At 67.6% G+C, this 57671-nt stretch carries 52 protein-coding genes and 1 pseudogene (2 of these 53 only partly in view); 17 read left to right on the top strand and 36 right to left on the bottom strand.

Annotated elements, in window-relative coordinates; translation table 11 throughout:
* From H7K45_RS14855 to H7K45_RS14840, 4 genes are all read right to left on the bottom strand, one after another.
* Positions 1-442, bottom strand: partial view of a GTP-binding protein gene (locus H7K45_RS14855; protein WP_372512564.1) — the 5' portion only. Its footprint begins 95 nt before the window's first position; only the first 442 of its 537 coding nucleotides appear in the window; it begins with the start codon at positions 440-442; the stop codon falls past the left edge of the window.
* 121 nt (positions 443-563) lie between these two features.
* On the bottom strand, positions 564-953 hold the full coding sequence (locus tag H7K45_RS14850; RefSeq protein ID WP_263996555.1) for a DUF742 domain-containing protein: 390 nt from the start codon (positions 951-953) through the stop codon (positions 564-566).
* A 6-nt stretch (positions 954-959) separates the two neighbouring features.
* Positions 960-1367, bottom strand: a complete 408-nt coding sequence (locus tag H7K45_RS14845) for a roadblock/LC7 domain-containing protein (RefSeq protein ID WP_263996554.1) — start codon at positions 1365-1367, stop codon at positions 960-962.
* Positions 1368-1374: 7 nt separating this feature from the next.
* Positions 1375-4161, bottom strand: a complete 2787-nt coding sequence (locus H7K45_RS14840) for an ATP-binding protein (RefSeq protein ID WP_263996553.1) — start codon at positions 4159-4161, stop codon at positions 1375-1377.
* Positions 4162-4474: 313 nt separating this feature from the next.
* Here H7K45_RS14840 and H7K45_RS14835 point away from each other — a divergent pair, with 313 nt between their 5' ends.
* Positions 4475-4606: a hypothetical protein gene (locus H7K45_RS14835; protein ID WP_263996552.1), complete on the top strand. Its 132-nt coding sequence runs from the start codon at positions 4475-4477 to the stop codon at positions 4604-4606.
* A gap of 67 nt (positions 4607-4673) precedes the next feature.
* Entirely contained in the window at positions 4674-5126 is a 453-nt protein-coding gene (locus tag H7K45_RS14830; protein WP_372512547.1) for a tRNA (cytidine(34)-2'-O)-methyltransferase, read from the top strand.
* A gap of 107 nt (positions 5127-5233) precedes the next feature.
* Here the strand turns inward: H7K45_RS14830 and H7K45_RS14825 are convergent, their stop codons facing one another.
* Positions 5234-5884: a nitroreductase family protein gene (locus H7K45_RS14825; protein ID WP_263996550.1), complete on the bottom strand. Its 651-nt coding sequence runs from the start codon at positions 5882-5884 to the stop codon at positions 5234-5236.
* Positions 5885-5907: 23 nt separating this feature from the next.
* Between H7K45_RS14825 and H7K45_RS14820 the strand changes: the two genes are divergently transcribed.
* The gene (locus H7K45_RS14820) at positions 5908-6318 is read left to right on the top strand and encodes a TIGR03667 family PPOX class F420-dependent oxidoreductase (protein WP_263996549.1); all 411 of its coding nucleotides are present in this window, start codon (positions 5908-5910) and stop codon (positions 6316-6318) included.
* Between the two features lie 84 nt (positions 6319-6402).
* Here H7K45_RS14820 and H7K45_RS14815 read toward each other — a convergent pair whose 3' ends face one another.
* From H7K45_RS14815 to H7K45_RS14805, 3 genes are all read right to left on the bottom strand, one after another.
* Entirely contained in the window at positions 6403-6621 is a 219-nt protein-coding gene (locus tag H7K45_RS14815) for a hypothetical protein (protein WP_263996548.1), read from the bottom strand.
* 137 nt (positions 6622-6758) lie between these two features.
* A complete protein-coding gene (locus tag H7K45_RS14810) occupies positions 6759-10055 on the bottom strand; it encodes an error-prone DNA polymerase (protein ID WP_263996547.1) in 3297 nt (1098 codons plus the stop codon).
* Between the two features lie 32 nt (positions 10056-10087).
* Positions 10088-10657: a dihydrofolate reductase family protein gene (locus tag H7K45_RS14805; protein ID WP_263996546.1), complete on the bottom strand. Its 570-nt coding sequence runs from the start codon at positions 10655-10657 to the stop codon at positions 10088-10090.
* 101 nt (positions 10658-10758) lie between these two features.
* On the opposite strand from H7K45_RS14805, the gene H7K45_RS14800 reads away from it, so the two are divergent.
* Positions 10759-11445, top strand: a complete 687-nt coding sequence (locus H7K45_RS14800) for a DUF899 domain-containing protein (RefSeq protein ID WP_263996545.1) — start codon at positions 10759-10761, stop codon at positions 11443-11445.
* Between the two features lie 39 nt (positions 11446-11484).
* Positions 11485-12249, top strand: coding sequence for an SDR family NAD(P)-dependent oxidoreductase (locus tag H7K45_RS14795; protein ID WP_263996544.1), 765 nt, complete (start codon positions 11485-11487; stop codon positions 12247-12249).
* A 9-nt stretch (positions 12250-12258) separates the two neighbouring features.
* Here H7K45_RS14795 and H7K45_RS14790 read toward each other — a convergent pair whose 3' ends face one another.
* The 5 genes from H7K45_RS14790 to H7K45_RS14770 all read right to left on the bottom strand — a co-directional run bounded on the left by H7K45_RS14790 (position 12259) and on the right by H7K45_RS14770 (position 16910).
* Positions 12259-13128, bottom strand: a complete 870-nt coding sequence (locus H7K45_RS14790; protein WP_263996543.1) for a MaoC/PaaZ C-terminal domain-containing protein — start codon at positions 13126-13128, stop codon at positions 12259-12261.
* A 248-nt stretch (positions 13129-13376) separates the two neighbouring features.
* Positions 13377-14435 carry a 2,3-butanediol dehydrogenase gene (locus H7K45_RS14785; protein ID WP_263996542.1) on the bottom strand — a complete coding sequence of 353 codons (1059 nt, stop codon included), beginning with the start codon at positions 14433-14435 and terminating at the stop codon, positions 13377-13379.
* 65 nt (positions 14436-14500) lie between these two features.
* Entirely contained in the window at positions 14501-15274 is a 774-nt protein-coding gene (locus H7K45_RS14780; protein WP_263996541.1) for an SDR family NAD(P)-dependent oxidoreductase, read from the bottom strand.
* Between the two features lie 301 nt (positions 15275-15575).
* Positions 15576-16607: a ketopantoate reductase family protein gene (locus H7K45_RS14775; RefSeq protein ID WP_263996540.1), complete on the bottom strand. Its 1032-nt coding sequence runs from the start codon at positions 16605-16607 to the stop codon at positions 15576-15578.
* Between the two features lie 6 nt (positions 16608-16613).
* Complete coding sequence (locus H7K45_RS14770; RefSeq protein ID WP_263996539.1) at positions 16614-16910, bottom strand: Dabb family protein; 297 nt, start codon at positions 16908-16910, stop codon at positions 16614-16616.
* Positions 16911-17174: 264 nt separating this feature from the next.
* On the opposite strand from H7K45_RS14770, the gene H7K45_RS14765 reads away from it, so the two are divergent.
* Positions 17175-18221 carry a ketopantoate reductase family protein gene (locus H7K45_RS14765; RefSeq protein ID WP_263996538.1) on the top strand — a complete coding sequence of 349 codons (1047 nt, stop codon included), beginning with the start codon at positions 17175-17177 and terminating at the stop codon, positions 18219-18221.
* Positions 18222-18255: 34 nt separating this feature from the next.
* Here the strand turns inward: H7K45_RS14765 and H7K45_RS14760 are convergent, their stop codons facing one another.
* Positions 18256-19599 (bottom strand): dihydrolipoamide acetyltransferase family protein, encoded by a 1344-nt coding sequence (locus tag H7K45_RS14760; RefSeq protein WP_263996537.1) that lies wholly within the window; start codon positions 19597-19599, stop codon positions 18256-18258.
* Positions 19599-21815, bottom strand: coding sequence for an alpha-ketoacid dehydrogenase subunit alpha/beta (locus H7K45_RS14755; RefSeq protein ID WP_263996536.1), 2217 nt, complete (start codon positions 21813-21815; stop codon positions 19599-19601). The genes H7K45_RS14760 and H7K45_RS14755 overlap by 1 nt, the downstream gene beginning before the upstream one ends.
* Before the next feature lie 155 nt (positions 21816-21970).
* Here H7K45_RS14755 and H7K45_RS14750 point away from each other — a divergent pair, with 155 nt between their 5' ends.
* Together H7K45_RS14750 and H7K45_RS31515 are read left to right on the top strand one after the other, a co-directional pair.
* Complete coding sequence (locus H7K45_RS14750) at positions 21971-22495, top strand: VOC family protein (RefSeq protein WP_263996535.1); 525 nt, start codon at positions 21971-21973, stop codon at positions 22493-22495.
* Positions 22468-23160 (top strand): GntR family transcriptional regulator, encoded by a 693-nt coding sequence (locus tag H7K45_RS31515; RefSeq protein WP_263996534.1) that lies wholly within the window; start codon positions 22468-22470, stop codon positions 23158-23160. The genes H7K45_RS14750 and H7K45_RS31515 overlap by 28 nt, the downstream gene beginning before the upstream one ends.
* Here the strand turns inward: H7K45_RS31515 and H7K45_RS14740 are convergent.
* Positions 23154-23807, bottom strand: a complete 654-nt coding sequence (locus H7K45_RS14740) for a helix-turn-helix domain-containing protein (protein ID WP_263996533.1) — start codon at positions 23805-23807, stop codon at positions 23154-23156. The genes H7K45_RS31515 and H7K45_RS14740 overlap by 7 nt on opposite strands.
* 203 nt (positions 23808-24010) lie before the next feature.
* On the opposite strand from H7K45_RS14740, the gene H7K45_RS14735 reads away from it, so the two are divergent.
* Positions 24011-25087, top strand: a complete 1077-nt coding sequence (locus tag H7K45_RS14735; protein WP_263996532.1) for an SDR family oxidoreductase — start codon at positions 24011-24013, stop codon at positions 25085-25087.
* Here the strand turns inward: H7K45_RS14735 and H7K45_RS14730 are convergent.
* The 17 genes from H7K45_RS14730 to H7K45_RS14650 all read right to left on the bottom strand — a co-directional run bounded on the left by H7K45_RS14730 (position 25077) and on the right by H7K45_RS14650 (position 45543).
* Positions 25077-26057, bottom strand: a complete 981-nt coding sequence (locus H7K45_RS14730) for a zinc-dependent alcohol dehydrogenase (protein WP_263996531.1) — start codon at positions 26055-26057, stop codon at positions 25077-25079. The genes H7K45_RS14735 and H7K45_RS14730 overlap by 11 nt on opposite strands.
* Positions 26054-27106: a zinc-dependent alcohol dehydrogenase gene (locus tag H7K45_RS14725; protein ID WP_263996530.1), complete on the bottom strand. Its 1053-nt coding sequence runs from the start codon at positions 27104-27106 to the stop codon at positions 26054-26056. Before H7K45_RS14725 ends, H7K45_RS14730 begins: the two co-directional genes overlap by 4 nt.
* Positions 27106-28494 carry a M24 family metallopeptidase gene (locus H7K45_RS14720; RefSeq protein WP_263996529.1) on the bottom strand — a complete coding sequence of 463 codons (1389 nt, stop codon included), beginning with the start codon at positions 28492-28494 and terminating at the stop codon, positions 27106-27108. Before H7K45_RS14720 ends, H7K45_RS14725 begins: the two co-directional genes overlap by 1 nt.
* A gap of 26 nt (positions 28495-28520) precedes the next feature.
* Positions 28521-31034: an ATP-binding cassette domain-containing protein gene (locus tag H7K45_RS14715; RefSeq protein ID WP_263996528.1), complete on the bottom strand. Its 2514-nt coding sequence runs from the start codon at positions 31032-31034 to the stop codon at positions 28521-28523.
* Between the two features lie 31 nt (positions 31035-31065).
* Positions 31066-32160 carry a substrate-binding domain-containing protein gene (locus H7K45_RS14710; RefSeq protein WP_263996527.1) on the bottom strand — a complete coding sequence of 365 codons (1095 nt, stop codon included), beginning with the start codon at positions 32158-32160 and terminating at the stop codon, positions 31066-31068.
* A gap of 38 nt (positions 32161-32198) precedes the next feature.
* Positions 32199-33236 carry an ABC transporter permease gene (locus H7K45_RS14705; RefSeq protein WP_263996526.1) on the bottom strand — a complete coding sequence of 346 codons (1038 nt, stop codon included), beginning with the start codon at positions 33234-33236 and terminating at the stop codon, positions 32199-32201.
* 209 nt (positions 33237-33445) lie between these two features.
* Complete coding sequence (locus H7K45_RS14700; protein ID WP_263996525.1) at positions 33446-33865, bottom strand: CDGP domain-containing protein; 420 nt, start codon at positions 33863-33865, stop codon at positions 33446-33448.
* A gap of 220 nt (positions 33866-34085) precedes the next feature.
* Positions 34086-35057 carry a zinc-binding dehydrogenase gene (locus H7K45_RS14695; protein WP_263996524.1) on the bottom strand — a complete coding sequence of 324 codons (972 nt, stop codon included), beginning with the start codon at positions 35055-35057 and terminating at the stop codon, positions 34086-34088.
* Positions 35054-35803: an SDR family NAD(P)-dependent oxidoreductase gene (locus H7K45_RS14690; protein ID WP_263996523.1), complete on the bottom strand. Its 750-nt coding sequence runs from the start codon at positions 35801-35803 to the stop codon at positions 35054-35056. The genes H7K45_RS14695 and H7K45_RS14690 overlap by 4 nt, the downstream gene beginning before the upstream one ends.
* A 171-nt stretch (positions 35804-35974) precedes the next feature.
* Positions 35975-36532, bottom strand: a complete 558-nt coding sequence (locus tag H7K45_RS14685; protein WP_263996522.1) for a TetR/AcrR family transcriptional regulator — start codon at positions 36530-36532, stop codon at positions 35975-35977.
* 122 nt (positions 36533-36654) lie between these two features.
* Positions 36655-38049 (bottom strand): PLP-dependent cysteine synthase family protein, encoded by a 1395-nt coding sequence (locus H7K45_RS14680; protein WP_263996521.1) that lies wholly within the window; start codon positions 38047-38049, stop codon positions 36655-36657.
* Between the two features lie 92 nt (positions 38050-38141).
* A complete protein-coding gene (locus H7K45_RS14675; RefSeq protein ID WP_263996520.1) occupies positions 38142-39803 on the bottom strand; it encodes a dipeptide ABC transporter ATP-binding protein in 1662 nt (553 codons plus the stop codon).
* Positions 39800-40648, bottom strand: coding sequence for an ABC transporter permease (locus H7K45_RS14670; protein ID WP_263996519.1), 849 nt, complete (start codon positions 40646-40648; stop codon positions 39800-39802). Before H7K45_RS14670 ends, H7K45_RS14675 begins: the two co-directional genes overlap by 4 nt.
* Positions 40642-41652, bottom strand: coding sequence for an ABC transporter permease (locus H7K45_RS14665; RefSeq protein ID WP_263996518.1), 1011 nt, complete (start codon positions 41650-41652; stop codon positions 40642-40644). The genes H7K45_RS14670 and H7K45_RS14665 overlap by 7 nt, the downstream gene beginning before the upstream one ends.
* Positions 41649-43292 carry an ABC transporter substrate-binding protein gene (locus tag H7K45_RS14660; protein ID WP_263996517.1) on the bottom strand — a complete coding sequence of 548 codons (1644 nt, stop codon included), beginning with the start codon at positions 43290-43292 and terminating at the stop codon, positions 41649-41651. The genes H7K45_RS14665 and H7K45_RS14660 overlap by 4 nt, the downstream gene beginning before the upstream one ends.
* Positions 43289-44584 (bottom strand): NtaA/DmoA family FMN-dependent monooxygenase, encoded by a 1296-nt coding sequence (locus H7K45_RS14655; RefSeq protein ID WP_263996516.1) that lies wholly within the window; start codon positions 44582-44584, stop codon positions 43289-43291. The genes H7K45_RS14660 and H7K45_RS14655 overlap by 4 nt, the downstream gene beginning before the upstream one ends.
* Complete coding sequence (locus H7K45_RS14650) at positions 44581-45543, bottom strand: LLM class oxidoreductase (RefSeq protein ID WP_263996515.1); 963 nt, start codon at positions 45541-45543, stop codon at positions 44581-44583. Before H7K45_RS14650 ends, H7K45_RS14655 begins: the two co-directional genes overlap by 4 nt.
* A gap of 166 nt (positions 45544-45709) precedes the next feature.
* On the opposite strand from H7K45_RS14650, the gene H7K45_RS14645 reads away from it, so the two are divergent.
* Genes H7K45_RS14645 through H7K45_RS14625 form a run of 5 tightly spaced genes read left to right on the top strand, consistent with a single transcriptional unit; the run spans position 45710 to position 51995 of the window.
* The gene (locus tag H7K45_RS14645; protein WP_263996514.1) at positions 45710-46666 is read left to right on the top strand and encodes an ABC transporter permease; all 957 of its coding nucleotides are present in this window, start codon (positions 45710-45712) and stop codon (positions 46664-46666) included.
* On the top strand, positions 46663-47514 hold the full coding sequence (locus H7K45_RS14640; protein ID WP_263996513.1) for an ABC transporter permease: 852 nt from the start codon (positions 46663-46665) through the stop codon (positions 47512-47514). The genes H7K45_RS14645 and H7K45_RS14640 overlap by 4 nt, the downstream gene beginning before the upstream one ends.
* 1 nt (position 47515) lies before the next feature.
* Positions 47516-49135, top strand: a complete 1620-nt coding sequence (locus tag H7K45_RS14635; RefSeq protein WP_263996512.1) for a dipeptide ABC transporter ATP-binding protein — start codon at positions 47516-47518, stop codon at positions 49133-49135.
* Positions 49136-49161: 26 nt separating this feature from the next.
* Positions 49162-50778, top strand: a complete 1617-nt coding sequence (locus H7K45_RS14630; RefSeq protein ID WP_263996511.1) for an ABC transporter substrate-binding protein — start codon at positions 49162-49164, stop codon at positions 50776-50778.
* A gap of 5 nt (positions 50779-50783) precedes the next feature.
* Positions 50784-51995, top strand: coding sequence for an acyl-CoA dehydrogenase family protein (locus H7K45_RS14625; RefSeq protein ID WP_263996510.1), 1212 nt, complete (start codon positions 50784-50786; stop codon positions 51993-51995).
* Between the two features lie 6 nt (positions 51996-52001).
* Here the strand turns inward: H7K45_RS14625 and H7K45_RS14620 are convergent, their stop codons facing one another.
* From H7K45_RS14620 to H7K45_RS14610, 3 genes are read right to left on the bottom strand one after another with little or no spacing between them, the layout of a single operon-like run.
* Positions 52002-52799: an NADPH-dependent oxidoreductase gene (locus H7K45_RS14620; RefSeq protein WP_263996509.1), complete on the bottom strand. Its 798-nt coding sequence runs from the start codon at positions 52797-52799 to the stop codon at positions 52002-52004.
* Entirely contained in the window at positions 52796-53800 is a 1005-nt protein-coding gene (locus H7K45_RS14615; RefSeq protein ID WP_263996508.1) for an aldo/keto reductase, read from the bottom strand. Before H7K45_RS14615 ends, H7K45_RS14620 begins: the two co-directional genes overlap by 4 nt.
* A 31-nt stretch (positions 53801-53831) precedes the next feature.
* On the bottom strand, positions 53832-54773 hold the full coding sequence (locus tag H7K45_RS14610) for a TauD/TfdA dioxygenase family protein (protein ID WP_263996507.1): 942 nt from the start codon (positions 54771-54773) through the stop codon (positions 53832-53834).
* A 268-nt stretch (positions 54774-55041) separates the two neighbouring features.
* Here H7K45_RS14610 and H7K45_RS14605 point away from each other — a divergent pair, with 268 nt between their 5' ends.
* From H7K45_RS14605 to H7K45_RS14595, 3 genes and pseudogenes are all read left to right on the top strand, one after another.
* Positions 55042-55971, top strand: coding sequence for a LysR family transcriptional regulator (locus H7K45_RS14605; protein ID WP_263996506.1), 930 nt, complete (start codon positions 55042-55044; stop codon positions 55969-55971).
* A 156-nt stretch (positions 55972-56127) separates the two neighbouring features.
* Positions 56128-57230: pseudogene (locus H7K45_RS14600) on the top strand (sulfate ABC transporter substrate-binding protein); the annotation flags it as partial.
* A gap of 8 nt (positions 57231-57238) precedes the next feature.
* Positions 57239-57671, top strand: partial view of a SulP family inorganic anion transporter gene (locus H7K45_RS14595; protein WP_263996504.1) — the start only. The gene runs 1337 nt beyond the window's last position; only the first 433 of its 1770 coding nucleotides appear in the window; it begins with the start codon at positions 57239-57241; its stop codon lies beyond the right edge, outside the window.

The raw sequence follows: 57671 nt of genomic DNA, 5'->3' as shown, positions 1-57671 counted from the left end.
GCACGGGGATCGACTCGCGCAGCGCCAGCGCCTGTCGCACGGCGTCGGCCCCGTACCGCGGTCCGCCGTCGAACCCGTTCACCGCGATGAGGAACGGCAGTTGGCGGGCCTCGAAGAAGTCGACCGCGGCGAAGCTGTCCTCCAACCGGCGCACGTCGACCAGGATGATCGCCCCGATCGCGCCGCGGACCAGGTCGTCCCACATGAACCAGAACCGGCGCTGTCCCGGGGTACCGAAGAGGTAGAGCACCAAGTCCTCGGCCAGCGTGATGCGGCCGAAGTCCATGGCCACGGTGGTGGTGTTCTTGTTCGGGGTGGCACTGAGAAGGTCGACGCCCTGCGAGGCGTTGGTCACGATGGCTTCCGTGCGCAGCGGCATGATCTCCGACACGGCACCGACGAAGGTGGTCTTGCCGGCGCCGAAGCCGCCGGAGATCACGATCTTGGTGGACGATGAGCGCTTGCGCGAAGAGCGTGATTCCGATGAGCGCTTGCGCGAAGAGCGTGATTCCGATGAGCGCTTGCGCGAAGAGCGTGATTCCGATGAGCGCTGGGGCGAGCGCTCAGAGTGCCCGTAGGCCACGCAGTGTCCTCCCGATCAGCTCACGTCTCTCGTCGGTGGTGGCCGACTCGCCCAAGTAGGCGTCCACTCGAAGATAGTCCTGCTCGACCAGATCGCCGATCAGCACACGCGCGACGCCGAGCGGCAATGCAAGACGTGCCGCCACCTCTGCCACCGACGGGCCGTCCTCCCCCACGTCGAGGATCTTGGCTCGCACGTCGCTACTCGGCCAGGTGGGCGCGGGGCCGGGCCTCGAGGTGCGGATCGGCGCCTCCAGCGGCAGGTCCACCGATGAGGCCGTGCGCCCACCGGTCAGCGTGTAGGGCCGCACCATGCTGACCTCGATCAGCGGTTCACTGGGCTCCGAGGCGTCGCTGGATGGCGGGGTCATCGGCGCTCACGACCGCGGGGCCGTGCGGCGCGCCGACTGGATGACGGTGCCCACGCGTTCGACCAGGATCGCCATCTCGTAGCCCACCTGGCCGATGTCACAGGACCTGGTCGCCAGCGTCGCCAGGTTGGAGCCGTCGCCCACCCGCATCAACAGCAGGTAGCCGTTCTCCATCTCCACGACCGACTGCAGCACGTGTCCGCCGTCGAACAGCTGGGCCGCTCCGGTCGACAGGCTGGCGAGCCCGGAGGTGACGGCCGCGAGCTGGTCGGCGCGCTCGACGGGCATGTGCTCGCTGGAGGCCATCAGAAGTCCGTCGGCGGAGACCAGGATGGCGTGCGAGACGCCGGCCACGTCGTGGGCGAATCTGGATACCAGCCAGTCGAGGGAGTCGCGCTGGGTCGGTCGGGTCATGTGCCGGTCAGTCCTCGTCCGTCGGTCGCGCCTCGCGGGCACGGGCCCGGCCCGCGTGCACGCCGCCGAAGTGACTGCCGATGCTGCTGCGAACGGCGTTGGGGTCCCGTGGGATCGCGATGGGGCCGGTGTCCGCGGCCGAGTCGTCCTGCGGTGGGGGCGCGTCGACGCCACGGTGGGCGCCGCCGTTGCGTCCGTTGGGCCGGTCGTCGATGGCCGCCGCGCCCGGGATCAACCGTGCACCGGGTTGGCGCACCGGCAGGCCCTCGGACGTGCGTTGCTCGACCGGCGCCTCGTCCGCGGCGGCCGCGGCCGACCACCCCTTGTCCCAGACGGTCTGCCAGTCCAGGTCCGTGCTCTGGGCCAGGGTGAACGGGTCGTCGATGAGCCATTCCGAGAGCATGCTGTCGAAGATGGACCCACCGGTGGCGGGTTGCGGATCGGGGGCCGGTCGGCTCACCGGTTCGGCGGGGCGCGTGTCGCTCGCGCCGGCACTGCCCGAGAAGTACGACGACGTGTCGGTGGGGACGGGTCGCGCGGGTTCCGCAGGCCAGGACTCCTGCGTCCATTCACGTTCACCCCAGCGGTCCTCGGCCTCGGCCTCGGCCGGCGGGGTGTCGATCGGCGCGGACGGGATGCCTGCGATCCCGCTCGCTCCGGGATTGCGTTGCGGGAGAAGCGAAATGGGTGTGTCGGCGTGACCGTTGCGGTATTCGGGAACCGGGGCGTCGTCGTACTCGCGCTCTTGTCGGTCGGTGGCATCCGGTTCCCGTGACGGGGCGTCCCGATAGTCCCCGTACCCGGTGTACTCCTCCTCGTCGACGGCGTACGGAGGGACCACCGCCAGGTGTGGTTCGGCGAACGGGTCGGCGTCGGGGGCATAGGTCTCGCCGGGGCCGTGCAGCAGCGACTCGGCGGGAATGAAGACCCCCGCCGTCGTCCCCGACTGCGGTTCGGCGGCGACGGTGTTGCGCAGGCGCACCGCCAGGCCGTGCTGGCCCGCGAGCTTGCCGACCACGAACAGACCCATGTGCCGGGCGGTGAAGGGGTTGACCTCGCCGCCGGCTTGCAGACGGGTGTTGGCCACGCGAAGGTCGGCGTCGGTCATGCCAAGGCCGTAGTCCCCGATTTCGACGACCAGACCGCCGTTGCCGGTGCGCATCGCGGTCACCCGGACGTCGGACATCGGCGGTGAGTACCGCAGCGCGTTGTCCAGCAGCTCGGCCAGCAGGTGGACGAGGTCACCGGCGACGACGCCGACGATCTCGGTCTCCGGCAGATCCTCGGCGACGATCCTCGCGTAATCCTCGACTTCCGAGGCGGCGGCGTTGACGACGGTGGCGAGCGGCACGGGGTCGGCCTCCTCGCGCTGCACTCGGGATCCGGCCAGCACCAGCAGGTTGGCCCCGTTGCGCCGCATCCGCGCCGCGAGGTGGTCGAGCTTGAACAGGCTGTCGAGCCGCTCGGGGTCTTCCTCGTCGCGTTCGAGGCGGTCGATGATGCCGAGCTGCTGATCCACCAGCGACCGGCTGCGGCGAGACAGCGTCTCGAACATGTCGCCGATCTGGAGTTGGAGACGGGCTTGCTCGCCGGCCAGGAGCACCGCCTGCTCGTGCAGCTCGTCGACGGCGTGGGCGACCTGGCCAACTTCCTCGGTGGTGTTCACCGGCAACGGTACGACCGGGCCCGGCTCTTCGCCGGCCCGCACCCGCTCGATCTCCCGGGCGAGCTCCTCGTGGGCCACTCGCAGCGCGCCGTCGCGCAGTCTCCGCAGCGGCCGGACCAGAGACCTCGCCACGACCAGGACGATCACCAGCGTCACGAGGATGGCCGCCCCGACGATCGCCGAATCGCGGATCGCTTCTCGACGCTTCGCGTCGGCCTGGTCGTCGACGGCGGAGGTGACCGCGGCGGTGGTGGAGTCGACGACCTGGTTGGCGACGTCGTCGGCGCTCTGCAGGGACTGGCTCAGCTCGGGGTTGCCGACGAGGGCGACGGCCGGGTCCGACATCAGGGCCATCCGCCGGACCATCTCCTCCTGCAGTTTCTGCGCGTCGGGTGAGCCGACGCCGAGCACCTGCGACATCCCGGACAGCGTCGACGGTTCGGTGCCAGCCAAGGTGATCATCGAGGTGCGTAGCTCCGGTTCCGGCAGCTCACCCCCGAGGTTGACCAGGAGCTGCTCCATCGCCATCTGACCGCGTGCGCCGACGGCACGGCTCAGGCCCTGGGCCTTGGCGCGGATCTGCTCGTCGTCGACCCGGACCGAACCGTTGATCGCGTCCTCGGCAGACAGCAGGATGGGTGCATAGTCGGTGATGCGGCCGCGGAGGTCGATGCCGTTGGCCGTCACCTTGTCGACCAGTGCCTGGCCGTCGTCCAGCAGACCGGTGACCCCGGTGCGGACGTCGGGGGCGACGTCGACTCCGGCGAGCTGGTTTCGCAGTTTCTGCTTGCTGGTGTCGAAGGCGTTCAGCGCGGCCTGGGCGTCGCCGCCGGCGGAGTTGGCCAGCAGGGCGCCTTCCAGGGCCGCGGTGTACTCCTCGATGGCGGGCACCATCGCGGTGCGGTCGGCCGCGCGTCGGAGTTCACCCGCGCTCGCCCAGTCCGACTGCACCCGCAGGCCGCCCAGCACGCCCACCAGCAGCAGTGGGAGCACCACGATCGCGAAGACCTTCCAGCCGACGGGCCAGTTGCTCAGCGCCCATCGCGACGGGCGTGCCGTCGTCTGCCGCGGCGACACGGCCGCGAGACCTTGCGGCTCGTGATCCTGCGGTTCGACGAATGCGCTCATCGCGGCACGGCCAGAAAACCGGGCAAGCGTCGAAAGTTTCGTGTTGGAGCGTCGTTCATAAGACTTCCTGCAGCAGTACGCCCACATATCGGCAGGCACCGGAAGCACCAGTCCGACCGGCAATTCCACGAGTATGACAGCGATATCACGGCGTTTCCAGAGTTCTTACTGAACAGACAGAGTTCGTGACCTGGGCGTTGCGTACTCGTGCGCCACGCGAGCAAATGTCGTTGCGCTACCGAGACGACTCCGAAACATTCCGGCGAAAGGCGCGCATTCATGTCGCATTGGCGAAAGTGGGTAAAGGGGTTTCATGACCGAGCCCCATGGAGACGAACATCGACGCAGCGACACCGACGAGACGGAGTCCGTCAGCGCTCCCGGCGGAGAAAGCCCCGACCCTGAATTCGGCGACGACGCGACCATCCCCGATCAGGAGACGTGACCGCAGGCGGACGTAGGCTTCCTGCTACTCACGTACCGGAAGGCCCATTTCCGCCTTGTTCAAAGTCATGTTCAATTCGCCGCGCATTGCCCCCAACACCGGTAATGCGATCCGGATGGTCGCCGCGACGGGATGCGAATTGCATCTCGTCGAACCGCTGGGCTTCGACTTGTCGGAACCCAAATTGCGGCGCGCGGGGTTGGATTACCACGATCTGGCGTCGGTGACGGTGCATCCGGATTTGGCGACGGCGTGGACGGTGGTGAGGCCGGCGCGCGTCTTCGCGTTCACCGCGCACGCCGACTCATTCTTCGGCGACGTCGACTACGTGCCCGGCGACGTCCTGTTGTTCGGGCCGGAGCCCACCGGTCTCGATGCCGACACGCTGGCCGACCCGCACGTCACCCAGCGGGTGCGGATTCCCATGCTGGCCGGCCGACGGTCGCTGAACCTGTCGAACGCCGCCGCGGTGGTCGTCTACGAGGCATGGCGGCAGCAAGGGTTCGCCGGCGCGGTGTGAGCCTTCGCCACATCGCGTGTGCTGGGAGATCGCGAAATGCTCGCATCCGAGGATCTCGCAGCACACGCGATGGGGTTACCTTCGGATGAGCGCTTGCGCGAAGAAAGTCACCAACTGTTCCAGTGGCTGAGCTGCTCGGCAGGCAGCCGCTTGGCCTTCTTGAAGTCGGTGCCCTTGGTGTAGGCGATCGGAAACAGCCCAGCCTGGGCGTACTTGTCGAAGGGGATCCCGAGGATGTCGGCCACCTGCTTCTCGCCGTCGCCGATGAGGTGCAGCGTGGTCCAGGCCGAGCCGAGCCCGCGTGAACGCAGCGCGAGCATCATGCTCCAAGCGGCGGGCAGGATCGACCCCCAGAAGCCGGCGCTCGCGCCCGCCGGCGCCCCGTCGGGACGGCCTTCCAGGCACGGAATCAGCATGACCGGAACTTCGTGCAGATGGTCGTTGAGGTACTTGGCCGAGTCGATCACCAACGGCGTGCGCTCGTCGCGGCTGTCGCCGTAGGTGGGCTTCTCGGCGTCGAGGTAGGGGGTGGCCGCGATGCGGTAGACATCGGCGATCGCCTTCTTCTTCTCGTCGTCGTCGACGAAGACGAACTGCCAGCCCTGGGTGTTGGACCCCGTCGGCGCCTGCAGCGCCAGGTCGAGGCATTCCATGATGATTTCGCGCGGCACGGGCTTCTCGAAGTCGAGGCGTTTGCGGACCGAACGCGTGGTCGTCAGCAGTTCGTCGAGGGTCAAGTCGAGGGTTTCAGAGGGCATGTTCGGAGACTACATTCGCGATCATGACCGCTGCGCTGACGCCCGAAGTCACCGAACGCCTGCACCGTGACCACTACGGCTGGTTGACCACCATGGCGAAGTCCGGTCAGCCGGTGCCCAAGCTCGTCTGGTTCTACTTCGACGGCGAGGCGTTGTTCGTCTACAGCAATCCCGCCGCCGCGAAGGTCGCCCACGTCGGGCGCCACCCGCAGGTGAGCCTGAATCTGGACTCCGACGGCAACGGCGGCGGGATCGTCGTCATCGGCGGCGAGGCCACCGTCGACGCCGAGGGCGTGGATTGCCGCGAGGACCAACCGTATTGGGCCAAGTACGGTGCGATCTCCGATCAGTTCGGCCTGACCGATTCGATGGGCGACTACAGCACGCGGTTGCGAATCGGCGTCGACAAGGTGTGGACCACGCCGACTGCGTGACGCCCCACCCTGGACGTACATCAGGCCCTCCCCCGGGGATTGGTTGGGGAGGGCCTGATGGGTTCTTGGGGTGATGCGGCCGAGCTACTTGCCGGTGAGGTGGGCGATGTAGGCGGGGCCGTGGTTGCCGTACCAGCCCGGGCCGACGGTGGGGGCCGGGGTGGCGTAGGTGTGGGGGCTGTGGAAGTTGCCGGTGCTCTGCGGCGTCGTGGCGGTGGGTGCGGCGGCGGCGGTGCCGGCGAGGCCCAAGGCGGCGGCGCCCAGGACGGTGGCGGCGATCAGGCTGCGGGTGATGGTGTTCATGTCGACTCCCTTTGTCGTTGTCTTCGTGCCGTTTTGGCGTTGAGACAACTATCGCCCGGTGTCGGCGCCACGTCTGTCGGGCGAGCGGTGGACGAACCGGTTGAACTCGATGTCCACCGATCGGGGGAACGGACCGCCTACTGGAAGTCCCGCGACTTGGATGCCACCCGCAGGTCGACGGGCCCCAGGCGGTCGGCGGCAATGGTGACCGCTCCCGTGGCGTTCTGCACGATGCCGCGGATCACCAGGGCCGACGCCGTCTGCGCCAGCTTGCGGTGCCGCGCCCACACACCCTTGGAGCACATTACGTTGACCATGCCGGTCTCGTCCTCGAGGTTCATGAAGGTCACCCCCTGAGCCGTCGCGGGCCGCTGCCGGTGGGTCACCGCACCCGCGACGAGAACCCTGGTGCCGTCCGGTACCGACAGCAGCTGATTGGCCGGAACCACGCCCAGCTCGTCGAGGCGTCGACGAAGGAACTGAACGGGATGACTGCCCGGGGAGACGCCGGTGGCCCAGACGTCGGCGGCGGTCAACTCCAACTCGGTCATCCCTGGCAGGGTCGGGACGTGTGAGGAGGATCCGACACCGGGCAGCCGGTCGGGACGTTCGGAGGCCGCGGCTCCCGCCGCCCACAGCGCCTCGCGGCGGGTCACGCCGAAACAACCGAGCGCTCCCGCGGTGGCCAGCGCCTCGGTCTGCGGCACCGACAGCTGCACCCGACCCGCCAGGTCGACCAGTGAGGCGAACGGGCCGTTGACCTTTCGGTCGTCGACGATGCGATCGGCCAGCTCGTCACCGACGTGCCGCACCGCGCCGAGACCGAGTCGCACCTCCTGGCCGCGGTTCTCCAACGTGGCGTGCGCCAGGCTGGCGTTGACGTCGGGGCCGTGCACCAGCACCCCGTGGCGGCGGGCGTCGGCGACCAATGACTGCGGGGAGTAGAAACCCATCGGCTGGGCGCGGAGCAGCGCGGCACAGAACGCTGCGGGATGGTGCAGCTTGAACCACGACGAGTAGAACACCAACGAGGCGAACGACAGCGAATGACTCTCCGGGAAGCCGAAGTTCGCGAACGCCTCCAACTTCTCGTAGATGCGGTCGGCGACGTCACCGGTGATGCCGTGCCGCGCCCGCATGCCGTCGTAGAACCGGCTGCGGAGCCGCTTCATCTTCTCGGTGGACCGCTTGGACCCCATGGCCCGGCGTAGCTGATCGGCCTCGGCGGCGGAGAATCCCGCACAGTCGACCGCAAGCTGCATCAGTTGTTCTTGAAAGAGTGGGATTCCCAACGTCTTCCGAAGCGCCTGCTCCATCGACGGGTGGTCGTAGGTGACCTCTTCCTCGCCGTTGCGGCGCCGGATGTACGGATGCACCGAGCCGCCCTGAATGGGCCCCGGACGAATCAGCGCGACCTCGACCACCAGGTCGTAGAACACCCGCGGCTTGAGCCGGGGCAACGTGGCCATCTGGGCGCGGGACTCCACCTGGAACACCCCGACCGAGTCGGCGCGCTGCAGCATTTCGTAGACGGCCGCCTCGGACAGGTCGAGCCTGGATAGGTCGACCTCGAGGTCCTCGTGCTCGGCGACCAGGTCGATGGCATAGTGCAGCGCCGAGAGCATGCCGAGCCCGAGCAGATCGAACTTGACCAAACCGATTGCCGCACAGTCGTCCTTGTCCCACTGCAGCACGCTGCGGTTCTCCATGCGCGCCCACTCCACCGGGCACACGTCGGCGATCGGCCGGTCGCAGATCACCATGCCCCCTGAGTGGATGCCCATGTGCCGGGGCAGATCCTTGATCTGCAACGCCAGGTCGACCACCTGCGTGGGGATCTCCTCGACGTCGGGCGAGTCGGCGAGCCCGTTCCACTTGCTGAGCTGCTTGCTCCAGGCGTCCTGCTGCCCTTGGGAGAACCCCAGCGCCCTGGCCATGTCGCGCACCGCACTGCGGCCGCGGTAGGTGATGACGTTGGCCACCTGCGCGGCGTAGTCACGTCCGTACCGCTGGTAGACGTACTGGATGGCGTTCTCGCGCAGGTCCGATTCGATGTCGATGTCGATGTCCGGCGGCCCGTCGCGGGCCGGTGACAGGAACCGTTCGAACAGCAACTCGTTGGCCACCGGGTCGACGTTGGTGACGCCGAGGGCGTAACACACCGCGGAATTGGCCGCCGATCCCCGACCCTGGCAGAGGATGCCGTTCTCCTTGCAGAACCGGGTGATGTCGTGCACCACCAGGAAGTAGCCGGGAAAGTCGAGTGTGGCGATGACGCGCAGCTCGTGCTCGATCTGGGCGTAGGCCGCCACGGCCAGCTCCGGCGGGCCGTACCGGTCGCGCGCCCCGGTCATCACCAGATGGCGCAGCCAGCTGTCCTCGGTCTCCCCCGGCGGCACCTCGAACGGTGGCAGCTTCGGGGCGATGAGCGCCAGCCCGAACGCGCACTGCTCGCCCAACTCGGCCGCGGCGGCCACCGTGCCGGGATGGTGGGCGAACAGCCGGGCCATCTCGTCACCCGACCGCAGATGCGAACCACCCAGCGGCGCAAGCCAACCGCTGGCCTCGTCCATCGAATTGCGCGCCCTGATCGCACCCATGGCCATGGCCAGCCGGCCGCGGGCCGGTTCGGCGAAGTGCGCGGCGGTGGTGGCCACGACACCGACCCCGAACCGTGGCGCCATGGCGGCGAGCTGGGCGTTGCGTTCGTCGTCGAGGGGGTGGCCGTGGTGGGTGAGCTCGACGCTCACCCGGTCGGCGCCGAACCGGTCGACGAGGTCGGCGAGCGCGGCCCCCGCCGCCTCCGGCCCGCCCGTCGCCAAGGCGTGGCGCACATGACCCTTGCGACACCCGGTGAGGATCTGCCAGTGCCCGCCGGCGGCCTCGGTCAATGCGTCGAAGTCGTAGCGCGGCTTGCCCTTCTCGCCACCGGCGAGGTGGGCGGTGGCGAGCTCCCGCGACAATCGCCGGTACCCTTCCGGCCCCCGCGCCAGCACGAGCAGGTGCGGCCCCGGCGGATCGGGCATCTCGGTGCGGGGCACGTTCCCCAGCGAGAGTTCGGCGCCGAACACCGTCTGCACGTCGAGTTCGCGGGCCGCCTCGGCGAAGCGGACCACCCCGTACAGCCCGTCGTGATCGGTCAGCGCAATGGCCTTCAGGTTCAGCCGGGCGGCCTCCTCGACGAGTTCCTCAGGGGTGCTCGCCCCGTCGAGGAAGCTGTAGGCCGAGTGGGCGTGCAGTTCGGCGTACGGAGTGGAGGCGGCCGTCGGCCGATGACCGTCGGGCCGCTCGTAGCTCCCCCGCTTGCGCGACCATGCCGGGCTGTCACCACCGTCACCGGTGGGTTCGGGCAGGCGGGACCCGGCGCGGCGCGGCTTGCTGGTGAGCACGCGCTGCATCTCGCCCCAGGTCGACGGCCCGTCGTTCCAACCCATTCCTCGACGCTAGTCGAACGCGTGTTCGATTTCTAGGCCGCGTAGGTGACGACCACCGCTCCGGAGCCCACCGGCGTGCAGTCGAGTAATCGCAGCGGCTGCCGAACGCCAGGACCGAACAGCCGACGACCCTCACCCAGCACGACCGGAGCGATCGTCACCACGTATTCGTCGACCAATCCGGCCTTGGCCAGCGAGTCGACCAACACGCCGCTGCCCATGATCACCAGATTGTCGTCGCGCTCCCTCAGCGCGGCGACCGCGGCCGTCACGTCACCGTGCAGCAGGTGGGAGTTGGGCCACGGCAGTGTCGTCGCGGGGTGCCCGGACACGACGTGCTTGTGCGTTCCGTTCAACGCGTCCTTGAACGGCCCGCCGCGCGAGTTCCACGCCGCCAGCAGTTGCTCGTACGTCCTGCGTCCGAACAGCCACTCGAATTCCGGACCCATGCGCTCGCCCATCTTGGCGCCAATCACGGGGTCGGCGTACGGGGTTGCCCAGCCTCCCGCGGCGAAGCCGTCGCGAGTGTCCTCGTCGACGCTTCCCGGCCCCTGCATCACTCCGTCGAGCGTGACCCAGTTGGCCACGATGACCTTGCCCACCTTCGCCTCCCTTTCACCACCTAGGTCTCGACCTCCCCCGACGCGATGAATAATCGCCAGCCGTCCGGTCTACTCGTCGAGAACACCCAACAGGAGGCCGCATGACCAGCACACCAGCCCTGCCCCCCATCGTCGACCAGGCCACCTGGCGTGCCACCCTCGACGAGTTGCGCGTCCGGGAGAAGGCCGCCACCCGCGAGCTCGACGCCATCGCGGCCCAGCGCAGGCGGCTGCCGATGGTCGAGTTGCCTTCCTACACGCTGATCGGCGCCGACGGACCCGTCTCGCTCGCCGAGGTCTTCGACGGCCGTAGCCAGCTGATCGTCTACAACCACATGTGGACCGATGGCGCGCAGTGGCAGTGCGGCGGCTGCACGGGTTTCACCTCACAGTTCACCCGGCTGGAGTTCCTCGAGAACTACGACGCCCGCTTCGTCATCGTCACGAACGGACCGATCGACGAGGCCCTGGAGTACAAGGCCAGGGTCGGCAACCAGATGGAGTGGTTTTCGTCGTCGGAGAGTTCTTTTGGCGCCGACACGGGGGCACCTCCGGGAGCGGGCTTCGCGGTCAACGTCTTCCTGCGCGACGGTGACACCGTGTATCGCACCTGGCACACCGACGGCCGCGGCACCGAACAGCTCAGCCACAGCTTCGCGTTGGTCGACCTGTTGCCCTGGGGCCGCCAAGAGGTGTGGCAGGACTCGCCGGACGGCTGGCCGCAGTCTCCGACCTACGCCAAGTGGGCAGGTTCACCCGACATCGCCAAGGCCTACGGGACGGGCTAGCGGCGGAATATCCAGCGGTCAAAGCGAATTGTGGCCTGTATGACGCGACGACTCAAAGCGACGGTGGCCCTGGTCACGGGCGCAAGCAGTGGCATCGGCGAGGCCACGGCGATCGCCCTTGCCGCGGAGGGCGCGACCGTCGCCCTGCTGGCCCGGCGCAAGGACCGACTCGACGAGCTCAGCGTCCGAATCCAATCCGCCGGTGGCACTGCGCTGGCCGTGGAGGCCGACGTGTCCGACCAATCCCAGGCCGCGGCCGCGGTCGAGCAGGTGGTCGAGCGGCTCGGCCGGCTCGACACGGTCGTCAACAACGCGGGCCTGATGCTCATCGGGCCGGCCGCCGACGCCGACCCCGCCGACTGGGACACGATGCTGTCGGTCAACGTCGCGGGCCTGCTGTACGTGACGCGGGCCGCCCTACCCCACCTGATCGCCGCCGCTGCGGACTCACCGCGCGGCGTCGCCGACGTGGTCAACATCAGTTCGACCGCCGGTCGCGTCGCCAGGCCGGGGACCGCGGTCTACTCGCTCACCAAGTTCGGCGTCGGCGCCTTCTCCGAAGCGGTCCGCCAAGAGGTGCTCGACAAGCGGGTCCGAGTCGGCCTCGTCGAGCCGGGCACGGTGCAGACCGAAATCGTGAACAACCTGTCCGCCGCAGACCGGGAGGCCATCGAACGACGCAGTCCAGGCATGGTGAAGCTGGAGCCGGCCGACATCGCCGATGCCGTCACCTACATGGTCACGCGCGACCGCCGCGTGGCGGTCAACGAGATATTGGTGCGGTCGGCCGAACAGACCTGGTGACGGGCTGCGTCAGTCCAGGTATTCGGCAGTACCGTCGTCGAGCACGACCCGGGCGTTGGACCCGTCGACGCCCGCGGCCTCCGTGCGGAACACCGCGTGTCCGGGCTCGGTGCGCCACACCGAGGTCGTCAACGTCTCACCCGGGAACACCGGCGAGGTGAAGCGGGCGCCGACGGCCCTGATCTTGGTGGCGTCGTTGCCGCCGAGTTCGGCCACCAACACCCGGCCCGCGACCCCATAGGTGCACAGCCCGTGCAGGATTGGCTTAGGAAAGCCTGCGAGGTTCTGTGCGAACCACGGGTCGCTGTGTAGCGGATTCCGGTCCCCCGACAGGCGATAGATCAGCGGCTGATCCTCGGTGGTCGGCAGTGCGACCTTCGCGTCGGGCTCGCGATCCGGGAACTCCGGGGCAGCGGGCCGCTCGCCCGGCTGCCCTCCGAAGCCACCCTCGCCGCGGATGACGGCCGTCGAGATGGTCTCCGCGACGACCTCGCCCGTCTCGGGATCGGTGCCGGTGCCCTTGAGCACGAGGATGGCGTTCTTGCCCTCACCCTTGTCCTGGACGTCGACGACCTCGGAGGACACGTCGAGCCTGCCCGACGTCGGCAACGGCGCATGCAGGCGGATCTGCTGGGACCCGTGGAGCAGCATGGCCCAGTTGAAGGAGCCCACCTCGGCGGCGGCCCCCCACGCCGGGCAGGCGATGACGGCGTAGGTCGGCAGCACCTGCTGCTCGATGTCATGACTGTTCTCGGTCGTGAACGCCAGATCCTTCGTACCCGCGCCCACGCCGAGCGCGTAGAGCAGGGTGTCGCGCTCGGTCCACGTGAAGGGCTGTGGTGCGGTGGTGGCTCCGATGGCGTCCGGGTTGATCGGCATGCTCTTCTCCCTTGAAGGCGGCGGCGGCTCCGTCGGACGATATCGCGGTGCTCCAGGGCCGAGTCACGGCGGGTTGGCGGCGAACTGCGGGACGCGGCGGATCGGCCGGCTGCATGACGTCGGCAGCCGAGGCGACCGTGTCCATGAAGGGCATCGACGGCACCCACTGCATATCCGTTGTCCACGAACGCCTTACGGTCTCGCGGCCGATCCCGCCCACTGCACCGGCGCCGGCGCGACGCGCCTCATCAGACCTCGACGAGGATCTTCTGCGCGTCGCCGGTCGGGTCGAGGAGGCGATCGAAGCCGCGCTCGACGATGTCGGCGACGGGAACGACGTCACTGACCGCCTTCTCCACGGGGAACCGGCCCGACGCCACGAGTGCGATGATCCGCGGCCAGTCCGTCACCGGGTAGCACCACGTCCCGATCAGACTCAGGTCGCGGTTGGACAGGTTCATGGGATCGATGGATGCGGGCCTGACGTGCAACCCGACCTGGGTGACGGTGCCGTGGGAGCGGACGGCGTTCAACGCGGCGTTGAGGCCAGGCTCTGACCCCGAGCACTCCGCAGCCACGTCGACGCCGACGCCGCCGGTCATGTCCCTGACCGCCGCGGTGACGTCGTCCGACGTGGGGTCGAGAATCGTCGCGATGCCGAACGTCTCTGCCAGCGCACGGCGTTTCGGATTCGGCTCGGAGATGAAGATCTGCGAGGCGCCTGCCGCGTGGGCGTACAGCGCGGACAGTGCGCCGATGGGTCCGGCTCCGGTGACGAGGATCGAATCTCCCGCCCGGAAGCCGGTCCGGTCGACACCGTAGGCGGCGACTGCCGACGGCTCGATCAACGCACCCTGCCGGTCGCTCACCGTGTCGGGGAGCACGCTGACCTGACTTGCGTCGAGCACCAGCTGTTCGGCGATCCCGCCGCCGTCGAAGCTGAGCCCGACGCAGGCCATTCGTACGCAGAGGTGGTTGAGGCCACGCCGGCAGAAGTAGCACTCCCCGCAGAAGATCAACGGCTGCACCGATACTCGGTCACCCACGGACACCGAGGAGACGTCGTCGGCCACTTCGAGGACGCGCGCGGACAGCTCGTGTCCGAGCACCTGCGGCGCCGCCGCCCCGGTGAGCGGGTGAGGGGACGTCGGGATGACGATCGGCCCCGTGAGGTATTCGTGTAGGTCCGTCCCGCAAATGCCACACAGGATGGGGCGCAGCCGAACCTGACCTCGCGTCAGCGGACCAGGGTCGGCGACGTCCTCCACGCGGATGTCGTGCTCGTCGTAGAAGATGGCGGCGCGCATTGGTCTTCCTCCTATGTCAGCGAAATGATCTCGTGGAGCGCGGTGAATGTGGTGAACGTGGTGTCTCAGACACTGGTGATGCCTCCGTCGATGACGACCGCCGACCCGGTCTGGTAGCCCACGTCACCACGAAGCAGGAACATGACGGTCTCGGCGATTTCGCGGGGCGAGGCGTAGCGGCCGATGGGCGTCCCTTCCTCGAACCGGCGCCTCTCCCAGTCGGGATCGTCGGGGTTGACGAGAAGTTCTGAGCGGCGCATCAGCGGAGTCTCCACCGGACCGGGGCACAAGCAGTTGACCCTGATGCCGTGTGCCGCCATCTCGCTGGCCGCGCTGCGGGTGAGACCCAAGACGGCGTGCTTGGTGACCGCGTAGTCGGACCTGTCCGGTGCGGACTTCAGGCTGAGGATCGATCCCGTGTTGACCACGGCGCCAGCACCTTTGGCGACCATGTGGGGCAAGACCGCTTGCAGCCCCCAGAACATGCCGTGGAGGTTGACGTCGACGACGCGCAGCCAGTCGGCGGGATCGGTGTCCACGATCGACGTGTGTACGCCTTCCACGCCGGCGTTGTTGAAGAACAGCGTTGGTGCGCCGTGCTCTGCCGTGGCGGCCTCTGCGTACCCGAACACCTGTGATCGATCGGCGACGTCGGCCTGGTACGGGACGACCGACGAGGCCGCCTCGCCGGCGGTCGCCTTGGCCGCGTCACCGTCGACGTCGACCGCCAGCACCTTCGCGCCTGCCGCGGCGAGGGTGAGCGTCACCGCCTTGCCGATGCCGCTGCCCGCCCCGGTCACGATCGCCGACCGTCCTTGGAAGGACCATTCGGTAGTCATCGCATGTCGTCCTGTTCGCCGTTCGGTTTCTCGTCTGAGGTGTTCGTTGTCGGTAGACAATCCGTCGCGGTGTCCGAGCCGGCGTTCGATCGATCCGCAGTCGCCAATGTCCCGCTGACCCGAGTCGATGCTGCTCAGTCGGGTGAATCGGCTCCGCGGAAGTGGCGGCGACGACGCTCCGATTGCGACGCGGGTCACACAAGGACTGATTCATGACACTAAACACTTGCCGTGGTGGTGTCAACACGCTGGGCACGCCAGTCCGGACTGGAATGGCCCGACGCGCGGGACGGCGACAGGGCTAGACCCGTGGCGAGAGGGCCTCGCGCAGGGCGACCACGTTGTCGGTGCAGCGCTGCAGCTCTCCTCGTTCGATGCGGTGGGCAAGCCGGACGACCGCGTCGTTGACCGGGGCGTGCCGCCCGAGCCGACGCAGCTCCTCGACGACCCGCCCGTTGATCTGGTCGACCTCGCTGCGACGGGACTTCATCCAGTCCTGGAGGACGGTGGACAGCGTGTGCGAGAGGACGTACTTGTCGAGGAGCACGTCCATCAGCGTGTCGACGAAGCCGTGCGGATTGGTGGCATCCACCGTGGTGAGGCCGAAGATGGGCACCACGGACCGACCGGCCGCGAGCGCGGCGTCGACCGCTTCGTAGCCGGCCTGCAGCATCACGTCCTTCATCCCGGGATGGTGGCCCGCCTCGACGATCGACAGGTCGAGGATGGCCGACGGGACGAGCTCTGCGGCGTTGATGACGAGCTTCATCCACTTCGCCGACCGGATGTCGTCCACGACGTCCACGGCCCCGGAGTGGCGCAGCAACGTCGCCACCTCCTCCTCCCGGCCAGCGGTAGCCGACCCGAGGCTGCCCACCGCGAACCAGCTGCGGGACCGCGGCGAGTGACGGTCGACCACGCCGGGCTCGAACATCGTCGACGAGATCTCGATGACGGCGCCCAATGTGCGCTCTGCGCCGAGGATCTCGACCATGTCGTCGACGGTCATGCCGTTCTGAACGCCGACGGCGATTCCGTCGTCGGCGAGGTAGGGCTTGACGAGCTCGCACGCCCACCGCGTGTCGTAGGCCTTGACGAGCACCAACACCACGTCGAACCTGCGTCGCAGTGTCGCCACCTCGCAGAAGTGCAGGACCGGCACCTGCGCCGACACCCTCTCCTCGGGTGTCTCGACGCGGATTCCGTGCCGACGGATCGCCTCGACGTGGGCCGGCCACTGCTCGATGAAGGTGACGTCGTGACCAGCTTCGGCCAAGTCCGCACCGATGGCTGCCCCGTTGGCGCCGGTTCCGACTATCGCAATCGACGTCATGGCCGCTCAGTACTCGTAGTCGACGATGGCTCGCCGGGCCACGAATTCGCCTGCGATCGTGGCCGCTTCCCGGTGCCTGGGGTGCACCTGATACGCCTCGAGCGCGGCCGTCGACCGATGCTCGGACACCAGCACCACGTCCCAGTGTCCGTCAGCCGTGCCCAGGTCCGGGCGTACCGTGATCGATTCGACCTCGTCGAGCGTCGCGAGCGCTTCGAGCACGTTCTGCATCCGCTCGATGTGCGCCCTGCGGGCCTCGTCGTCGGGCGCGTCGAGTTCGAACGCCACGATGTGTCTGATCACCGACTGCTCCTCGAATCGCGTGGACGATGCTGTGCACTGCAGATTAACACCAAGGGCGGCCCGACATCGTGAAACCGAGTTCGACTTCCAGCGGATCTACGGCGACGTCGTACGCGTCGACAAGCATTGCGCGTCAAGCCTGTACGACATTCCCAGACGTCTGCATCGAGACCGGTCAGCCCCGCATCCACGTGCATTCTCGGGTCAGGTGGGCCGCCCATATGTAGCATGGCGCTAAACACAGCCCACGGAATGAGGTGCGCGATGGGCATCGAACGGCTCAACATCGCGGTGGTCGGGACGGGGGCCAACGGGGCCTCGCTCGGCGCGGACATGGTCCGCGCCGGCTTGTCGGTCACCTACGTCGACCAATGGCCCGACCACGTCGTGGCAATGCGGACCAACGGCCTCACCGTCAACTTCCCCGACGGCACGGTCGAGCGCACCGAGATAGACGCCTACCACCTGTGTCAGGTCGCCGAACTCCGTCGCCCGTTCGACATCGTGTTCGTCAGCGTCAAGACCTACGACACCCGTTGGGCAGTCGAACTCGTCAAGCCGCTGCTGCACGCGGAGTCCGTCGTCGTCGGTCTTCAGAACGGCATGACCATCGACGACGTCGCCGACATCGTGGGCCCCCAGCGAACGATCGGCGCCGTATTGGGCATCGCGGCCAACATGTTCCAGCCTGGCATCGTAAACCGCCAGGTCTCGCGCGCAGACACCTGGATTACGGTCGGCACGTACACCGGCGTCCCGACTCCACAGTTGGAGAACGTGCACGCCGTGCTGTCCACCGCCGCGGTGACCGAGACCTCGCGCGACATCCGGGCGTCGAAGTGGATGAAGCTCCTGGCCAACATTCCCGAGATGCTTCCCTCGGCCATCCTCGGGGTGCCCCTTCTCACCGCGGTCCACGTCCCCGGCGTCCGGGAGACGATGGACGAGGCGTCCCGCGAGGCCTACGCCTTGGCGCGAGATCTCGGCATCGCGATGGTGCCGATCTTCGGCATGACCGCGCGGGACGTTCCCGATTCCGACCAGTACGCCCTGGACCTCCTCGACGCCGTCCTCATGTCGTACTCGCTGGAGGACACGCGCGTCGCGGTGCTGCAGGACTGGGACAAGAAGCGTCACGCCGAACTCGACGCCTACAACGGCTACATCGTCGAGACCCGCCGCAAACTCGGGGGCCGCGCGCCGGTGAACGAGGCAATCCTGCGCATTGCCAACAGGATCGAAGCGGGAGACCTGGAACCGAGCGTGGCCAACGCCGAACTGCTGGTCGCCGCCCGCACGCACGCCCAGTGACCGTGCGGCGGGGTCCCCGCACCGCCGAGATGCCCTAGATCAGGATCGTCAGCGGGTTTTCGATCCGTCTGACGAACGCCGCCATCCACTGGGCAGCGACCGCCCCGTCGATCACCCGATGGTCAGCCGAGAGCGTGACCGTCATGACCGTGGCGACGGCCAGTTGGCCATCCACGACGACGGGCCGGGGCGTGGCGCCTCCCACCGCGAGGATGCCGGACTGCGGCGGGTTGAGGATGGCGGAGAACTCGCTCACTCCGTACATCCCGAGATTGGACACCGAGAAGCTGCCGCCCTCGAGCTCGGCCTGCTTGAGCCGGCCGTCGCGCGCCCGCTGCGCGAGGTCGCCGACGGTGCTGGCCACGGCCGACAGCGACATCTGGTCCACGCCGCGCAACACCGGGGTGAGCAGACCGCCGTCGACGGCCACGGCGACCGCGAGGTCCACCTCGTCGAAGCGCCGTATCGACGTGTCGTTCCAGATCGCGTTGGCCTCGGGTACCTCGACGAGGGCTCCGGCGACGGCCTTCAACACGAAGTCGTTGAGCGAGATCTTCACCGCCGCAGCCTCGTTGACCGAGCGACGCAGCTCCATCAGGGCATCCACCCGACAGTCCGCCTTGACGTAGAAGTGCGGCACGGTGGTCTTGCTCTCGGTGAGGCGCCGGGCGATCGCCCTGCGCATCCCGGTCAGCGGCTCGTCGGTGAAGCCGTCGGCCACTGCAGCCGGTGCCGGCGTCGGCTTCGGGGATTCCGCGGCCGGGTCGACGGGCGCCGGCGTCGAGATGGCCAACCGGTCGAGGTCGCGGCGGACGATGCGTCCGCCTGGCCCGGTCCCCGTCACCGTCGAGAGGTCGATGTTCCTCTCCCCGGCCAGCTTTCGCACCAGGGGTGTCGCGAACAGGCGCGAGCCGTTGGTGGCGGGTGACACCGGGGGTGGCGCCTCCCGCTCGGATTCGACGGTCTGCTGGTGTGCCGCCGCGCGCACGGGTGCGTTGTCGCGCTGCGACGCAGCCTCGAGCACCGGGGCTCCCGAGTCGGGGTCAGCGGAGGCGCCGCTCTCCAGGTCGGGATCAGCGGTGGGGGTGGCTGGCGCGGGGTCGGCCTGGGGTGGGGCGTCGAGGTCGGCCTCGCTCTCACCGGGGGCCAACACGATCGCGATCGGGTCACCGACTGCGATGGTGGCGCCGGGCTCGGCGATCAACCGTGCCAGCACCCCGGCGACCTCGGCGGCCAATTCGACAACGGCCTTCTCGGTCTCCACTTCGGCGAGCGCGTCGCCGACCTCGACGTCCTGACCCTCCGAGACGAGCCACGACTGGATCACGGCCTCGGTGGCGTTGGCGAGCACCTCGGGCATCCGTACCACGGTGGGCATCAGCGACTACTTCCCGTCGTTTCGCTCGTCACGGGTTGGCCCATGCCGACTCTGATCTTCTCCAGGCCCGCGACGACTTCCTCGGTGCCCGCAATCGCCGCTCGCTCCAACACCTTCGAGATACTGGGCGAGGCCTCGCCGCCCGAGACCCGCTCGACGGGTTGGTCGAGCCAGTCGAACAACCGGCGCTGAATCTCGTCGGCCAACCACCCGCCGTAGGAACTGCCCCGCGCCCCCTGCTCGACGATGAGCACGGCGTTGGTCTTCTTCACGCTCGCGGTGATCGTGTCCCAGTCGACGGATGCGCGGTCGAGCCAGCGCAGGTCGACGAGTTCGGCGTCCACCCCGGTCTGCTCGATGGCTTCCGCGCACCGGGCGACCATCGACAGATAGCTGATCACCGTGACCTCGCTACCCCGTCGCCGAATGGCCGCGGTTCCCGGCGGGATGACGTAGTCCAGATCCCCCTCGGGCACCTGGTCGGCCTTGGCGTACAGGTCGATGTGCTCGATCACCAGCACCGGATCCTGCAGGGCTAGAGCGGCATTCATCAAGCCGACGTAGTCGGCGGCGGTCGACGGCGCCACGATTCGCCAACCGGGGCTGCTGGAGAACACGCCCGCCGGGTCCATCAGGTGCTGGGAACCGTAACCGGACCCCATCGCCACCTTCGTCCGCAGCACGAACGGCACGGGGTTCTCCCCGCCGAACATGTGACGCGCCTTGCCGATCTGGTTGAACACCTGGTCGGCGGCAACCCACATGAAGTCGGGATACATGAATTCCACGACCGGCCGGAACCGGCCGTCGAGCGCCAACCCACCCCCCACGCCGGTGAAGGCGTTCTCGCTGATCGGCGTGCCGACCACCCGCTCGTCGCCGTACTTGTCCAGCCCCTTGGTGGCGCCGTTGGTACCGCCGCCGAGCCGGTGCACGTCCTCGCCGAACACCACGATCCGCTCGTCGGTCTCCATTCGGCGGTCCATCACACCGGCGACTGCGTCGACGAACTTCACCTTGCGCCAGGGGCCGTCGTAGTCGGCGGGCTCCATCGTGGTCAGCCCGTCGAGCTCGCTGGCGTCACCGCGGACGCCCACGTTGACGAAGCCGGGGTCGGGCCACAGGTCCTCGCGGATGCGGCGCTTGCCGCCCTTGTCGGGATCCGGTTCGGTGAGTTCGGCGGCGACCGCGGTCATCGCCTTCTGGGCTTGAGACCGCACCGAGGCGACGCCCGCCTCGTCGATCAGGCCGAGCGCGATCATCTCCCGTGCCACCCGGTCCAGCGGATCACGCGTCTTCCACTCGGCTTCCTCGTCCTTCTTGCGGTAGCCGAACGCACTGCCCGGGTAGGGGCCGTTCTGGTGGAAGAACCGGTACACCTCGGCCTCGATCACCGCGGGACCCTCGCCGTTGCGCATCCGCTCGGCGGCCTGCTGCGTGGCCAGATATACGGCGAGCGGGTCCATTCCGTCGACGCGCCAACCGGGAATGCCGAAACCCTGACCGCGCACCGAGAGTCGGGTGTCGGCGGTGATCTCGTCGACGTGGGTGGACACGGCGTAGAGGTTGTTCTCGATGAAGAAGCAGAACGGCAACTTCCACACCGCGGCGAGGTTCATCGTCTCGAGCACCGAGCCGATCTGGCTGGATCCGTCGCCGAAGTAACTAACCGTGAGATCGGTCGTGCCACTGTGCTTTTGCGCCCAGGCGTTGCCCGCGCCCATCGGGACGCCGCCGCCGACGATGGCGTTGGTGCCGAGCGCACCGGCCTCGAACCACTGCAGGTGCATCGAGCCGCCACGGCCCTTGCAGTACCCGTCCTTCAGGCCGAGGATCTCGGCGAGCGTGCGCTGCAACACCCGTTGGATCTTCGGGGTCACCACGGCGGCGGGATCGAGCGTGCCGCCGCTGACGTGTGTGAGCGCCTTGGCCAGGAACTGGTGGTGCCCGCGATGTGAGCCGTTGACCGCGTCGGTGGACCGCAATCCGACGATGGATCCAACCGCGCCACCCTCCTGCCCGATGCTGCTGTGGGCGGGCCCGTGCACCAGACCCTCACCGGCGAGCTCGAGCACCGTCTCTTCGAAGGCGCGGATGAGGTGCAACTCGACCAGCATCGTCGCGAGAAGGGCCGGGTCGGCGGCCTTCCAGTCGTCTTCGGTGGTCGTCAGCTCGATCCACGGGGCACGAGTCTCAAGGCTGCGTTCGAGTGGCATGGACCCTCATCTCGGTTGGCGGCAGCGCTCGACCAGAGTGAGCGCGACCACACCAACAAAACTCTATTGGATCCAATATGGCTAGAGCCGGCCACAAATCAGGCGCCAAGGGCTTACCGTAGACGTCATTGGATCCACTATCACCGAGGAGTGACATGCCCCTGCCCGGCCTGGTCGGCACCGATCACATTGGCTTCACCGTGCCGGATCTCGAGGAGGCCCATGACTTCTTCGTGCGCGTGCTCGGCTGCGTGCACGTCTACTCCCTCGGGCCGTTCGAGCACGACGACGACTGGATGCGCGAACACCTCAACGTGCACCCGCGGACGGTGATGCAAGAACTGCGCTTCTACCGCTGCGCCACGGGCGCCAACTTCGAGGTGTTTCAGTACGAACCCGTCGACGGGCAAGCCCCGATCCCGCGCAACAGCGACGTCGGCGGCCACCACCTCGCGCTCTACGTCCACGACCTGGACGCCGCGGTCGACTACCTTCGTACGGAGGGGATCCGCGTTCTGGGTGAGCCGACCCCGAGCCGAAACGCTAGCGAAGGGCAGCGCTGGGTGTACTTTCTGAGCCCGTGGGGGATGCAGTTCGAGCTGGTGAGCTTCCCGAACGGCAAGGCCTACGAAGAGGAGGCCGAGGTGCTGCTGTGGAACCCGAACCAGCCGGCCCGGTAAGCCGCGTTCGCGACGGGATCACCGGAGCCCGCGTCGCCGACGAACTTCGGGCGGCGATCCTCCACGGCGCCCATCCGCCGGGAACGCGTCTGCGCCAAGAGGAACTCGCCGCGCAATATGGCGCCAGTCGCGTTCCGGTGCGCGAAGCGTTGCGCACTCTCGAGTCCGAGGGACTGATCACGACGGTGGCCAACACCGGCGCGTGGATAGCCCGGTTGAGCCTGGAGGAGTGCGTCGAGCTGTATCAGGTGCGCGAGCGGATCGAGCCACTCTTGCTGCGCTACAGCATGCCCGAGTTGGGCGACGACCAGATCGACCGGCTCACCGAACTCGTCGGGGAGATGGAACGCGCCCGCGACGTCGAGGAGTTCCTCGAGCTGGACCGCGCCTTTCACCTTGGCAGCTATGCCGGCGCTCGGACCAGCTTTCTGGGGCCGACCGTCGAGCGGCTGTGGAACACCACCCAGCACTACCGACGCGCGTTCACCCGTCTGCTCGACCTCGACGGCAACCGAATCCTGCACGACGAGCACCACATGCTGGTGGCGGCGATCAGGGAACGGGATTGCGATGATGCCGAGCGCGTGTTGCTGGGCCACATCCGCCGCACCCGCCTCCAACTGGCGCGTCACTCAGAGGTGTTCGAGCAAGCCGACTTTCAGTGAGCCCGACCGTGCACGAACCAGACTCCTTCGAACTGCGCGGGCCCCGGGTTTCGCAAGACATGGGGAATGCTCGAGTCGAAACCGAGCGACTCACCCTGGCGCAGCAGGAAGACCTCGTCGCCCACGGTGATCTCGACCTCCCCCGCCAACACGAAGCCGTACTCGTAACCGTCGTGGACCGAGAGGTGATCACCGTCGCTCGACGTGGCTCCGGGAGCATAGGTGATCTTCATGAAGTTGACGCCGTGTTCCGGGGTCGCCGCAAGACGCTCCCACATCACGCCCTCGGCCATCGCCAGAGACGGTCGGTGGGAGGGGTGCACGACCGACACGCGGTTCGCATATTCGGTTGGCCGCCAGGCGTGTACCGGATCCATCCGCCCATTCGAGCTCGCGGTGCCGTTGGCCGTCCCGCGGTGGCGCGAGGCGGCGACCGGGGCCGCCGCGGACTGGTCTTCGAACAGCTCGTCGACCGAGACGTTGAGGAGCTGCGACATGGCGTACAGCGTTGCGACGGAGGGCTGAGACTTGCCGTTCTCGATCTGCGAGACCAGCGACGGGGACACGTCGGCTTGCCGCGCGAGTTCGCGGAGTGAGACGCCGGCCTGCAGCCTGATGGCCTTGAGCCGCTGACCCAGTTGATCCATCGGTGTCCCCGTCCTGGCCGGTGTCGTAGTCGCCAATGAAGATTAGCAATACTGCACGTTGGATGCCGTGAACAGCGAGTTGACATCGCCGACAGGCCGCTTCGATGCAGCCGGGCCCGCTTCTCCCAACGCCGACGTTCATCTACACTGAACACCAGTGTCAAGGGGTGAACCCGTCCCGAGACCGCAACGAAGGGAATTCGATGACCGTTGACGCGAACCGAGGCCGTGCCCTGGTCGTGGGGGTGACCGGAATCGTCGGCCAGGCGGTGGCACGCAGTTTGCTGGCCGACGGGTGGGACACCTACGGGTTGTCACGCAGCGGTTCTGCCGTCGACGGCGTCACTCCCGTCAAGGCCGACCTGGGAGACCCGAGCGGGCTGTCCCGCGCACTCGACGGCGTCGACCCCGAGCTCGTCGCCATCACCGCGTGGACCCGCAAGGACACCGAGGCCGAGAACATCGCCGTCAACGGCGGCGCGGTGCGCAACCTGCTGGCCGCGCTCGAACCGTCCCGGTCGACGCGACACGTCGCCTTGATGACGGGCCTCAAGCACTACCTCGGCCCGTTCGAGGCCTACGCCACCGGCGAGATGCCCGACACGCCCTTCCACGAAGAGGAGCCACGACTCGACGCGCCGAACTTCTACTACGCGCAGGAGGACGAACTGTTCAGCTCGGCCGAGCGCAACGGGTTCACCTGGAGCGTGCACCGGGCCCACACCGTGTTCGGCTACGCCACCGGCAACGCGATGAACATGGTCGCCACACTGTGCGCCTACGCCGCCATCTGCCGCACACGCGGACTACCGTTCGTCTTCCCCGGTTCGGAGACGCAATGGAACGGCGTCACCGACGTCACCGACGCCGAACTGCTGGCCGAGCAAATCCTTTGGGCCGCAGGCAATGACGCCGGACAGAATCAGGCGTTCAACATCGCCAACGGCGACGCGTTCCGGTGGCGGTGGCTGTGGCCGCAGGTGGCCGAGCACTTCGGTCTGGAGTGGGAGGGCTTCGAGGGCGAACCCCGCACCCTGGAGAAGGCGATGGTCGGCATGGAGGGCACGTGGCGCGCGATCGCCGAGAAGCACGGCCTGGTGGAGTCGGACCTGTCACGGGTGGCCTCGTGGTGGCACACCGATGGCGACCTCGGCCGCAACATCGAGGTCCTCACCGACATGAACAAGAGCCGCAAGGCGGGCTTCACGGGCACCCGCGACACCAGGGACAGCTTCTTCGACTACGCCGAGCGGTACCGCGTCGCGCGGGTCACGCCGTGAGCTGAGCGTTCAGCTCGATGTGCGCCTTGATCGTCGACTCGGGGTGTTGGGCGGCATCCAACGCCGACACGGCGTCGTCGATGCCGAACCGCTGGGTGACGATTCCCGTGAGGTCGATGCCGCTGTTGGCCAGGAATCGCAGCGTCTCGGGCCACACCCCCGGTGAGCCGATCGAACCCGTGATGCGCAGTTCCTTGGACTGGATCAGGCCCAGTTTGGCTGGCGCCGCCCTTCCGACGTCGATGCCGATGTAGGCGACGCGTCCGCGGAAGGTCACCAGTTCGAGCGCGCGCGCCATCACCTCGGGCCTGCCGCTGGCCTCCACGACCAGATCCGCGCCACCCCGGCCGGTCAGAGTGGACAGGAGGTCCTCGACGTCGTCGGGCGCCACCGCATGATGTGCGCCAAGGGCTTTGGCCGACGCGCACCGGTCCGGGGATGGTTCGGCCACGACGACCACCGCACCCATCGCCCCGGCCGCTGCCACCACCGCGAGTCCCACCGGACCCGCTCCGAGGACGACCACGGTGTCGCTGGCGTCGACGCCGCCGGCCCGCACCAAGGCGTAGTACGCCACGCTGAACGGCTCGACCAACGCGCCCATCGTGTGGGACAGCTCGTCGGGAAGGCGGTGCAGCCACTCGGGGCGGGCGACGAAGAACTCCGCCGCCGCACCGCTGATCGAAAAGCCGAAGTGGTCCTCGCCGATCACGCACTCCCCGACCACCCTGTCACCGGGAGCCAAGCCGGTGACCTTGTCGCCCACCGCGACGATCTCGCCCGACCACTCGTGGCCGGGGATCAACGGGTAGGCGAACGGAATGATGTAGCGCCCCTCCAACAATTCGATGTCGGAGTGGCAAACCCCCACCGATCGGGCCGCCACCAACACCTCGTCGGCCGCGATCTGCGGAACGCCGAGCTCCGCGACGGTGGCCACCCCCCGCTCTCGGTATTGCAACGCCTTCACCGCTTCTCCTCCGTCGTCGTGGCCCGCGGGTCGAAGAGCACCTTGCCCTCCAACTTCCCGGTGGCCAGCAGTTCCAGCTGCTCGGGCAGGTCCTCCAGCGGATGCACCGACTCCAGCACTTCGCTCGCGAGATCGGTCGTCGAGAGGATTTCCAGCGCCGCGGCGAGGTCCTCACCGCACACGTGCGCCAGCGTGGTGACGACGGAGATCTCCCGCATCACCAGCGTGTGCACGTCCACCTCCTGCGGCCGGGACGGCAGGCCGACCTGCAGGATGGTCCCGCCGGTGCGCACCATTGCGATCGCGTCGTTCAATTGCCCTGGCGCGCCGCTCGCTTCGATCACCACCTCGACCCCGCGCAGCTCCGACACCGCGTCGGTCCCGGCCGCCACCGTTCGGGCCGCGCCGAGTCGCTCCGCCCGCTCCAGTCGCGTCCCGGGGAAGTCGACGACGGTGACGTCGACGCCGGCCAGGGACTTCAGTCCGGCCAACACGAACGACCCGATCGCACCCGCGCCGATCAGGACCACCCGGTCCCCGTCCACCGCTCCCGCGCGCCTGGCCGCGTGCAGGCCGACGGCCATCGGCTGCGCGAGTCCTGCACCGTCGAGCGACATGTCGGCGGGGACGGGAGTCAGGACCCGCTCGGGCACCGACACGAACTCGGCCATGCCGCCGGCGGTGTTGAGACCCAACGTGAAGTAGACGTCGCAGAGATTGGTGCGCCCCTGCCGACACCGGCCGCACCTGCCACAGGACACGCCCGCTCCCGACGCGACGACGTCGCCCAGCCCGTAGCGTCCGTCGTCGGCCGCCTCGACCACCTCACCGACGAATTCGTGACCGAAGATCATGGGACCGGTGTGCGCGGTGACGGGGTGAACGCGGTTGACGGGGAACGTCTTCGGGCCGCTGGACCACTCCGTGGCATCGGTTCCGCACACGCCGCTGCGGAGTACCCGCAGTAGCGCCTCGCCCGGTTTGCGGACGGGCTCCGGCACGTCCTCGACCCGAACATCGTGCGCCCCGTGGTAGACCGACGCGCGCATCAGACCTCCTCGCCGCGCCCCGCGGCGGTGTTGAGGTGCGACTGCGAATTGCGCACCACCGGCAACTGCCCGCCGACGGAGTAGTACCGCTGCCCGGTGACCAGCAGTTCCTCGGCGGGAAACTTGGTGACCACCTCACAGCCCGTCGCCGTCACCACGACCTCTTCCTCGATGCGGGCGGCGCCGATGCCGTCGGCCGAGGGCCAATACGTCTCGAGCGCAAAGAACATGCCCTCGACGAGCGTCTCGGGATGGTCGAGGGACACCAGCCGCGAGAAGATGGGCTTCTCCCAGATCGACAGGCCGACGCCGTGGCCGTACTGCAGGGCGAATGCCGCCTCCTCGTCCGGGAATCCGAATTCCTGGGCGGTGGGCCACACCGACACGATGTCGGCGGTGGTCGCCCCGGGACGCACCAACGCGATCGCGCGATCCATGTACTCCCGCGCCCTGGTGTAAGCGTCGTGCTGCGCGCTGCTGGCCGAGCCCACGGCAAAGGTGCGGTAGTAGCACGTTCGATAACCGTTGTAGCTGTGCAGGATGTCGAAGAATGCCGGGTCGCCCGGGCGGATGATTCGGTCCGAGTACACGTGCGGGTGCGGCGAGCAGCGCTCCCCCGAGATGGCGTTGACGCCCTCCACGTACTCCGAACCGAGGTCGTAGAGGGTCTTGGCGACCAGCCCGACCGTCTCGTTCTCCCGAACGCCGGGCCGCAGGAACTCGTAGAGCTTGTCGTAGGCCGAGTCGACCATCGAGGCGGCCTGCGTCAGCAGGGAGATCTCGTCCGGCGTCTTGATCGACCGTGCCGCCAGGAAGACCTGCTGACCGTCGACGACGTCGACGCCGGCCTTCTGCAGCGCGAACAGAACTGGCAACTCGATCACGTCGACCCCGAGCGGCTCGCCGATCAACTCGAACCGTTCCAGTTCGCGCTTGATCTTGCGAGCCACCTCGTCGGCGATCCCGGCGTCCGGGTTGAACGCGCCGCGCAGGGTCGAAATGCCTGCTCGCGCACCGGATTCGATTCGTGGGCGGACGGCGCCGTGGTGCGGCGCGTGGGGGTCGGCGTCCATCTCCGCGGTCGTGGTCGACAGCCACGGGTTGTACAGCTGGTGGTGTCGTGCCGCGGAGCCGAAGTCCCACACGATCGGATCGGAATTACGTGTCAGCAGGCAGAACCGGATCATCTTGTCCATCGCCCAGGTGCCGATGTGGGTGGCGGACATGTACCGGATGTTGGAGAAGTCGAAGGCCAGGACCGCGCCGAGGTCGGACTTCTCGAGTTGGGCCTTCAGGCGTCCGAGGCGTTCCTCCCGCAAGCGGTCGAAGTCGATGCGGCTCTCCCAGTCGACCGCGTTGGTGCCGAATGTTGCCGTGCCGGTGTCCATGTGAATCCCTTCGGTGTGCGCGTTTCCTAGACGCGGGTGCCGCGGCGCGACCGCGCCACGGTGTAGAGCACTGCGGCGATGAGGATGAGTGCTCCCTGGAAGAAGTACTGGGCGGCCGAGCCGAGATTGAGCACCGCGGTCGCGTTGAGCAGCTGCTGCAGCGCCACCGCGCCCACCAGGGTGCCGATGAACGTGCCACGGCCGCCGAGCAGGCTGGTGCCACCGAGCACGACCGCGGTGACGCTGGTGAGCGTGAAGGCCGATCCCTGGGCGGGGTCGCCGATGCCGTACTGCCCCATCAACATCAGTGCACCGAGGAAGACGAACAGCGACGACCCGACGTAGGCGAGGATGACGGTCTTGTCGATGCTGATGCCGATGCGGCGCGCCGAGGGTTCGTCGGAGCCCACGGCCCGAACGTTCCAGCCGAGCCTGCGGCGGCGCAACGCGTACTCCATCCCGACCGCGACGAGGACGAACACCACGAAGGCCGCCGGGAGGGGACCCACCCGGTAGTTGACCGCGTTCTGGAAGGCGGTGCTGACATAGCCGTCCTGGGTGGGCCGCAGCAGGAACGCCACACCGCCGAGCGCGATGTAGAGCGTCAGCGTGGCGGCGATCGGCGTGAACTCAGCGAACCGGATGAGCGAACCGTTGATCGCGCCCACCGCGGCCGCGACCACGAGCATCACCAGCACGCCGAGGATCACGGTCGTCGCGGACGCCCCGTCGACGACGAAGAACGACGAGATCACCACCAACAGACCGGCGAGCGGTCCCACCGACAGGTCGATGCCACCGATGAGCATCGCAATGGTCTGACCCATCGCGATGAACCCGATCGCCGTGGCAGCCGTCAAGATCGTCGAGATGTTGAAGCTCGACAGGTAGCGCTCGCTGCCCGGGGCGATGCAGGCGCCGAGCACCACCATCAGCACCAGGAGGAGGATCGCCGGTGAGTAGTCCCCCGCAAGCAACCGACGAAGGCCCGAACTGCCTGCTTCGCGTTGCTTCGCGGCCACCGACAGCGTCTCGGCCGTCGAGGTCACGGCGGCGGAGACGATGCGCTCCTCGGTGACGTCGGCCCCGGTGAGGGTCTCCACGACGTGGCCGCGCGACATGACGAGCACCTGATCGCAAAGGCCTTCGAGTTCCTTGGCGTCCGAGGACGCCACGATGACGGGCACACCCCGTGCCGAGGCGCCGCGCAGGATGCCGTAGATCTCGGCGCGCGCTCCGACGTCGACGCCCTGGGTCGGTTCGTCGGCCACCAGCAGCACCGGCTCGGACAGCAGCGCGCGCGAGATGACGACCTTCTGCTGATTGCCACCGGAGAGGGCCGAGACCGCGGACTCCATCGACGGCGCCTTCACCGAGAGCGAGCCCAAGGAGGCACGGACGGCATCGGTTTCGCGTCGACGGCTGATCAACGGTCCTCTGGCGAACGACTTCAACGCCGTCAGCGCGGCGTTCTCCCGCACCGACAGATTCATCGCCAATCCTTCGGCCTGCCGGTCGGCGGGGACGAAGGCACTGCGGTGCAGCAGACTTCGCGCGTCGTGTGACCCGGTGCCGACCGTGACGGTTCCGGTGAAGTCCTCCAGACCCGCCAGCGCCCTCAGCAGTTCGGTCTGCCCGTTTCCGACCACGCCCGCGATGCCGACGATTTCGCCGGGTGTGGCGGACATGGAGATCGAGTCGAAGCCGGGTCCGCAGAGCCCCTCGACGGTCAGATTCGGTCGGGCGTCGACCTCGGCGGTGTGCTTGTCGGGGAACGTCGAGTCCAATTTGCGGCCCACGATGAGCTCGAGTAGCTCACCGTCGGTGATCGCCGCCACGGTCGACGTGCCGCGCACCCGGCCGTCGCGCAGCACCGTCACACGGGTGGCCAATTCGCGCACTTCGGCCATCCGATGGGTGATGTACACGACCGCGGTCCCCTTGGCGACCACGTCGCGGATCCGGCGGAAGAGCATGTCGGTCGCGTCCGCCGCCAGGGGCGCCGTGGGCTCGTCCAGAACCAGGATCCGGGGCGTGACGGCGAATCCCTTGGCGATCTCCAGCAAGTGCTTCTCCGCCAGAGTGAGGGACTCGACGCGGTCGCCGAGGTGCGCCTTCAGGCCTACGCCGTCGAGGATGGCGCGGGCGACGGCATTGGTCGGCCCGTCGGCGAAGACCTCGTCGGGCAGCGCGACCTGAAGATTCTCCAGCACCGTCAGGTCCGGCAGCACCGCCGGGTGTTGGTGGACGATCGAGATGCCCAGCTGCGCAGCGGTCTTGGGGTCGAGACCGGTGACGACCTCCCCACCCACGGTGATGATGCCCGCGTCGGGGGTGACGGCTCCGGTGGCGACACCCATCAGCGTCGACTTGCCCGCGCCGTTCTCACCGAGGACGGCGTGCACCTCGCCGGGCAGCACCACGAGGGACACGTCGGTCAGCGCCGCGACGCCCGCATAGTGCTTCGAGACCCCCGCCAGTTCGAGGGCGGTGTCCCCGATCCTCCCGGCGGTCATGACGTCGACGTTCGGTTGAGTCACTGCAGAATCCTTCGTCGTGGTGTCCGTCGGCTCAGCCATCGAGTCCCGCCTGCTGGTCACCGGGCATCGAAGCCGACAGGTAGGTGTCGGGGGGAAGATCGCTTCGGCACTGCACGGGCTTGGCCGGGTCGGTCGAGTCCTCGAACACGGGGCCCTTGAACGCCTTCTCGGATGGCGGCTGGCCGCCCGTCGCCAGCGCCACCGCGTGTTGAATGGCCAACCGCACGTTGTCGTTTCCGGTCGTGACGGTGATCATGTCGAACGGATCGCTCTTCCGACTCGCCGCCCAAAAACAACTCAGTGAGTTGCCATCGGTCGTCGCCAGGGCCGGTATGGGTCGTCCGCTCTTGGTGAACAGCGGGAGCGCGCTGACGAGGGTGGGCCCGAAGTCGGACACGATCACGTCGATCTTCGGGTACTTCGCGATGTCGGCGGTGAGCAATTGCTGGGTCAGCGTCGGCTCCCAGTTCGTCGGCTGGAAGGGCGTCTGACCGATGAAGGTGTAGTCCGAGCCGAGATCACCGCTCAGCGCTTCGTATTCGGTGGTGCTCTGACTCGATCCGGCCGGGCCGCCGAGAAACAGGATGTTGCCGCCCTTGGGGACGTTCTTCTTGATCCAGGCCGCCCAATTATGGGCGTCGTTGGCGAAGTCGTCACCGATCCACTCGTCGTAGTTCACCCCCGCTTGGCCACCGGGGTCGACCCGGTAGGGAACGGTGACCACGCCTTCCTGGTAGGCGGCGGTCAGGGCGGGCAGTACGGCCTTGCCCGCGTCGGGGAAGACGACCATGGCGTCGACTCCGGCGGCCACCATGCCCTTGATGTCGGAGATGGCCTTGAGGGTGTTGCCCTGGCCGTCGGCGTAGCGGAAGCCCTTCACGCTGGGGCACTTCGAGGTCTCCTCCTTGCCCGTCGCCGTCGCCACCAGCCGCCAGCTGTTGCCGCCGTTGCCGTCGAGCAGGCCGAATTCGATGGGCTTGGGGCCGCACCACGACGGAACCGGTTGTGCGCTCACTGAATCGCCGGCCGCGGGGGCCGCCTTCTGGGACGCCGACGTGCAGCCACCCAGGAGGGCGACCACCGCGGCGGCAATCGATCCGAACGAGACCGTGGACCGTACAGTCATGGGCTCTGCCTTCCTGGTGGTCTGGACGTCGACGGCGATCACGCCGGCATCGCCGTGGGCTTGGCCCGCGTGGTGAACGAGGCGAGAATCGCCTTCCAGTCGAGCGTGTACAGCGAGATGCCCACTGCCAGCGCGGCTGCCTGCACCAGCGGGGAGATGGCCGGAGACACACCGAGCACGCTGACGAACTGGATGAGCTGCTGGAGGAAGACGGCCGCGATGACCGTCGGCAGCGCGAAACCCCGGCCACCGAGTAGCGACGTGCCGCCGAGGACGACGGCCGCGATGGACGGGAGCAGGTAACTGTCGCCGGCATAAGCCGAGGGCATCGAGGTGATGCCGGCGATGAGAATGCCTGCGACGCAGTACAACAGCTGCGCCCACACGTAGGCCAGGGACTGGTGCAGACGGATCCGGAGGCCGGCCGCACGCGCCATCCGTCGATTCGCGCCGATCGCCTCGAAGCGGCGCCCGGGCACGGTGCGCTTGACCAGCACGGCCACCACCACCAATGCGGCGACGGCGATGAACACCGCGTTCGGGACGCCAAACGTCGACCCACCCCCGATGCTCGCTAGCGCGTTGGTCGTGGTCCGCGGACGTCCGCTGGAGATGGCGAGATTGACCCCGTAGAGCACGGCGTTGGTGCCGAGCGTCGCGATGATCGGGTTGAGGCCCAAGGTGGCGATCAACACCCCGCTGAGCAGACCTGCGACGACGGCGAACATCAGGGCGAGTGCGATGGCGGGAACCAGCAGTGAGTCGTTCCCATTGGGTATGTGGGTGACCATCACGACGGCGAGCGAGATGCCACCTGCCACCGACAGATCGATGCCACCCTGCTGGACGACGAGCATTTGTCCGAGTCCGGCTATCGCCAGGACCGCGGCCACCGGAAGCATGCCCGACAGCGACGTGAACGAGACGCTCGCTGGCTCGACGATGCCGCCGATGAGGAAGAGGAGAGCGGTCGCCGCACCAACGGTGATCAGCCCCTTCGACACCGAGACCCGGGTGGCGGACGCGTCGTTCGACTTCTCGTCGGCGCGATCGGACCGCAGATGTACAGCTGACATGTTCGGCTGGCCTCCACTGTGACGACATTCGACGTCGCACTCAGGTTGTGAACAGGGTCACTAATAGGTGTTCAGTCGTACTGTACGTATTGCAATGGAAACACACAAGGGTGGCGTCTCTTGACGGCTGGGCGCCCTTCCCCGCGGCGTGCGACTCACCGACAGGCTGCTGCGAGGCCGGTCGGCACCGCCGACCGGCCTCGTCGCCACTAGAGGATGTTGTTGGTGAAGGGAGGCAGCCAGCCGGGTTCGTCGGGCAGCACGGTGTCGGGTGCCACCGGGTAGGTGTCCTGGGCCTGGGTGACCTGCGGGAGCGGGGATCCACCTCGGCAGGTGGTGGTGCTGCTGCCCCACGAGTAGGTGTAGGTGTTGCAGGTCAGTGGCGGGTTGGATGCCGGGGTGTAGATGGTGCGGGTGCGCTGCCAGGTGCCGTCGGACTGCTTGGGGCCGTCGCAGATCTGACGGCGGTCGTTTCCGAGGAAGCCCCAGTGGATGGTTTCGCATCCCATGCCGGGGCCGGCGGTGGCGTCGGCGTGGCTGATGGCGGGGGCGCCAAGCGCGATCAGAGCGGACGCGGCGGCCAGGACGGCTCCGCCGGCGACGCGGCGCATCCGGGTGGTGGTGGTCATGGCAGATCCCCTGTCTACATTGGTCTTTCGTGGTGTCCGCGGCTGGTGCCGGGTGATGTCACTACTGTGCCCCGACGGGTCGACGACGTCTGTCCGATGATCGTCCGCAGGACGGGATGAAACCCATGTCCCCCGATTGGCGGAGGCCTCGACGATGCTTTCGGCAATGACCATGGGCACGCTCACAGCTTGACTGCGGCCCCCGCGGAAGGGCCAGAGGTCACGGGGTCAGGAGGACGCTGCCCGTCGTCCTGCGGCTGCTCAGATCAACATGCGCCCGCGCCACCTCGCGGAGCGGATGGACCGTCGCCGTGATGTCGCCGAATACGCCGTGACGCAGCGCGTCGAAGACCGCTGCGGAGCCCTGCTCGATCAGCGCGGGCGTGTTGACGTACTCGCCGGTGCTGGGGCGAACGAATCGCACGCCCGTCGCAGTCATCGACTCGACGTCGACGTCGGGATAGCCGGCGGCGCCACCGAAGAGGACGGCAGTACCGCCTCGTGTGACGAGAGGCCACAAGCGTGCGAAACCGGCGCCTCCCACGCCGTCGAACAGCACGTCGACGCCGCGAGGTCCGACGAGGTCGACGATGGCGTCGGCGGCGTCGCCCGGGGTCGGTGACACCAGGACGGTGTCGATGCCGGCATCCCGCACCCGTGCGCGCTTGTCCAGGGATCCCACGGTGGCGATCACGTTGGCGCCCATGGCCTTCAGCCACCGGGACAGGATGGTGCCCACCCCGCCGGCGGCAGGCCCGACCACGACGGTGTCACCTGGTTCGACGGTGACGACGAGCCGTGTGAGGGCCCACGACAGGAGTCCCTTGGTCAGCACCGCCGTCGCCGCCTCCGTCGTGACGTCGTCGGGAATCGCGACCAGTTGGTCGGCGGCGATGAGACGTTGCTCGGCGTAGGCGCCAAGGGTCGTCCAATAGGCCACCCGATCACCGACCCGCCAACCGTCGACGCCGACCCCGACTGACGAAATGCTGCCTGCGGCTTCAAGTCCCAACACGACCGGGAAGTCACGCAGGGGAAAGGTGCCGTCCCGGAACATGGTGTCGACGAAGTTCACGCCGATGTGGTCATGGACGAGGAGGACGTCACCCGCACCCGGCGACGGCAACGTCTCCTCGCCGTACTCCAGCACCTCGGGGCCACCCTGACGATGGATCCGGACCACGCCGCTCACGCGCTGAGGCCGCCGTCGATGTTGACCGTGGTGCCGGTGATGAACCCGGCCTCCGGCCCCGCGAGGAAGGCGACCAGGGCTGCGACCTCACTCGGATTGGCGAACCGGTGCAACGAGTTCAGCGACTTCTGCAGTTCGCCGTTGGGTCCGTCGGCGGGATTCATGTCCGTGTCCACCGCGCCGGGTTGGACGATGTTGACGGTGATGCCTCGGTGACCGAGGTCGCGTGACCACGCCCGGGTGTACGCGGCGAGCGCCGCCTTCGTGGCCACGTAGTCGCCGATGCCCGGGAACGGTGCCTGCGCCGCGCCGGTAGTCCCGACCGAGACGATGCGGCCGCCGTCGTTGAGGTTGAGCACCGCGGCGCGGGTCGTGGCGACGACTCCGACGACGTTGGTGTGCAGTTGTTCGGCGAAGACGGCGTCGTCACGCTCGGGATCGTCGATGGTCCCGGTCTTGTAGATGCCGGCACTGTTGACGAGGACGTCGAGAGGACCGAACGTCGCGACGACCTCGTCAACCAAGCGGGCACAGGAGATGGGATCCGCCTGGTCGGCCTGAAAGGCCTGAACTCGAGAACCTCGCGCCCGCAACGCTTCGACCAGTTCGGCGGCCGCCCCCGAAGCACGGGCGTAGCTGAACGCCACGGTGGCACCGTCGGCGGCGAGGCGTTCGGTGATCGCCGCACCGATTCCCCGGGATCCACCGGTGACCAGTGCGATACGTCCTTCGAGCGGCTTGGTCACGATCGTCCTTCGAGGGTCGGGAAGGGAGACCGCTCATGCGGCTCCAGCTCGGCACGTGTTTTGTAACAAGTACGATAAAACCATATCCCGACGGTCTCCGTCCTTGCTGGGGCGCGAACCCGAAGGAGTCGACTGACGACCTCGGTCCCCGCAGTAGTCGACCTAGTCAGGTCAGCCGCGGACAGACCGTGGCCACGCACCAAGCGCGACATCCGCGGCGGCCCGCAGCGCCGCGGGATCAGCCCCGTCGCGGGCGAGCGAGGACAACCCCCGCAGGATGACGTCGATGTAGTCCGTCAGTGCGTCGACGCTGGCTCCCTCTGGCAGATCGCCGTCGTCGTAGGCCCTCCGCAGCCGGCCCCGTATCGCGTCGCGACCCAGCTGACGCTCGTCGACCAGTACGGGGTCGGAGATGACGAAGCATCCCCGCGGCTGCGTAGAGCTGCCGTATTCACGAATGGCGATGTCGAGGATCTTCGCGAAGACCGTGCGGGCGGTTCGTTCCTCGAGCGCGGGCGGCACGACCCGCGTCGGCGACCCGGTGTAGGTGGCGACCGCTTCGTCGAAGAGTTGCCGCTTGCCGCCAAACGTGTTGTAGAGACTTGGCGCGGAGATGCCCATCGCCTCGGTGAGGTCGCGGACGGTGGTGCGGTCGTAGCCCCTCTCCCAGAACAGATGCAAGGCGCGGGTCAACGCCTGTTCACGATCGAATTCGGGCGGGCGTGCCATCGAGCCATCCTACGGAGACGCCGCCAATGGGGCGGACATGACGGCTGCGAACCCTGCCCTGCGTACCCGTGGAACCCATTCGGGCCGCAGCGCGTTCGGGTTCGTTCGGGCGCTTCAGCTGGTCACGTTCGAGGCAACGGGTCGGACGGGAACGGGCCGTTCGTGGCTATCGTCGTCACCGCCAACCCGTCGCGGACCAACACGACGATCCGCGATCCCGCATTCGCGGCGCGCTCGCGGATGGCGGCGACCGGCTCACCGATACCGGCCAGTGCGGGGACCGGACCCAGATGGTCGCGGACCGGGGCATGGGAATCCTGCGAGCCGGTGGCCTCGAGGTCCACGGACCCGACGATCTCGGCGGCCACCACGGTGGAACCGCTGCGCCGAATGTGGACCGGCACCGCGGGCAGACCCTCGGCGACGGCTCGCGCGTCGGCGATCGTCGCCTCGACGGGCACGCCGACGTACTTGCCGGAACCGGTGCGCACGTCGTCCGACGACGACTTCGCGTCGAATCCCCATCGTGCGAGCCATGATTCGTCGTAGTACTTGGTCAGATAGTTGCGGCCGGAGTCGGGAACGATCACGGCGATGACCGACTCGGGCGATACGCGTTGGGCCAACTGCAGCGCCGCTGCCACGGCCAAGCCTCCGGAGCCTCCCATGAAGATGCCGTCCCCGGCCGCCACCAGCCGCGCGGTGTCGAGTGCCTCGCGGTCCTGGACTGCGATGAACTCGTCGACCACCTCGGGGTGGTAGGACATCGGCCACACGTCCTCGTCGGTCTCGGGGTGCAGGTAGTGGCCGACCGATTCGACGTAGTACGCCCGTCCGTCGCCACCGGAGTAGCGCGAGGACGCCGGGTCCGCAGCCACTATTCGCACCCGGCCGGCAGATGCCGCCTTCAGGTACTCACCGGTTCCCGTGATCGTCCCCCCGGTGCCGACGCCCGCCACCAGATGGGTGATCGATCCCTGGGTCTGATTCCACAGTTCGGGTCCGGTGGTGTCGAAGTGGGCCCGCGGATTCGCCGGATTGTCGTACTGGTCGGCCAGCCATCCGCCGGGAATCTCGGTCGCGATGCGCCGCGCCAAGGTGCGGACGTGCTCGGGGTGCCCAACCGGCCGGTTGGACGCGGTGACCACCACCTCGGCGTTTAGTGCTCGCAGGAAGTCCAGCTTGTCGGCGCTGGTCTTGTCGGGAAGCACCGTGACCACTCGGTACCCGCGCGCGGCGCCGATCAGAGCCAGACCAATCCCGGTGTTGCCCGATGTGCCCTCCACGATGGTCCCGCCCGGGCGCAGAAGCCCGTCGGCTTCGGCCCCCAACACCATCGCCCGTGCAGCCCGGTCCTTGATGCTTCCGCCCGGATTGAGGTATTCGAGCTTCAGGAAGATGGCTGCGCGAAGACCGCGGGCGGCGGCGTTGAGCCGAACCAGGGGCGTGCTGCCAATTGCGTCGGTGATCGACCCGTGGCCGATTCCGACCGCGTGCTCGACGATTCGCTCGACCAAGACGACTGCTCCGTCCTCGTGTTGACGCCTAGCTTCGTGCGCCACCATCGTCGTCGGTGGTCACGGATCGCGGAAGGGTTCGAAGCGGCCCCCTAGAGGGCCTTCGGGATCGATTCCAGCAGGGTCTTGGTGTACGCGCTCGTCGGGCTTGTGAACACCTGCTCCACGGGGCCGTGCTCCTCAACCTCGCCGCGTCGCAGAACGGTGACGGTGTCGGCCACCTGGCGCACCACGCTCAGGTCGTGGGAGATGAACAGATAGCTCAGTCCCAGCCTGGCTTGCAGCGCCACCAACACCTCGAGGATTTGCGCCTGCACCGTGACGTCCAACGCCGACGTGGGCTCGTCGAGCACCAGGACCTTGGGGTTCAGACTGAGCGCCCGAGCGATCGCCACGCGCTGCCGCTGGCCGCCCGACAATTCGCGGGTCCGTCGCCGCACGTAGCTCTCGTCGAGCCCCACCAAGGCCAGCACCTCGATCACCCGCTCGGCGCGGTGGCTCCTCGAACCGAGGTGGTAGCGCCGCAGCGGTTCGTCGACCAGTCGACCGACGGTGTACGTCGGGTCCAGCGACGTGAAGGGATTCTGGTAGACGAGTTGGAGATTGCGGTGCACCTCGCGCAACGCCCTGGGGCCGAGGTGTGACACGTCTTGGCCGGCGACGCTCACCTGGCCCGCATCCGGCTCGAGCAGCCGCAGCACGATCTTGGCCATCGTCGACTTTCCCGACCCCGATTCGCCGACCAATGCATGAGTCCGTGCGGTTGGAACGTCGAACGACACGTCCTCGAGCGCAACAGTGCGTTCGCCGCCGCGTCCAAACGTCTTGTGCACGTTCGACACCTGCAGGGCGGCCGGCTCGTCCGCCGGCGGTTGGGCGCGACGGCTACGCCCCTCGGTGAACCGGTCGAGGTTCAGGCTCGGAACGTCGGCGATCAGCCTCTGGGCATACGGCGAACGCGGGTGATGCAGCACCACGGCCGACGGGCCCTGCTCGTGAACCCGCCCGCCGTCGAGGACGACGACGGTGTCGGACCTCTCCGCTGCCAGGGAGAGGTCGTGCGTGACGAGGAGTACGGACGACCCGTTCTCCGCCTTGAGCCGGTCGATCAGGTCGAGGATCGTCTTCTGAATGGTGACGTCGAGCGCCGAGGTGGGCTCGTCGGCGACGATGAGCTTCGGATGCTGGGCGATCGCGATGCCGATGAGGACCCGTTGGAGTTGGCCGCCCGACAGCTGATGGGGATAGGACCTCAGCGCCCTCCTCGGATCGGCGATGCCGACCGAGTCGAACAGCTCCGCCGCCTGCTGCGCGTGCCGCCGGTGTTCACCGTATTCGGGGAGTCGGGAGGCACGGAAGGCCTCGAAGACCTGGGAGTCGATGCGGCGCACCGGATTCAACGACGCCGTCGGATCCTGGGGAACGTAGCCGATGTGGCGTCCGCGCAGCCCCCGGAAGTCGCGCTCCGGTACGCCGCGAATGTCGCGACCGTCGAATCGAATGGAGCCAGCCACCGCGACTCGGCCGCCGAGGAGTTTGAGGACGGCGTTGACGATCGTCGACTTCCCCGACCCCGATTCGCCGACGATGGCCACGGTCTGGCCGGCGTGCACGTCGAAGGAGACGTCGCCTACCGTTGGCCGGTTCAGGTCGCCGCCGTACGCGACGGTCAGCCCACGCACCCCGAGCACCGGGTTCGCGGCTACCGCGGAGTTGGGCTTCTGCAGTCCCGTGTTGACCGTGGATATCGTCATGACGCCCCCTTGCTGATCGATCGGCTGAACTGGTTGAGCGCGAGGACCGTCACCACCATCACGCTGCCTGGTGCGTACACCAGCCACGGATATCGGTAGAGGAAGTCCTTGCCGTCGGCGATGAGCAGGCCCCAATCCGGGCTGGGCGGCGGGTTGCCGTACCCGAGGAACGCCAGTGCCGAGATGGTGATGATTGCAAGCCCGAACTGCAGGGCCGACAGGGCCAGCACCGAGCGATAGGTGTTGGGCAGCACGTGCTCGAAGAGCACCGTCGAGCGACTGCCGCCGATCAGGTAGGACGATTCGATGAAGGGCAGATTCTTTACCCGCAACACTTCGGATCTGATGAGGCGAGCGAACACGGCGACCGACGAGACACCTACGGCGACGGCGGCATTGACCGAGGCGAAGCCCAGCGAGACGACGACGATCACGGCGAGCAAGAACGGCGGAACCGCCAGCAAGATGTCGATCAGGCGGCCGAGCACCGCGTCGGACGTTCTGCCGAAGAAACCGGCGACCAGTCCGATGAGGCTACCGGCGACCAGTCCGATGACCACCGACAGCAGCGCAGTCAGGACGGCGGGGCGGGCACCGTGGATGACCCTGGCGAGGATGTCGCGGCCTAGTTGGTCGGTGCCGAAGAGATGTTGGGCCGACGGGGGCTGAAAGTTGTTGCGTGGGGTGCCCATCAGCGGATCGGCATCGGTGAACAGGTCCGGTGCGATGACCCAGGCGGTGATGACGAGGAGGACGGCCACCGCGAGGACGGTGTAGACGTCGCCGCGACTGCGCCGGCCGACCCGCGACCGCACGACCGACGGAAACGTCGACAGCGCTACCACGATCGACCTCCCGCCGTTCTCCGCAGCCTCGGGTCGAGAACGGGATAGACCAGGTCGACGATCAGGTTGATCAGCAGGAACAACAGCGCGGCCAGCGTGACGGCGGCCTGGAGCACCGGTACGTCCTGGTCGATCGCGGCCTGTTCGACGACGGTTCCCACACCCGTGCGCCCGAAGATCGACTCGGTGATGATGGACCCACCCAGCAACTCGCCGATCGTGATGGCTGCCATCGTGAGCGCGGGCAAGGCGGCATTGGGCAGGAGATGCCTACCGAACAACTGCCACCTGCTGATGCCCTTCGAAAGCGCGACGGTCGCGTATTGCTCGGCCCGCGCTCCGTCCAGCGCGGTGATCAACACCTGCGCGATCGGCGCGGAGACGGGGATCGCCAGGGTGGCCGCCGGATAGATCAGGGCGTTGACGCTGCGGAAGTCGCTGATCGCGAAGGTGCCGAACTGGAAGGCGAACACCTGGATGATCACCAGTCCGATGAGGAAGTTGGGCAAGGAGAGAAAGAGCGAGGGGAACGACCGGAATACGGCGCCACCGGCATTGCGCGGGAGGGCGATCGCACCGAGCGCGATGAGGAAGGCGATGACGACTGCGAGGAGGAATCCCGCGCCGGCGAGTTCCAGGGTGGACGGAATGCCATCCCAGAGCACCGCCGAGACCGGCCGGTTCGAACTGATGGACAGTCCAAGGTCACCGTGGAGGAACCGGCCCAGCGACACGCCCAGCTGTTCCAGTATCGGGCGATCCAATCGGTAATAGGCCAGCAGCTCCTGGATTTCGGCCTCGGTGTAGGCGAATTCGGGGTTTCGCAGGTGCGCGGAGACTGGGTCGCCCGGTAGCGCGGTCACGATCACGAAGACCACGACGTAGACGCCGACGACGGCGATCGCCGCCTGGCCGATCCGCGCGGCGACGTACCCGACGCCGAGTGCGGCGGGCAACGTCCCGAGGCGCTCGCGGAGGGCGTCGCGGTCCAGTTGCGCCGTCACGACTTCAGCCACGCGTCGTAGAAGTCGATGAGCCCGAGGCCGTCGACCTGCAGGCCCTCGAGCCCTTGGCGCGCACCCCAGGTCTCGCGGAACTCGTGAATCGGGATGTAGTAGGCGTTGTCGATGACGTACTCCTGGACACGGCCGGATGCGGCGATCCGGCCTTGGTCGGAGGTGGCCTGGACCAGGTCGGTGAGGAGACCGTCCAGTTCGGCACCCGGCTTCTTGAATTGATTGCCCTGCGAGCTGTGCCACCACCGCCACGCCTCGGACTGGCTCCCGGCCAACCAGTGGTTCTCGAACATCGAGACGTCGGGTTGGGCGGTGACGGCGTTGTAGTTGGTGAAGTCGATCGCCTTGATGTCGAGCTTCACTCCGATGCGCCGCCACTGCTGGGCGATCAGCTGCAGGTCCGCCTTCGAGGTGGTGATGAACACCGAGGGGTATACCTCGACGCTGAGTCGTTGGCCGTCCTTCGTCCGATAGCCCTCGTCGTCGCGATTGGTCCAGCCCGCGTCGTCGAGCAAGCGGTTGGCCAGGGCCGGGTCGTAGTCGAAATGGCTGCGCAGGTCGAGCGTCCCCGGTACGACGTCGTTGAAGATCGACTTGGCCTCGGGCCACTTCCCGCTGGGGTAGTTGGTGTCGAGGATCTCGCGGCGGTCGACCCCGCGGGTCAGCGCTTGGCGCACCCTGACGTCGTCGAGATGTGGTGCGGTGAGCCGTAATTGCAATCCCCACACGCTGCCGAAGAAACTCGGTGCGATGAGGTTGAAGCCGTCCTCTTCGAGGTGCCGCTCTTCGGTGGGTTGGACGTAGTGGATGATGTCGGCCTGACCGGCCTCCAGCGCTCCGACGCGCAGCGACGGCTCTGCCACCTGCTGGACGGTGATCCGTTGTAGATAGGCCGGACCTCGATGCTTGGCGTCGCCCCTGGGCCAGGCGTAGTCCTCGCGACGCGTGAGGACGACCTCCTTGTTGGGCACCCAGGACTCGACCACGAACGGCCCGGTGCCGTAGACCTTGGACAGGTCGGATTGATCTTCGAGGCTGGCGTTGATGGTGGCCGGTGCGAGGATCCCGACGGTGGTCCACGCGCCGAGCTTCTGGATGAAGTCACCGAACGGTGCGGACAGCGTGACTTCGACGTCGTAATCGTCGACGGGCACCGCCGCCTCGAACGTCTGCGGGAAGTATGCCGACCGGGTGATGCCGCGGTTCTTGTCTCCCTTCGCGAGCAGGTTCAAGTTCGCGGCGACCGCTGCCGCATCGAGCCGTTCGCCGTTGGAGAAGGTGATCCCGCGGCGGATGCCGATCGTGAACTTCGTGTGCTCGGCGTTCGCGGTGTACCCGGTGGCCAGATCGGGACGGAAGCGGCCCTGCTCGTCGTAGTAGAACAGGCGCTCGACGACCTGGTTCCACACCTGGGCGACGTGCCAGGATCCGGTGAGCTGCTGTTGGTAGCCGTCGATGAGCTTCTCGTTGAGATAGACGATGGCACCGCCGGCCGTGGGGGTCGCCGACCCGCCCGCCGCCGACGATCGCGCGGTGCGGTGGTCCCCGGAGCAGCCCGCCAGGAGCATCGCCACGACCAGTACGGCGAGCAGTGTGGTGGGCCCGCGGCGGCGGTGATCGGTCCTCACGTCCCCGCCAGCACCCGGCGCTCGGTGGGCGTGGCCGTGCCCGTGAAGCGTTCGCGCAGGGTCGATTCCGCATAGTGGGTGCGGAACAGACCGCGTGCCCGAAGGATCGGGACCACCTCGTCGACGAAGACCTCCAGACCATCGGGGAAGACGTCGGGCATCAGGTTGAACCCGTCGGCGGCGCCGGCCAGGAACCACCGCTCGATGGTGTCGGCGACGTCGACCGGCGACCCGACGACGACCCGATGGCCCGCCCCGCTGAATTCGCGCACGGCTTGCCGCAGAGTCAGCCCACCGCTTTCGATGAGACGCACCACCGACTCCCGAAAGCCCAGCGATGCAGCGAACTTCGCTGGATCGGCCACGTCGCCGAGCAGACGGTCGGGTACCGGCTCGTCGAGTGGGAGCGCGGCCAGATCCTCGCCCAGCACCTGGGAGAGCCGCTCGAGATCGTGGTTCTCCGGCAGGAGGGCGTTCTGCTCGTCGTATCGGCGTTCGGCCTCCGCGCGACTACTTCCGATGGTGGTGATCAGACCGGGCAGGATCTTGACGTCCGCACGCCCCCGCCCGTGCGCTTGCGCCGCATCCTTGACGTAGCGGTAGTGCTCGATGCCCGCGCCCAAGTCGAGTTCGGCGCTGAAGACCGCGTCCGCGACACGACCGGCGAGATCGCGCCCCTGGGGTGACCCACCGGCCTGCACCAGCAGCGGGTGCCCCTGCGGCGAGGGCCCGAGGGCCAGTGAGCCGACGACGGTGAAGAACTCACCGCGGTGGTCGACGCCGCGGCCGGTTCCCGCATCACGCCACAATGCAAGGACCACGTCGACGAACTCGGCGGCTCGGCGGTACCGCGTCGACCGGTCGGGATAGTCGGCGAGACCGAAGTTTCCGCCTGCCGCCGGGGAATAGGTGGTGACGACGTTCCATGCGAAGCGGCCGCCGGAGAGGATGTCGAGACTGAGTAGGCGCGCGGCCAACTCCACGGGATCGTTGAACGTCGACGACAGCGTGCCGATGACCCCGAGATGCTCGGTCTCGGCGGCCACGGAAGCCAGGATCACACTCGGTTCCAGCGCCTGCGACGGCCGCAGTGCGGGGTGGTCCCGCAGCGCTGGGCCGTCGGCGAGGAACAGCGCGTCCAGGGCGCCCCGCTCGGCGAGTCTTGCCATCCGGACGTAGTAGTTGGGATCGGCGAAAGCCGTTGGCGGCTCGCTGCTTCGCTGCCACGACCCGGTGTGGATGCCGAGGTTGAGGACGTTCACGTTGAGCACGACGTGTCGGGCGTGGCTCACAGTCGGCCTCCCGGGTTGGGCGCGACGGCGAAGGCCCGCGCGTGATCTGTCAGATCGGGCTCACGGGGCACCCGTAGTCGAAGCCGTTGCCGGAGGGTGCCGGCACGTACGTCGTCGACGACCGCGCGTCGTCGCGCGGCGGGCAACACCTCGTCCAGAACGCGGTCGAGATCCGAGGGTGCCAGCCGCAGGATCACCCCTGCCGCGGTCGTGTCGTGCGCGATCCGGTCGAGGGTCGCGGGAAGGTGCTTCGTCGAGCGAACGCGCACGACGGCCGGGACGTCGCGGGGCAACCGATCGCCATCCTCGACGATCACCAGATCGGCGTCCTCGCCTCCGCTTTCACCACCCTGCGGCCATTGCTGCCAGACCGGCAGATCACCCTGAACCGAACCGGGGACGTTCAGGGGCCCGGTGATCGAGTAACCGCGAGTCACGTCGGCACGTCTGATCTGACTCGCGTCGGCGAAGACGCCGGATGCGAGGTTCCCCACGACGGATTGCAGGGGCCAGGTCCGCCACAGCGTCCGCACGGCGGCGATGGCGTCGGCGGTGTGCTCGGCGCCGAGGTCGCTACCGGTCCACGCGTCGACGTCGACGTTCTGGGCGATCGTCCGGTCCCGATCGAGGGCCAGCCAGCCGGCCCGACCGTGTGCGGCGTGGTCCACCGAGACCAGGCGCCGGGCCAGGTTGTACGGGTGGTCCCGATGCGGCGCCGCGGCGACGACGAGCCCGAGGCGCACACTGTGACGTGCCGCAGTCGTGGCCACCAGCGTCGGGTCCAGACTGCTCGCAGATGCCCCGTCGACTTCCGCCCGTTCCGCGCCGATCACCCAGTAGGACACGTCCGCCGAATCGAGGCGGCGGGCCAACCCACGAACGCCGCTGGCGGGGGTGTCGGCGGTTGCACCTACGCCGTCGCCGGTCACCTCCACCCCGACCGACAATGAAGAAGCCATCTCCGGCACGTTAGGCCGACGGCCTCGGGTTGCCACGGTTTGCAATCAGCGATACTCGAAAGGCATTGGGCACCAACACTTAACTTTAAGTGAAGTCACAGATTAAAACTTCTACCGGTGAGAATCGTTGGCACGCCGTCGCGATCTCCTTACCGTTCGGTGGGTGGTGAGTTTCACACTGAGGCGTCTTGCCCAGTCGGTCGTCGTGATCGTGTTGGCCTACACGGCGGTCTTCTTCGTGCTCAACGTATTGCCGGGCAATCCGATCGAGACGCAGATCTCCAACCCGGAGAACCCGATCTCCCACGACGATGCGCAGGCGCTGCGGAACTATTACCACCTCAGCGACCCGGCGATCGTGCAGTTCGGCGTCTCCGTCACACGGCTCCTCAGCGGGGACCTCGGCTATTCCCTCAACAGCGGGCAGGCCGTGTCACGACTGCTCTCCGAAGCCCTGCCGTCGACCCTGGCGCTGGCGACGGTGGCCTTCGCGCTGGCGGCGGTACTCGGTTTCGCCATCGCGCTCATCGCGGTGTTCGCGCCCTGGCCGTCGGCACGCGAGCTCGCGCGTTCGCTTCCGCCCATCTTCCTGTCGATCCCCGTCTTCGTCACCGGACTCGTTGTGCTGCAATTGTTCTCATTCAGCCTGGGCTGGGTGTCGGCGGTCAGGGACGAGGGTCTGTCGTCGACCACGCTGGCCGCCCTGCCATTGGCGCTCCCCGTGGCCGCACCCGTCGCTCAGATCCTCATTCAGGGACTGAGCTCCGCGGCAGGCCAACCCTATGTCGAAGTGCTGCGCGCCAAGGGGCTCGGCAGCGACCGCGTCATCTTCGGCCATCTGCTGAAGAACGGGTCGATTCCCACCGTCACGATCATCGCCATCACCGTTGGCGAACTGCTGGCCGGTTCGGTGATCACCGAGACCATCTTCAACCGCACGGGAATCGGTTACCTCACCGAATCCGCCGTCCGCAACCAGGACACCCCCATCATCCAGGCCGTCGTGATCACGGTCTCGGTAACGTTCGTGGTGATCAACTTCGTCGTCGACGTGCTCTACCCCCTCATCGATCCGCGCATCGATCCCACCAGGACCGTCACCACTGCGGGGGTGCCCGCATGACGCTCGTAACGGAACCACTGGCCACCGGGGCGCCGAGGGCCGAACGGCGCAGGTACGCCATACGCCTCTGGGACGCGCTTCCGCTGGCATTCCTCATCTTGGTGGCCGCGATGATCGTCGCACCGACCGCCATCGCGCCTTATGATCCGCTGCAGGAGGACCCCGCTCTCCCGCTTGCGGGTCCGAGCCCGGCTCACCCGTTCGGCACCGACTACATAGGGCGCGATCTCCTGAGCCGAGTCATCGCAGGCACCGGTGCCACCATCGCCGGATCCTTCATCGCGGTGGTGATCGGTCTCGTCGTCGGAACGGTCCTCGGCCTCGTCGCCGCGTACTTCGGCCGCGTGACCGACGGCGTCATCAGCCGGCTCGTCGACGTCCTGCTGTCGATTCCCACACTCCTGCTGTCGATCACGATCGTCGTCGCGCTGGGCTTCGGCACGGTGAACGCGGCGATCGCGGTCGGGGTGTCGTCGATCGCGGTCTTCGCCAGGTTGGCCCGTTCCGAGGTGCTCGCGACCCGACACCTGCCCTTCGTCGAAGCCAGTGAACATCTCGGCGCCAGTCACGTGACGCTGTTGTTCCGGCACGTCCTGCCCAATTCCTATTCCGCCGTGCTGTCCCTGGCGGCCCTCCAGTTCGGCACCGCGATCCTCGCCATCGCGTCGTTGAGCTTCCTCGGATACGGTGCGCAGCCGCCGGAACCCGAATGGGGACTGCTGATCTCGGAGGCGCGAAACTACATCAACTCCGCACCAGGACTGGTCCTCTATCCGTCGCTGGCGATCGTCTTGACCGTGACGAGCCTCGCACGCGTCGCACATCTCATCCGTCGAAAGGTCGCGTGACGTGACTTCTCCTGCCCTGTTGTCGGTGTCCGGCCTGACGGTGGAATACCGGATCGAGGACCGCAGGAACGCATCCCGCGGCGAAGTGGTCAGCGACGTCTCCTTCGACGTCGCCGGCGGCGACGTCGTCGCCGTGGTTGGTCAATCGGGTTCCGGCAAGTCGACCATCGCGCGCGCCGTCCAAGGCTTGTTGCCCGACAACGGGCGCGTCACCGCGGGACGCATTCTCATCGACGGCGCCGACGTCACCGACCTCTCCCAACGCGACTGGCGCCACCTGCGCGGTACCACGGTCGGTTTCGTGCCCCAGGACCCGCTCGGCTCCCTCGACCCGCTCAAGAAAGTGGGTGATCAAGTCGCCGAGGTCCTCATCGTGCACGGGCTGGCAAGTCGGCGGGACGCTCATCGGCGCGCCGTCGAACTACTCGATCGCGTCGGCATCCACGAACCCCAGCGGCGTGCCGGCGATCACCCCCATCAACTCTCCGGAGGGCAGCTTCAACGAGTGCTGATCGCGATCGCGATTGCGGGCGATCCCGGGCTGCTCATCGCCGACGAACCTACGTCCGCCCTCGACGTGACGGTCCAGCAGCGCATCCTCGAACTTCTCGACGAGCTGCGCGTCGAACGCCGACTTGGCGTCCTCTTCATCACTCATGATCTGGCCCTCGCCGAACACCACAGCGACCACGTCGTGGTACTCCGCGACGGACGAGTCCGCGAATCGGGTTCCACGGCAGAGGTATTGGTCAACCCAGCGGACTCATACACCCGTCAGCTCATCGCCGACGCGCCCGCGCTGTCGCCCGACAAGTACGCCCGCCCGCAACCACGGGTCGCAAGTGACGATCCGATACTTCGAGTACGGGGGCTCGGCAAGCGCTATGGTGACCACCGGGCGCTCCACGACGTCTCGCTCGACGTCCGCAAGGGTTCGATCCATGCCCTGGTTGGGGAATCGGGATCAGGCAAGACGACCGTCGCTCGGGTGCTCGCGGGTCTCGCGGGCTTCGACTCCGGCGAGGTCTCGGTCGACGGGGCCCTTCGAGGTCCTGGCAGTCCCCTCGGCGGCACACGGCAGCGCGCGCAGGCGCGAACCCTGCAGATGGTGCATCAGAACCCGCTTGCGGCACTGGATCCACGGTTCACCGTCGGTGAGGCCATCGCAGAACCATTGCGCATCAACCGGATTGGGTCGCGTACACGACGTCGCCATGACGTGGTGCAAGCCTTGGAGCGTGTAGGGCTCTCGCCGGATCTGATCGACCGAACCCCGCGGGAGATCTCCGGCGGTCAACGTCAGCGGGTCGTACTCGCGCGAGCACTGGTGCTGCACCCACCGATCCTCGTACTCGACGAGCCGACGTCCGCGCTGGACGTGACCGTGCAGGCGCAGGTCGTGGATCTGCTCGTCACCCTACAACGCGAACTCGACCTCACGTACCTGTTCATCTCTCACGACCTGAGTCTGGTGCGCCAGATCGCCGACGACGTCAGCGTGCTCGAGAGTGGTGAGGTGGTCGAGACCGGCCCGATCGCCGACGTCTTCGACGCCCCGGCCTCGGCATACACCAGGCGCCTGATCGCCGCGATACCCGGCGCTCCGGCACGCGCGGCATGAGGATCTCCCGGAGGTTGACCCTCAGCATGGCGTCTGCGCTGGTGCTCTGCTCCCTGGCGGGCTGCGGCAGCGACCGACCGGCGCCGTCCACACCCGGCGCCCGCGGTGGGGATCTGACGTACCTGGACGCCGAAGCGCCCGCATCCCTTCAGATTCAGGTGAGCTATTGGCAAAACAGCCTGCTCAAGGATCAGCTGCTCGACCGTCTGGTCTACCAGGATCCGAAGACCTTCCAGTTCGTCCCGTGGATCGCCGAGAAGTGGTCCGTTGACGCCTCGAAGCGGGTGTACGAGTTCACCATTCGCAACGGCGTGACCTACAGCAACGGGCAGCGCCTCGACGCCGAGTCGGTGCGGCGCAACCTGCAGTGGGAGGCCGACGGTGACAAACCCAAGGGCGTCACCCGTAACAACTACTTCCCCAAGGTCGCATCGATCACCGCCGACGACGCCCGTCGAACGGTGCGGGTCACGCTCACCGAGCCCTACGCGGCATTCATCCCCGTGTTGTCACTGAACACCTCTGGTTTGGTGGCTGACGCGACGATCGACGCCAGCAAGGAACAGCAGTCGGTCATCACCAACCTGATCGGGTCGGGTCCCTTCTACGCTCAATCAGAAGTCCCCGACAAGAAGATCGTGCTGGCCAAACGTCGCGGCTATGACTGGGCCCCGGCCACCGCTCCCCATCAGGGTGAGGCGTACCTCGACACCGTCACCGTCATCCCGGTCACCGAGGACGGCGTCCGGGTCGGGGCATTGCGCGCGGGCCAGGCCGACGCCATCAGGTACGCCCAGCCCCCTGACGAGCGCCTGCTTGCACGGGAGGGCTTCGACGTGCGGGGTCTGCGCACGCCAGGCCTGGCCAACACCCTCGACATCCGTCAGACCGCCCCGTTCATGCGGGACGTCAACGTACGCAGGGCCATTGGCTACGGGATCGACCGCACCGAAATCCTTCACACGCTCTACACCGACAACTGGAAACCAGCGCAAAACATCGTCACCAAGAACTTCCCCGGTTACACCGACCGCAGCGACGCCGTCAGGTACGACCCCGCCCAAGCCGTCCGCGAACTCGAGTCGTCGGGCTGGACGCGGTTGGATGGCGACGGCTATCGGGTGAAGGACGGTCGGGAACTGTCCGTGAAGATCTACGTGGACGTCTACGACCACACCGCCAAACCGATGTACGAACTCATCCAGCGGCAATTGAAACGGATCGGCATCCGGCTGGTCATCCGCCAGACCGACTTCGCGAACTATCCCACCGCCAGCATCGAGGAATCGGTCGGGCTACGACGCAACGGCTGGCCAACCGCCGACCCGGTGCGCCTCTGGCAGAACTACGACAGCAAGGGCGGAGACCTCTACGCACTGAAGGGGTCCGATCCTCGGATCGACGAGATGTTGCGAGCCCAGATCACCGCCACCGATCCCGTCCAGCGTGAACGAATGCTTCGGCAATACAACGACTACGTCATCGACAACGCCTATTCGATACCGCTTCTGGAGGACACGCAGATCTTCGCCGTCGCACCACGGGTACAGGGCTTCGAGAATGCGGCCAATTCGGTGCCCTGGTTCTATGACGCCTGGATCGACGACCAACGCACGGGGCCGGCACGGTCCGGAAGGGATTGACGAAGTTGACGACTGAGCTGATTGGTTCACGATCGACCACGACCGGCGAGGAATTCGCCGACGTGCTGGCCGCCGTTGCAAAGGACTACCGGCGCCGACTGAACGAGGGCGGCCACGAACCGCCCGAGCTCGGCCTGCGGCTCGTCAGGGAACACCGGCTCGGCGCAGTGCGGTTGGCGCGCGAATGTGGCGGCGGCGGATACTCCGTGCCGCAGTTCTACGGTCTCATCATCGAGCTGGCCGATGCCGACCCCGATCTCGCGCACATCCTGCGGGTGCACTTCTCGGTCGTCGAGGAGTTGCAGCGGGTGCCCGCCCGACCCGACCGCGAGCGGTGGACATCGTTGGTCGCCAACGGATCCTTGATCGGCGGTACCAGCTCCGAGCTGAGCAGCACCGCTGTCGGCGGCCAGAGTTACGACACCAAACTCCTCACCGACGCCACGGGACTTCGGCTGAACGGCAGGAAGTTCTACAGCACCGGCGCCCAGTTCTCCGACTACCTTCGAGTCACCGCCGAAGACGAGCGCGGGACCCCGGTCGGCGTGTTCATCCCCGCTGACCGCCGAGGCGTCGTGCACGCCGACGACTGGGACGGCATCGGGCAGCGCCACACCGGCAGCGGCACCACGCTCTTCGAGAACGTCGAGGTGGCGCCGGGGGACGTCGTCCGGTTGGGCACGAGCGCCGGCGTCGACCGGGCTCGTGGCGCCCTGGTTCAGCTGTACCTGCATGCCGTCGCGGCCGGGATTCTCCGCAATCTCACGACGGAGGCGGCTGCCCTCGTTCGACACCGCCACCGCACGTACACCTTTGCCGCCGCCGGGGCACCTGCCGACGATCCTCAGCTCCTGGAGATCGTCGGCGAGATCGACGCGGTCGCCTACGCGGCCACGGCCCTCGTCCTCGCTGCGGCGGCCGAACTCGCACCCGCACTGGATGCCGCTCGCGCAACCGGAATCGACGGCGGCCTCGAGGCGAATGCCGCGATCGCGGCGGCCCGCGTCAAGGTGGCGATCGAGGAACCCGCCCTGCGTGCCGCCTCCCGCATCTTCGACGCGGGTGGGGCATCGTCTATCCGTGCGTCGGCTCACCTCGACAGGCACTGGCGCAACCTCCGAACACTGTTCTCCCACAACCCGACGGTCTACAAGGCGCGGGTGCTCGGCGATCTCGCGGTCAACGGATCACCACTGCCGGATTCGGGGTTCTTCTAGGGGGGCTCAGCGCGACGGCAAGCCCAGGCGGGCCAGTTGGTCGCGCAATCGGTGACGGCCCGAAAGAGATTGCGGGCCGGCAAGTCTGGTTACCACCCGCTCACTCCAGTTGCCGGGGAGGCCGAACCGCGTGTTGTAGGCGGCCAGCCGCTCGTCGTAGGCGGGCAAATACGCGTCGGCGACCTCCGAGCGGTACTGCTCGCGGTGAAGAACCGCCTCGCGAGGCAGTCTCGGCTTGATGCCCGCGTTCTCCGACGGATCCGGGGAGCCGATCGCCAGCCCGAACGCCGCGACGGCTCGTGGTGGCAGCGCCAACTCCGCGGCCACCTCCTCCGGATGGTTGCGCATCGCCCCGACGTAGACCGTGCCCAACCCGAGCGACTCGGCGGCGATGACGGCGTTCTGGGCGGCCAGCGCCGTGTCGACGAAGCCGATGATCGTCGTCTCGAGGTAGTCCGTACCGTCCAGCGGTGTGCCAGCCCGGTCCGCGAGCCGCCGGGCCCGGCTCAGGTCGACGACCCAGACCAAGAAGACCGACGACTCGTTGATGAACTGCTGGCCGTTGGCCAGTGCCGCCAAGCGCGCCTTGCGATCCGGGTCGCGGACGGCGATCACACTCCACGCTTGGAGGTTGGACGAGGTCGCCGCCGACTGAGCGGCAGCGACGACCGCCGCCAATTGCTCGTCGGTGACGGGCCTTGCGGTGAACTTGCGCACCGAGCGATGGGCGAGTTGCAGTGCGATCGTCTCATTGTGGACGGCCAGTGCGGCGTCGGGATCGCCGTAACGACTGATGATGGTCACACCGACGACACTCTCACCGTCGGCGCCTCCGTGCCGAGGTTCTCCGGTCGGATGGACCGGTGACCAGCCACCTGCGCGGCAATCGCGTCGAGCCGACCCGACTGCTCGTCGGTCAGGGTGACCTCGAGTGCGCCGACGTTCTCGCGAAGGAACTCCACATGCCGGGTGCCGGGAATCGGCACCACGTCGTCACCCCGCGACAGCACCCACGCCAAGGCGACCTGGCTAGGCCGGACTCCGATCTCGGCGGCCACGGCGGCCACACCGTCGGCGAGGGTGCGGTTCCGCTCGAACGCGTCGTCGGCGAACCGGGGATGCTTCCGGTGGGTCTCACTGACGTCGGCAGGCGTCCGCACGCTGCCCGACAACCAACCCCGCCCCAGCGGGGAATAGGGCACGATGCCGATGCCCAGCTCGCGCGCCAGTGGCACGGTGTCCTCGACGTCCCTAGTGAACAGCGACCATTCGTTCTGAATGGCGCTGATGGGGTGGACGGCGTGGGCTCGACGTAGCGTCTGCGGACCCGGTTCGGACAACCCGAGATACCGGACCTTGCCCTCGTCCACCAGCTCCGCCAGCGCCCCCACGGTGTCCTCGATCGGGACGGCGGGGTCGACGCGGTGCAGGTAGTACAGGTCGACGTGATCGATGCCGAGCCGGCGCAGCGAACCCTCGATCGCCGTCCGAACGTATTCGGGCCTGGCGTCCAGCTTTCGCGGATTGGTGTCGCGGTCGAGAGTGTTGCCGAACTTGGTGGCGATCACGAGCGCGTCCCGCCTCCCGCGGATGGCACGCCCGAGCAGGATCTCGCTGAACTCCGGGCCGTAGACGTCGGCGGTGTCGAACAGCGTGACACCGAGGTCGATCGCCGCGTCGACGAGCGCGGTCGCCGCCGTCTCGTCGTCGGGCCCAGCACCCGTGCGAAAACTCATGAAGCCCAACCCAATCGGCGCGACCACGGGTCCGCCGGTGCCGAGCTGACGTCGTGCAGCCTGTGTCATCGATGTCCGTTCGTCGGTGTGGCCGGGACCGTCAGGAGCCGTAGAACGGCTGACCCGAGACCAACTCGGACTCGCGTCCGTCGACGCCCTTCGGTACGTCGCCCTCCAGGGTGACGCGGTACAGCACCCGGTCATGATCCAGATGCCCCGCATCGGAGATCGCGAGGTGCGCAGTCGCCCGGTTGTCCCAGAACGCAACGCTACCCGGCGCCCACCGGAAGCGAACCGTGTACTCGGTGCGGGTCGCCTCCTCCCACAGCAGGGCCAGGATGCGCTCACTCTGCGACGGACTGAAACCCCGGATCTCGCGGGCTCCCCTGGTGAATCCCGGGCTGACGAAGAGCGCACGCTCACCGGTGACGGGATGCACGCGCACCGCCGGATGCCAGGCGACCAGGTTGGCTTCCCGCACCTTCCGGTCGCGCTGGCTGCCTTCGGCCGCGCGCGCGTTGAACTGGTGCTTGATGTCGAGCTGGTCGACGAAATTTCGGAGGTCCTTCGGCAGATTCTCGTAGGCCGCAACGAGATTCGTCCACGTCGTGTCTCCGCCGTAGGGCGGAAGGATGTGTGCCCGCAGGATGGAGGCGGCCGGCGGGTTCACCAGCGCGGTGACGTCGGTGTGCCAACTGTTGTCGTATGACGTGCGCTTGCGACCGAGGCTCGCCTCATAACGTCGACTGTCGATGGGAAAGATCTCGGGAAAGCCCTCCGGAGGGTTGTCCTCGTGTGGATGTGCAGGCGTCACCTTGCCGAACAGTCGAGCGAACGCGACCTGCTCGGCGTGTCCAATCTGCTGATCGCGGAAGAAGACGACCTTGTGCCGGTGCAGCGCGCTGCGGATCTGTTCGACCACGCTTGCCTCCAGTGGGCCGCGCAGGTCAACCCCGCTGATCTCGGCGCCGATGTATCCGGCGAGCGGAACGACGTCCAGCCGGGTGTCGGTGAACGGGTGGGCGTCCTTGAGTTCGGTCATGGGCTGACTCCCTTGTGGTGGCGTACGCGCGTCGTGACACCAGCTTCGGATCGCTGACGCCGACGTACAAGGCCGAGCGGCTACCGGAAACCTTTAGCGCTGCTTAACTTCCCGAACGGGGATCCCGCACGCATTACATCCGTCCTGATTCCTACCGCCGCCATCGCGTCGTCACAGCTCAGCGCGCTCCGTGGCGCTCCACCAGGCGGACTCGCCAGCTCGTCGGGTCTCATCGGTGCGATGATTGGGCCACACGGAGGGGAGGAGGGTGGCAGTGCTCGACCTACGACGAATGGCCCTGCTGTGCGACCTTGCCGACCTCGGTTCGGTGACCGCCGTCGCCGAACACAGGAACATCACCGGTTCGGCCGTATCGCAACAGCTGCGCGTCCTCGAGGAGGAGACCGGTGCGATCCTCTTCCGACGAGACGGCCGGACTCTCGGGCTCACCCGCAGCGGCGAGGTCCTCGTCGACCATGCCCGCAAGGTTCTCACCGCCGTCGACGAGGCGATGAGTGCGGTGGCAGCCACTCGCGACGGCACGACCGGCAAGGTCGCGATCGCGGCCTTCAACATGGGCATCCCCACCCTGGCGGCACCGCTGATGCAGCGGCTGAGTGCGACCGAGCCAAACCTGCGAATCGAGGTGCAACAGGAGGTCAGCGCCGACGCCCTCCGGCTGCTGCGCCAAGGGCAACTCGACCTTGCCATCACCTGCCATTACGACTTCCTTGGCGACGACTCACTCGGCGGTCTCGCGAATGAGGTCCTGCTCCACGAGCCACTGGTCCTTCTGGCCCCCACCGATCTGCACCTGCGCATCCGGAGCGGCGGTCTGATCGCGCTCTCCGACGTCCCGTGGATCACGGGTCCGCAGAACTCGGGTCTCGGCGCGGCCGTGGTGCGCACGGGTGAAGGCGCCGGATTCACACCGCAAATCAAGCACCGGCTCGTCGGCGCGCAGAACATCTGCGATCTTGCTGCCACCGAGACCGCCGCGGCGATCGTGCCGCGGCTGTCGGTGCCAGCCGCTCTGAGCGGACTCGTCGTGCCAGGACTCGACGTTGGCGGCCGGACCATCAATGCGGCGGTGCGCGCGGGCAGACAGGGAGACCCCAACATCGCCCTGATTCTGTCCACGCTTCGCGCGATAGCCGCCGATGCGTTGCCCGCCGAGGAATTCAGCGTCGCCTCCTGATCGGGGGCACGACCCCGGGTACTTTCCCCGCAGGGAAACACTCGTGAAGTCGCTGTTTGGGCGGCTTTCGAATCAGAGCGATTCTCGGCGATGTCGCGTCGCCGACCGTTCACTAACGTCAGCTATCCGGAGTGCCGAGCGACGAGGGATTCGCCAATGACAGATGCGCCCGAGGAATGGCCTCGACGTGCCCGTCGACTGTCAACCCTCCCCTGGCTCAACGTGCTCGGCGTCGTCGCCATCGTCGTGGCCGGGGTCCTCATCACGGTGCGCAGCCTTCCCGACGACAGGCCCAATCAGCTACTCAACGTCTCCTACGACCCGACGCGCGAGGTCTACGCCGCCCTCGACCAGGCGTTCGTGGCCGAGTATCGCGAGCACACGGGCATTGCGTTGGACGTCAAGCAATCCCACGGCGGCTCCGGGCGGCAGGCGCGTGGCGTCATCGACGGCTCCGAGAAGGCGAACGTCGTGTCATTCGCGCTCGTGAGCGACGTCGACGCCCTCCAGAAGCGTGGGCTCATCGCGCCCGACTGGCAGAAGCGGCTGCCCCACGATTCGATCGCCTACACGTCGACCATCGTGTTCGTGGTCCGAAAGGGCAACGCCAAGGACATCCACGACTGGCCCGACCTGGTCAAGGATGGCGTCTCCGTCGTCACGCCCGACCCGAAGACGTCCGGCAACGGCCAGTTGAGCTTCCTCGCGGCGTGGGGTTCGGTCACCACCAGGGGCGGCAGCTCGGCGCAAGCGTTGGACTACCTCGAGCAGCTCTATCGGCACGTGGCCGTCTTCGATGCGGGCGCGCGGAGTTCGGCGACGAGCTACTCCGTCCAACAGGTGGGCGACGTCCACCTGACGTGGGAGAACGAAGCGCTGCGGGAGGTCGCCGACAGCAAGGGTGAGCTGCAGATCGTCTATCCGCCGACGAGCATCAAGGCCGAGCCCGCCGTGGCCTGGGTCGACGCCAACGACGAGGACCCCGAGACCGCCGCGGACGCCAAAGCCTACTTGCGATACCTCTTCACCGATCCCGCACAGGAGTTGTTCGCCCAATTCGGCTATCGGCCAGTCAATCCCGCCATCCTGGCCAAGCACCTCGATCGACTGCCGAATCTCGAGCTGTTCCCCGTCACGGCAATCGCCAGGGACTGGGACGACGCCAAGCAACGATTCTTTGGTGACAACGGAATCTACGACGTCGTCGCCGCGTCGGCGCCCGCGGCGCCGGGACGCATCGTTCCCAACGGCCGGGGAGGCTAGGCAGATGGGTCGTATACGGGACTACTCGTGGACCAAGGGCAGGAGCGATCTGGTCGCCGGGTTGACGGTCGCTGCCGTCGCACTGCCACAGGGCATCGCGTATGCGTTGATTGCGGGAGTCGACCCCAAGTACGGCGTGTATTCGGCCATCGTGGTGACGGCGGTCGCGTCGATCGTCGGCTCCTCTTCGCACCTGATCAACGGGCCGACGAGCGCCATCTCGTTGCTGGTGTTCAGCTCGTTGGCCTTCGTCGACCCCGAGAATCGCACGGCGCTGTTCGAGGCACTGTTCATCCTCGGCGTGCTCGTCGGTGCCATCCAGATATTGATCGCAGTCTTCAAACTCGGTGACCTGACTCGTTACATCTCCGAATCGGTGATCATCGGGTTCATGCTGGCGGCGGCGTTCCTGCTCGCCGTCGGACAGATCGGCAACG

Source organism: Mycobacterium yunnanensis (assembly GCF_025823185.1).
GTDB lineage: Bacteria > Actinomycetota > Actinomycetes > Mycobacteriales > Mycobacteriaceae > Mycobacterium > Mycobacterium yunnanensis.
Note: the sequence above shows the minus strand (reverse complement) of the source record. Positions and strands in the feature narration are given on the sequence as shown.

Coding starts and splice junctions, on each gene's coding strand:
- H7K45_RS14850 (WP_263996555.1), bottom strand. CDS start 953: ATGACCCCGCCATCCAGCGACGCCTCGGAGCCCAGTGAACCGCTGATC.
- H7K45_RS14845 (WP_263996554.1), bottom strand. CDS start 1,367: ATGACCCGACCGACCCAGCGCGACTCCCTCGACTGGCTGGTATCCAGA.
- H7K45_RS14840 (WP_263996553.1), bottom strand. CDS start 4,161: ATGAGCGCATTCGTCGAACCGCAGGATCACGAGCCGCAAGGTCTCGCG.
- H7K45_RS14835 (WP_263996552.1), top strand. CDS start 4,475: ATGACCGAGCCCCATGGAGACGAACATCGACGCAGCGACACCGACGAG.
- H7K45_RS14830 (WP_372512547.1), top strand. CDS start 4,674: ATGTTCAATTCGCCGCGCATTGCCCCCAACACCGGTAATGCGATCCGG.
- H7K45_RS14825 (WP_263996550.1), bottom strand. CDS start 5,884: ATGCCCTCTGAAACCCTCGACTTGACCCTCGACGAACTGCTGACGACC.
- H7K45_RS14820 (WP_263996549.1), top strand. CDS start 5,908: ATGACCGCTGCGCTGACGCCCGAAGTCACCGAACGCCTGCACCGTGAC.
- H7K45_RS14815 (WP_263996548.1), bottom strand. CDS start 6,621: ATGAACACCATCACCCGCAGCCTGATCGCCGCCACCGTCCTGGGCGCC.
- H7K45_RS14810 (WP_263996547.1), bottom strand. CDS start 10,055: ATGGGTTGGAACGACGGGCCGTCGACCTGGGGCGAGATGCAGCGCGTG.
- H7K45_RS14800 (WP_263996545.1), top strand. CDS start 10,759: ATGACCAGCACACCAGCCCTGCCCCCCATCGTCGACCAGGCCACCTGG.
- H7K45_RS14795 (WP_263996544.1), top strand. CDS start 11,485: ATGACGCGACGACTCAAAGCGACGGTGGCCCTGGTCACGGGCGCAAGC.
- H7K45_RS14790 (WP_263996543.1), bottom strand. CDS start 13,128: ATGCCGATCAACCCGGACGCCATCGGAGCCACCACCGCACCACAGCCC.
- H7K45_RS14785 (WP_263996542.1), bottom strand. CDS start 14,435: ATGCGCGCCGCCATCTTCTACGACGAGCACGACATCCGCGTGGAGGAC.
- H7K45_RS14780 (WP_263996541.1), bottom strand. CDS start 15,274: ATGACTACCGAATGGTCCTTCCAAGGACGGTCGGCGATCGTGACCGGG.
- H7K45_RS14775 (WP_263996540.1), bottom strand. CDS start 16,607: ATGACGTCGATTGCGATAGTCGGAACCGGCGCCAACGGGGCAGCCATC.
- H7K45_RS14765 (WP_263996538.1), top strand. CDS start 17,175: ATGGGCATCGAACGGCTCAACATCGCGGTGGTCGGGACGGGGGCCAAC.
- H7K45_RS14760 (WP_263996537.1), bottom strand. CDS start 19,599: ATGCCCACCGTGGTACGGATGCCCGAGGTGCTCGCCAACGCCACCGAG.
- H7K45_RS14755 (WP_263996536.1), bottom strand. CDS start 21,815: ATGCCACTCGAACGCAGCCTTGAGACTCGTGCCCCGTGGATCGAGCTG.
- H7K45_RS14750 (WP_263996535.1), top strand. CDS start 21,971: ATGCCCCTGCCCGGCCTGGTCGGCACCGATCACATTGGCTTCACCGTG.
- H7K45_RS14740 (WP_263996533.1), bottom strand. CDS start 23,807: ATGGATCAACTGGGTCAGCGGCTCAAGGCCATCAGGCTGCAGGCCGGC.
- H7K45_RS14735 (WP_263996532.1), top strand. CDS start 24,011: ATGACCGTTGACGCGAACCGAGGCCGTGCCCTGGTCGTGGGGGTGACC.
- H7K45_RS14725 (WP_263996530.1), bottom strand. CDS start 27,106: ATGCGCGCGTCGGTCTACCACGGGGCGCACGATGTTCGGGTCGAGGAC.
- H7K45_RS14720 (WP_263996529.1), bottom strand. CDS start 28,494: ATGGACACCGGCACGGCAACATTCGGCACCAACGCGGTCGACTGGGAG.
- H7K45_RS14710 (WP_263996527.1), bottom strand. CDS start 32,160: ATGACTGTACGGTCCACGGTCTCGTTCGGATCGATTGCCGCCGCGGTG.
- H7K45_RS14705 (WP_263996526.1), bottom strand. CDS start 33,236: ATGTCAGCTGTACATCTGCGGTCCGATCGCGCCGACGAGAAGTCGAAC.
- H7K45_RS14700 (WP_263996525.1), bottom strand. CDS start 33,865: ATGACCACCACCACCCGGATGCGCCGCGTCGCCGGCGGAGCCGTCCTG.
- H7K45_RS14685 (WP_263996522.1), bottom strand. CDS start 36,532: ATGGCACGCCCGCCCGAATTCGATCGTGAACAGGCGTTGACCCGCGCC.
- H7K45_RS14675 (WP_263996520.1), bottom strand. CDS start 39,803: ATGACGATATCCACGGTCAACACGGGACTGCAGAAGCCCAACTCCGCG.
- H7K45_RS14650 (WP_263996515.1), bottom strand. CDS start 45,543: ATGGCTTCTTCATTGTCGGTCGGGGTGGAGGTGACCGGCGACGGCGTA.
- H7K45_RS14640 (WP_263996513.1), top strand. CDS start 46,663: ATGACGCTCGTAACGGAACCACTGGCCACCGGGGCGCCGAGGGCCGAA.
- H7K45_RS14630 (WP_263996511.1), top strand. CDS start 49,162: ATGGCGTCTGCGCTGGTGCTCTGCTCCCTGGCGGGCTGCGGCAGCGAC.
- H7K45_RS14615 (WP_263996508.1), bottom strand. CDS start 53,800: ATGACACAGGCTGCACGACGTCAGCTCGGCACCGGCGGACCCGTGGTC.
- H7K45_RS14610 (WP_263996507.1), bottom strand. CDS start 54,773: ATGACCGAACTCAAGGACGCCCACCCGTTCACCGACACCCGGCTGGAC.